At 70.0% G+C, this 57,671-nt stretch carries 45 protein-coding genes and 2 pseudogenes (2 of these 47 cut by a window edge); 20 read left to right on the forward strand and 27 right to left on the reverse strand.

Annotation, left to right across the window (positions count from 1 at the left end; genetic code table 11):
• From ACFPZI_RS05990 to ACFPZI_RS06015, 6 genes are all read right to left on the reverse strand, one after another.
• Window positions 1-688, reverse strand: the 5' portion of a protein-coding gene (locus ACFPZI_RS05990) for an AAA family ATPase (RefSeq protein WP_381359107.1). Its footprint begins 179 nt before the window's first position; 688 of the gene's 867 nt are visible here — the first part of the coding sequence; it begins with the start codon at window positions 686-688; its stop codon lies off the left edge, out of view.
• A 17-nt stretch (window positions 689-705) separates the two neighbouring features.
• Entirely contained in the window at window positions 706-1,272 is a 567-nt protein-coding gene (locus tag ACFPZI_RS05995) for an ATP-binding protein (RefSeq protein WP_381359110.1), read from the reverse strand.
• 104 nt (window positions 1,273-1,376) lie between these two features.
• Window positions 1,377-1,658, reverse strand: coding sequence for a type II toxin-antitoxin system RelE family toxin (locus tag ACFPZI_RS06000; RefSeq protein ID WP_381359111.1), 282 nt, complete (start codon window positions 1,656-1,658; stop codon window positions 1,377-1,379).
• 5 nt (window positions 1,659-1,663) lie between these two features.
• Window positions 1,664-1,945 (reverse strand): type II toxin-antitoxin system Phd/YefM family antitoxin, encoded by a 282-nt coding sequence (locus ACFPZI_RS06005; protein ID WP_381359114.1) that lies wholly within the window; start codon window positions 1,943-1,945, stop codon window positions 1,664-1,666.
• Between the two features lie 140 nt (window positions 1,946-2,085).
• Complete coding sequence (locus ACFPZI_RS06010) at window positions 2,086-2,526, reverse strand: DUF6281 family protein (RefSeq protein WP_381359116.1); 441 nt, start codon at window positions 2,524-2,526, stop codon at window positions 2,086-2,088.
• Window positions 2,527-2,654: 128 nt separating this feature from the next.
• Entirely contained in the window at window positions 2,655-3,701 is a 1,047-nt protein-coding gene (locus tag ACFPZI_RS06015) for a hypothetical protein (protein ID WP_381359119.1), read from the reverse strand.
• 209 nt (window positions 3,702-3,910) lie between these two features.
• Between ACFPZI_RS06015 and ACFPZI_RS06020 the strand changes: the two genes are divergently transcribed.
• Both ACFPZI_RS06020 and ACFPZI_RS06025 read left to right on the forward strand, forming a co-directional pair.
• Window positions 3,911-4,789 (forward strand): helix-turn-helix domain-containing protein, encoded by an 879-nt coding sequence (locus ACFPZI_RS06020; protein ID WP_381359122.1) that lies wholly within the window; start codon window positions 3,911-3,913, stop codon window positions 4,787-4,789.
• Entirely contained in the window at window positions 4,786-4,992 is a 207-nt protein-coding gene (locus tag ACFPZI_RS06025) for a DUF397 domain-containing protein (protein ID WP_381359124.1), read from the forward strand. Before ACFPZI_RS06020 ends, ACFPZI_RS06025 begins: the two co-directional genes overlap by 4 nt.
• A gap of 74 nt (window positions 4,993-5,066) precedes the next feature.
• On the opposite strand, the gene pglX is transcribed toward ACFPZI_RS06025, so the two are convergent.
• The 3 genes from pglX to ACFPZI_RS06040 all read right to left on the reverse strand — a co-directional run bounded on the left by pglX (window position 5,067) and on the right by ACFPZI_RS06040 (window position 8,003).
• Window positions 5,067-6,470 carry a BREX-2 system adenine-specific DNA-methyltransferase PglX gene (gene pglX / locus ACFPZI_RS06030; RefSeq protein ID WP_381359127.1) on the reverse strand — a complete coding sequence of 468 codons (1,404 nt, stop codon included), beginning with the start codon at window positions 6,468-6,470 and terminating at the stop codon, window positions 5,067-5,069.
• A 210-nt stretch (window positions 6,471-6,680) separates the two neighbouring features.
• The gene (locus ACFPZI_RS06035) at window positions 6,681-7,748 is read right to left on the reverse strand and encodes a hypothetical protein (RefSeq protein WP_381359130.1); all 1,068 of its coding nucleotides are present in this window, start codon (window positions 7,746-7,748) and stop codon (window positions 6,681-6,683) included.
• 27 nt (window positions 7,749-7,775) lie between these two features.
• Entirely contained in the window at window positions 7,776-8,003 is a 228-nt protein-coding gene (locus tag ACFPZI_RS06040; protein ID WP_381359132.1) for a hypothetical protein, read from the reverse strand.
• Between the two features lie 150 nt (window positions 8,004-8,153).
• On the opposite strand from ACFPZI_RS06040, the gene ACFPZI_RS06045 reads away from it, so the two are divergent.
• The gene (locus ACFPZI_RS06045) at window positions 8,154-9,773 is read left to right on the forward strand and encodes an IS1634 family transposase (RefSeq protein ID WP_381359135.1); all 1,620 of its coding nucleotides are present in this window, start codon (window positions 8,154-8,156) and stop codon (window positions 9,771-9,773) included.
• A gap of 383 nt (window positions 9,774-10,156) precedes the next feature.
• Here the strand turns inward: ACFPZI_RS06045 and ACFPZI_RS06050 are convergent, their stop codons facing one another.
• Window positions 10,157-10,717: a DUF3293 domain-containing protein gene (locus ACFPZI_RS06050; RefSeq protein WP_381359138.1), complete on the reverse strand. Its 561-nt coding sequence runs from the start codon at window positions 10,715-10,717 to the stop codon at window positions 10,157-10,159.
• Window positions 10,718-11,290: 573 nt separating this feature from the next.
• Here ACFPZI_RS06050 and ACFPZI_RS06055 point away from each other — a divergent pair.
• Window positions 11,291-12,091, forward strand: coding sequence for a hypothetical protein (locus tag ACFPZI_RS06055; RefSeq protein ID WP_381359141.1), 801 nt, complete (start codon window positions 11,291-11,293; stop codon window positions 12,089-12,091).
• A 230-nt stretch (window positions 12,092-12,321) separates the two neighbouring features.
• Here ACFPZI_RS06055 and ACFPZI_RS06060 read toward each other — a convergent pair whose 3' ends face one another.
• From ACFPZI_RS06060 to ACFPZI_RS06115, 12 genes and pseudogenes are all read right to left on the reverse strand, one after another.
• Window positions 12,322-12,825, reverse strand: a complete 504-nt coding sequence (locus ACFPZI_RS06060; protein WP_381359143.1) for a hypothetical protein — start codon at window positions 12,823-12,825, stop codon at window positions 12,322-12,324.
• A gap of 1,263 nt (window positions 12,826-14,088) precedes the next feature.
• Window positions 14,089-14,511, reverse strand: coding sequence for a hypothetical protein (locus ACFPZI_RS06065; protein WP_381359146.1), 423 nt, complete (start codon window positions 14,509-14,511; stop codon window positions 14,089-14,091).
• A gap of 91 nt (window positions 14,512-14,602) precedes the next feature.
• Window positions 14,603-15,271 carry a hypothetical protein gene (locus ACFPZI_RS06070; RefSeq protein WP_381359149.1) on the reverse strand — a complete coding sequence of 223 codons (669 nt, stop codon included), beginning with the start codon at window positions 15,269-15,271 and terminating at the stop codon, window positions 14,603-14,605.
• A 552-nt stretch (window positions 15,272-15,823) separates the two neighbouring features.
• Window positions 15,824-16,033 carry a hypothetical protein gene (locus tag ACFPZI_RS06075; protein ID WP_381359152.1) on the reverse strand — a complete coding sequence of 70 codons (210 nt, stop codon included), beginning with the start codon at window positions 16,031-16,033 and terminating at the stop codon, window positions 15,824-15,826.
• Between the two features lie 41 nt (window positions 16,034-16,074).
• A pseudogene (locus ACFPZI_RS06080) lies at window positions 16,075-16,194 on the reverse strand (IS5/IS1182 family transposase); the annotation flags it as partial.
• A gap of 46 nt (window positions 16,195-16,240) precedes the next feature.
• Window positions 16,241-17,509, reverse strand: a complete 1,269-nt coding sequence (locus ACFPZI_RS06085; protein ID WP_381359155.1) for a hypothetical protein — start codon at window positions 17,507-17,509, stop codon at window positions 16,241-16,243.
• Between the two features lie 74 nt (window positions 17,510-17,583).
• Window positions 17,584-18,216: an RloB family protein gene (locus tag ACFPZI_RS06090; protein WP_381359157.1), complete on the reverse strand. Its 633-nt coding sequence runs from the start codon at window positions 18,214-18,216 to the stop codon at window positions 17,584-17,586.
• Window positions 18,170-19,510: an AAA family ATPase gene (locus tag ACFPZI_RS06095; protein ID WP_381359160.1), complete on the reverse strand. Its 1,341-nt coding sequence runs from the start codon at window positions 19,508-19,510 to the stop codon at window positions 18,170-18,172. Before ACFPZI_RS06095 ends, ACFPZI_RS06090 begins: the two co-directional genes overlap by 47 nt.
• Before the next feature lie 120 nt (window positions 19,511-19,630).
• Window positions 19,631-24,094: a BREX system serine/threonine kinase PglW gene (gene pglW / locus ACFPZI_RS06100; RefSeq protein WP_381359162.1), complete on the reverse strand. Its 4,464-nt coding sequence runs from the start codon at window positions 24,092-24,094 to the stop codon at window positions 19,631-19,633.
• Window positions 24,095-24,384: 290 nt separating this feature from the next.
• Window positions 24,385-25,158 carry an SDR family NAD(P)-dependent oxidoreductase gene (locus tag ACFPZI_RS06105; protein WP_381359164.1) on the reverse strand — a complete coding sequence of 258 codons (774 nt, stop codon included), beginning with the start codon at window positions 25,156-25,158 and terminating at the stop codon, window positions 24,385-24,387.
• Between the two features lie 82 nt (window positions 25,159-25,240).
• Window positions 25,241-25,366, reverse strand: coding sequence for a hypothetical protein (locus ACFPZI_RS06110; RefSeq protein WP_381359166.1), 126 nt, complete (start codon window positions 25,364-25,366; stop codon window positions 25,241-25,243).
• 211 nt (window positions 25,367-25,577) lie between these two features.
• Entirely contained in the window at window positions 25,578-26,294 is a 717-nt protein-coding gene (locus ACFPZI_RS06115) for an MOSC domain-containing protein (protein ID WP_381359169.1), read from the reverse strand.
• Between the two features lie 81 nt (window positions 26,295-26,375).
• Here ACFPZI_RS06115 and ACFPZI_RS06120 point away from each other — a divergent pair, with 81 nt between their 5' ends.
• The gene (locus ACFPZI_RS06120) at window positions 26,376-27,272 is read left to right on the forward strand and encodes a LysR family transcriptional regulator (RefSeq protein ID WP_381211282.1); all 897 of its coding nucleotides are present in this window, start codon (window positions 26,376-26,378) and stop codon (window positions 27,270-27,272) included.
• A 184-nt stretch (window positions 27,273-27,456) separates the two neighbouring features.
• On the opposite strand, the gene ACFPZI_RS06125 is transcribed toward ACFPZI_RS06120, so the two are convergent.
• Window positions 27,457-27,849: a WhiB family transcriptional regulator gene (locus ACFPZI_RS06125; RefSeq protein WP_381359172.1), complete on the reverse strand. Its 393-nt coding sequence runs from the start codon at window positions 27,847-27,849 to the stop codon at window positions 27,457-27,459.
• A 380-nt stretch (window positions 27,850-28,229) separates the two neighbouring features.
• Between ACFPZI_RS06125 and ACFPZI_RS06130 the strand changes: the two genes are divergently transcribed.
• The 4 genes from ACFPZI_RS06130 (at window position 28,230) to ACFPZI_RS06145 (ending at window position 32,939) form a co-directional block, all read left to right on the forward strand.
• Window positions 28,230-28,841 carry a response regulator transcription factor gene (locus ACFPZI_RS06130; protein ID WP_003948568.1) on the forward strand — a complete coding sequence of 204 codons (612 nt, stop codon included), beginning with the start codon at window positions 28,230-28,232 and terminating at the stop codon, window positions 28,839-28,841.
• A 498-nt stretch (window positions 28,842-29,339) separates the two neighbouring features.
• Window positions 29,340-29,927 (forward strand): sigma-70 family RNA polymerase sigma factor, encoded by a 588-nt coding sequence (locus ACFPZI_RS06135; protein ID WP_381359175.1) that lies wholly within the window; start codon window positions 29,340-29,342, stop codon window positions 29,925-29,927.
• Window positions 29,928-30,102: 175 nt separating this feature from the next.
• Complete coding sequence (guaB, locus tag ACFPZI_RS06140; protein ID WP_381359177.1) at window positions 30,103-31,611, forward strand: IMP dehydrogenase; 1,509 nt, start codon at window positions 30,103-30,105, stop codon at window positions 31,609-31,611.
• Between the two features lie 203 nt (window positions 31,612-31,814).
• Window positions 31,815-32,939 carry a GuaB3 family IMP dehydrogenase-related protein gene (locus ACFPZI_RS06145; protein ID WP_381359180.1) on the forward strand — a complete coding sequence of 375 codons (1,125 nt, stop codon included), beginning with the start codon at window positions 31,815-31,817 and terminating at the stop codon, window positions 32,937-32,939.
• Window positions 32,940-33,135: 196 nt separating this feature from the next.
• On the opposite strand, the gene ACFPZI_RS06150 is transcribed toward ACFPZI_RS06145, so the two are convergent.
• Window positions 33,136-34,344 (reverse strand): nucleotide sugar dehydrogenase, encoded by a 1,209-nt coding sequence (locus ACFPZI_RS06150; protein ID WP_381359183.1) that lies wholly within the window; start codon window positions 34,342-34,344, stop codon window positions 33,136-33,138.
• A gap of 271 nt (window positions 34,345-34,615) precedes the next feature.
• On the opposite strand from ACFPZI_RS06150, the gene ACFPZI_RS06155 reads away from it, so the two are divergent.
• The 8 genes from ACFPZI_RS06155 to ACFPZI_RS06190 all read left to right on the forward strand — a co-directional run bounded on the left by ACFPZI_RS06155 (window position 34,616) and on the right by ACFPZI_RS06190 (window position 51,629).
• Window positions 34,616-36,322, forward strand: a complete 1,707-nt coding sequence (locus ACFPZI_RS06155) for a glycerol-3-phosphate dehydrogenase/oxidase (RefSeq protein WP_381359184.1) — start codon at window positions 34,616-34,618, stop codon at window positions 36,320-36,322.
• A 406-nt stretch (window positions 36,323-36,728) separates the two neighbouring features.
• Window positions 36,729-38,834, forward strand: coding sequence for a serine/threonine-protein kinase (locus tag ACFPZI_RS06160; RefSeq protein ID WP_381359187.1), 2,106 nt, complete (start codon window positions 36,729-36,731; stop codon window positions 38,832-38,834).
• Between the two features lie 153 nt (window positions 38,835-38,987).
• The gene (locus ACFPZI_RS06165; RefSeq protein WP_381359190.1) at window positions 38,988-41,855 is read left to right on the forward strand and encodes a protein kinase; all 2,868 of its coding nucleotides are present in this window, start codon (window positions 38,988-38,990) and stop codon (window positions 41,853-41,855) included.
• 168 nt (window positions 41,856-42,023) lie between these two features.
• A complete protein-coding gene (locus ACFPZI_RS06170) occupies window positions 42,024-43,907 on the forward strand; it encodes a serine/threonine-protein kinase (RefSeq protein ID WP_381359193.1) in 1,884 nt (627 codons plus the stop codon).
• 107 nt (window positions 43,908-44,014) lie between these two features.
• Window positions 44,015-45,415 carry a serine/threonine-protein kinase gene (locus tag ACFPZI_RS06175; RefSeq protein ID WP_381359194.1) on the forward strand — a complete coding sequence of 467 codons (1,401 nt, stop codon included), beginning with the start codon at window positions 44,015-44,017 and terminating at the stop codon, window positions 45,413-45,415.
• Window positions 45,416-45,514: 99 nt separating this feature from the next.
• Window positions 45,515-47,329: a serine/threonine-protein kinase gene (locus ACFPZI_RS06180; protein WP_381359197.1), complete on the forward strand. Its 1,815-nt coding sequence runs from the start codon at window positions 45,515-45,517 to the stop codon at window positions 47,327-47,329.
• Between the two features lie 729 nt (window positions 47,330-48,058).
• Complete coding sequence (locus tag ACFPZI_RS06185; protein ID WP_381359199.1) at window positions 48,059-49,672, forward strand: succinic semialdehyde dehydrogenase; 1,614 nt, start codon at window positions 48,059-48,061, stop codon at window positions 49,670-49,672.
• Window positions 49,673-49,754: 82 nt separating this feature from the next.
• The gene (locus ACFPZI_RS06190; RefSeq protein ID WP_381359200.1) at window positions 49,755-51,629 is read left to right on the forward strand and encodes a GMC oxidoreductase; all 1,875 of its coding nucleotides are present in this window, start codon (window positions 49,755-49,757) and stop codon (window positions 51,627-51,629) included.
• Window positions 51,630-51,760: 131 nt separating this feature from the next.
• Here the strand turns inward: ACFPZI_RS06190 and ACFPZI_RS06195 are convergent, their stop codons facing one another.
• Window positions 51,761-52,780 carry an LPXTG cell wall anchor domain-containing protein gene (locus ACFPZI_RS06195; RefSeq protein WP_381359203.1) on the reverse strand — a complete coding sequence of 340 codons (1,020 nt, stop codon included), beginning with the start codon at window positions 52,778-52,780 and terminating at the stop codon, window positions 51,761-51,763.
• Window positions 52,781-53,634: 854 nt separating this feature from the next.
• Window positions 53,635-53,934 carry a chorismate mutase gene (locus ACFPZI_RS06200; RefSeq protein WP_381359206.1) on the reverse strand — a complete coding sequence of 100 codons (300 nt, stop codon included), beginning with the start codon at window positions 53,932-53,934 and terminating at the stop codon, window positions 53,635-53,637.
• Window positions 53,935-54,303: 369 nt separating this feature from the next.
• Between ACFPZI_RS06200 and guaA the strand changes: the two genes are divergently transcribed.
• Window positions 54,304-55,884, forward strand: coding sequence for a glutamine-hydrolyzing GMP synthase (gene guaA, locus ACFPZI_RS06205; RefSeq protein ID WP_381359208.1), 1,581 nt, complete (start codon window positions 54,304-54,306; stop codon window positions 55,882-55,884).
• A gap of 85 nt (window positions 55,885-55,969) precedes the next feature.
• Here guaA and ACFPZI_RS06210 read toward each other — a convergent pair whose 3' ends face one another.
• Entirely contained in the window at window positions 55,970-56,443 is a 474-nt protein-coding gene (locus ACFPZI_RS06210; RefSeq protein WP_381359211.1) for a pyridoxamine 5'-phosphate oxidase family protein, read from the reverse strand.
• Window positions 56,444-56,718: 275 nt separating this feature from the next.
• Between ACFPZI_RS06210 and ACFPZI_RS06215 the strand changes: the two are divergent.
• Both ACFPZI_RS06215 and ACFPZI_RS06220 read left to right on the forward strand, forming a co-directional pair.
• Window positions 56,719-56,939 (forward strand): annotated as a pseudogene (locus ACFPZI_RS06215) (class II aldolase/adducin family protein); the annotation flags it as partial.
• 251 nt (window positions 56,940-57,190) lie between these two features.
• Window positions 57,191-57,671: the 5' end (the start) of a hypothetical protein gene (locus ACFPZI_RS06220; RefSeq protein WP_381359214.1), read on the forward strand. 800 nt of this gene lie beyond the right edge of the window; 481 of the gene's 1,281 nt are visible here — the first part of the coding sequence; it begins with the start codon at window positions 57,191-57,193; its stop codon lies off the right edge, out of view.

The raw sequence follows: 57,671 nt of genomic DNA on the forward strand, positions 1-57,671 counted from the left end.
TCTCCCGGCGTACCGCCAGGATGGTCGGGTCGCCACTGGTGTTGACCGTCGACACGACGGTGGCCCGGGCCCGGGACGCCGCCGCGGGCCGCGGCGGGCCGCGGCTGCCTCCGTCCTGGTGGATGCGGATCACGGACTCGGTGCCCTCCACCGTGGTGGAGATGTAGGAGACGCCCGAGCGCCGCCCGGTGACGACCGCGTCCCGGAACCGTGCCTTGGAGTGCGGGAAGCGCAGCCGGGCCCGCGCGTCGCCCTGCTTGATGTGCCGCAGGCTCTCGTGCAGCAGCGATAGCCTGCCGATCTTCTCCGCGCCCTTCGGGGGCTGGTAGCCGAGTTCCAGCTCGTAGCGGAGGAAGGACGTCGTCGGCACTGCCGGCCGCCCGAAGTCGTCCTCCACCGCCTCCGGCGAGACCAGCGTCTCCGCCGCGAACCGCATCCGGTGCGTCCCCCGGTCGTAACCGTTCCAGAAGAGGTCGCGCGCGTCGCCGTGGCGCTCGCCATGGGTGCCGCGGACCTCCTGGGCGGCCTCCATCAGCGACCGGTCGGCGAGCAGGCTCAGGAACTGGATGGCGTCGAAGACGTTGGATTTGCCCGTGCCGTTCTCGCCCGCGATACAGGTGAACGGGCCGAGTTCGACTGCCAGGTCCAGGAGGTTCTTGAATCCGTCGACCTCGAGCCGTGTGAGCATCCGTCCTCCCCGGCGGTTCAGCCGGTTCGTGCTCCGGCCGGGTCAGCGCCGTCAGCAGCATATGTCCCGAGGAACCGCGTCAACGGGTCCGGTGACCTGTCGTCACCCACCGGTACGGCGTCCGTTTTGGCGCTGATCACGGCCCACACCGTCTTGCCGGGTCCGCCGAGCCGTTCGACGACTCCCCAGGCGTCGGTGAGAGCGGCCACCAGCAGCAGGCCCCTTCCTCCGTCCGCCTCGGTGTCACCGGTCTCCGGCCGCGGCTGCCGTTCCCCCCGCGCGTCGCTCACCTCGATCCGTACGAGCCCACTGCCGGGTTCGGCCGTCAGCCGCAGCTCGGCGTCCCGGCCGGGGACCCGGCCGTGGGTGGCGGCGTTGGCGGCCAGCTCGGCCACGACCAGCTCGACGGTGTCGTGCACCGGGCTGCCGTAGGCCCAGCCCCAGGCGTCCATCTGCTGGGAGGCGAGGCGCCGGGCGAGCCGGGCACCGCGCGGGGTGGCGGAGAAGCGGAGGGTGAAGACCCTCTGCTCGGCGAAGAGGAGGGCGGAAGCGGCCGGTCGCTGCCGCCGGGGGGAACTCGTCATGCCCCCGAAGATCCCGTGGCAACAGCCCTTTCACCAGGTTCGACGCCCCCACGGCGGCGCTCTGTAGGGGCGGCGGGTGAGGGTGTCGGAATCGTCGGGGCTCCTTACGGAACCTGACGGTAGACCTCGCGGCGGTTGCCCACGGTCAGGACCCACACGATGAGCCGACCGCCCTCGACGGTGTAGACCACCCGGTAGTCACCGACCCTGAGCCGCCACCGGGCGTTGTGCCCTCTGAGGGCCTTGACGTCGAACGCTGCCGTGTCCCCCGCATCCATCGCTCTCTGGAGTTCGGTCAGGCGGTGCAGGATGCGCAGGGCGTCGGGGCGCGGGATCTTGAGCATGTCCCGCTGGGCGTGCGGGGTGAAGCGCGTGAGGTACCCCATGGGAGTCAGCCCTGCTGGTCACGGAGCATGGCGGCCATCTCTTCCAGCGAGACCGACCCGGCGGTGCCTTCGGACTCGGCCTCGTCGGCCAGCCGGTTGAGCCATGCCTCCTCGGCGTCCTCCGCGAGTCGGCGCAGCCGCTGGTACTCCTGGATGTCGATCACTACGGCTTCCTGCTTGCCGCGCCGCGTGATGATCGTCGGTGTTTCCTCGCGACGGGCACGGTCGATGACATCGGCGAGGTGGCTGCGGACCTCGGCCATGGACTCGACTACCGGTTCACTCATGCCATGAATGTAACAGATGTACATGAACTCGGTAGGCGTACCCGAGGGTGGCCGCGGTACGTGTCGGCGCTGTTCCCTCGGTGTCCTCGGCCGCCCTGCCCAGGTCCTTGCCTTCGGCCGGCGGCGTCCCACGGCCGGCGTCAGGGCCCGTCGATCAGTTTCCGTATCTCCGGGGGGAGCTTGTCGCCCAAGTGGGCGGCCACGAAGATGACATCGCCGGGAGCGTCCCCGACTGCGACGGCCACCTCGGGAGAGATGCCGTCCACCTTGTAGACGGTCGTTGTCTCCCCGGCTTGCTCGCCCTCGTCCTGGCCACCGGTGTCGTCACACGGCGGGATGGTGGCGGGACCGAGCTTCTCGCCCGCCGTGAACTCCACGTTCGCGACGTCCCGGTACGTGCGGTCCTGGTACAGGACCCGGTAGGCGCAGGACGCCGCCTGCTCGCCTCCGTCGCTGCTGCCCGATGTGCAGGCCACAGCCGACATCACCATGGCTGCCAGCAGAAGCATGCGAGTGGTTCGCCCCGACCGGTTCATGGAGTCCTCCTGGTGGATGCTGCGGAGGGCCAGGACGTGCCCCATGCCGACGTGCCCCATGCCGACGTGCCCCGGCCCGAAGCCGCGTTCGGCCTCATGAGTACCGACGGAGCGGAGGCCCTGTTCGTTCGAGTGCCGAGTCGATGCCCCGGTCCTGGCCCGAACGGTGCGACTCACCTCGGCGGTACGGAGCGGGCCGTGCAGTCCCGGCACAGGGCTTCGTCGGTGATCGGCCGGAAGAGGGTGGGCTGGATGTGGTCGCCCGCGCACTCGCGTGCGCCCGCCAGACGGGCGGACAGGCGGGGTTCGAAGGGCTGCTCGGGGGAGGCTCCTCCGGGTGGTGGGGCTGCTTCCGGCGCGGAACCCGTCCTCGTCGGTACGGGCGGTACGGGCGCTACGTCGCGCAGGAGGTAGCGCAGCAGGCCGCCGGGGCGGTGGACGGTGCTGCCGTCGTCGGGGAGGCCGCGCAGGATGTGCAGGCGAACGGCGGTGGCCGGGTGCCCGGCGGCGAGCCAGCGGGCGGTGAGGTCCGTCAGTTCGGCGTGCATGGCGCGGGGGATGTGGTGGAGGGCGGGGGAGAGGTGGGGGTAGGCGGAGACGAGGTCGCGGGCCTCTTCGAGGAGGGGCGGGACGGTCGTGTCCGGCTGTGATTCTGCTTCCGCCGTCGCCGTCGCCGTCGCCGTCGCCGTCGCCGTCGCCGTCTCGGTCTCCGTCTCCGTTGCCGGGCCGGGGGGTTCGGGGGGTCGGTGGGAGGTGTTCTCCCATGAGTCTTTCTTTGGATGACCGTCGGTGGGCGGGGTGGTCGGCTCACCGACGGCCGGAATCCGGGGACCCGGTGCGAGCTGCGGCGATACCCGCTCGGTGGTCGTTTCTCCGGCGGCGCCCACGGGCGTCCGTGCGAGGAGCTTGACGGCCTCGGCCGCGCTCAACGGGGTGCTGGAGACAAGCTGTTGGGTGGCCCAGCGGCCGCCGGGCCCCTGGACGCGCCGCTCGTGCACGAAGCCCTCGTCCTTGAGCTGACGCTTGGCCCGGGTGAAGGCGCACCCGCCGATACGGGCGCGTTCGGCGGTGTGCGACAGGGACTCGCGCGCTCCCTGGGGGAGGGACAGTTGCCAGGTCAGGAGACGCACGGCGTCGGAGGTCAGACGCGGGTGCCGGATGATCTCGTGCGAGAGCTGGGTGAAGGCGCGCGGGGGCGCGATATGGTGCCGGTAAATCACGGGTGGAGGCTCGATTCCACTGGTGGTCCAGGCCCTCGCGAACGGCGGTAACCGTTGCGGGGGCCGATTTGTTGCGACGGTACCGCACGGAACGTGTGCGTGTGGATGCGTTGAGTGAAGAAAGCTCTTGTGGGAGGTTCACCCGTTCGTCGCAACTTGTGCTGGTTTCGGTGTGGGGGAAGCCTGCGCGTCCTAGCGTGCGATCACGGATGACCGAGCGCTGGATGTGCCGAGGGGGCGATGGGATGGAGTCGGGTGCGGATGCGGGTGTGAGCGGCGAGGGCGCCGACTCGAACGGGGAGTTCCTGCGCTGCTTCGGGCGCCAGATGAAGCTGCTGCGTGAGGTGGCGGGCCTGACGCAGGCGCAGTTGGGGTGCCAGGTCGGGTACGGCGAGGCGCAGATCGCGGCGGTGGAGCAGGGGCGGCGCATTCCGAAGCCCGAGCTGATCGACGCGGTGGACCGGGCGGTGGGTGCGCGGGGCGTCCTGATGGCGATGAAGGAGGAGGTGGCGAAGGCTCGGTATCCGTCGTTCTTCCGGCGGTACGCGGAACTGGAGTCGCAAGCTGCTGAGTTGCACGCCTACGACAACCACGTGGTCAAAGGGCTTCTTCAAACGGAGGAGTACGCGCGAGCCGTCTTCACCATGTGGCGCCCGCTGCTGAGCGAAGAGATCATCGAGCAGCGCGTGGCCGCACGGCTGGAGAGGCAGAAACTGTTCTCCCGGCGTCCTGCCCCGCTCTTGAGCTTCGTCATCGAGGAACAGGTCCTGCTCCGCCCTGTTGGCAGTCACCAAGTACTGCGTGAACAACTGGAGCAACTGCTGCTCTTCGGGCACGAACGCAATGTCGAGATGCAGGTCATGCCGACAGAGCGCCTGGAGCATGCGGGACTTGGTGGGGCATTCACGTTGATCCATCTCCCGGACCAGCGCAGGATTGGGTACATGGAGGTGCAGGAGGCGAGCATCCTGTACACCGTGCCCAAGAAGGTCAGTCCGCTGGAAGCGACGTACGGCGTACTCCGAGCGCAGGCGCTGACTCCCAGGGAATCCCTGGCCTTCATCCAGAAGCTGTTGGGAGAGCTATGAAGGCAAGCAGCCCCGAGCCTGCCGTTGGTGAGCTGAGCTGGTTCAAGAGCAGCTACAGCTCAGGCAGCGGCGGCGACTGTGTCGAGGTCGCGGACGCCGGTACGGCCGTGCTGGTCCGCGACTCCAAGCGGCCCGGCGATGCGTTTCTGACCGTCGGTGCCGACCAATGGGCGGCGTTCGTACGGATGACAGCGCGCGATTGATCTGAAGAGGGAGGGGCGGGTCGGAAGCCGAGACTTGGCTTCCGACCCGCCCCTCCCTCATGGGTGCAGGTCAGTCACTCACTCTTCTTCTGCCGTCCGCGCGTCTTCTTCTCGGGGCGCCAGGCGACGAGGTCGTTCTCGGACAGCTCCGCGTCCGCGCGGCCCGAGTCGAGAGCGGACTGGAACTCCTCGGCGGGGTTGCCCTCCCACTCCTCGTCGTACTCGCCGTGCCACTGGTGCACCCAGGGCAGTACTTCCCGCAGCCCGGCGAGCAGCGGTACGAGTCGGGGGTCCTTCTTCTCCCAGCCGCCGTCCTCGACGCGGCTGCGGACGAGTCCCACGAGGGCATCGGCCTGGTCGCGGTGGTTCCAGCCGGCCCAGCCGAGGAGCAGGGAGGTGTCCGACTCCAGGGAGGCGCCGGGGTAGGAGATGAAACGCTCCTTGGGCACGTCGGGCTTGCCGCGGTGGGACCAGTAGGAGTGCTTGAGGAAGTCCGCGCCGGTGTACTTCGGCGGCACCTTGATGTCGAGCCGTTGCCCGGTCCGGTCCTCCTCGCGCTGCTGCTCCCAGACCTGCTCCCACTGCGCCCGCTTGCGCAGACCGGAGTCCTTGTAGCGGAGGGCGGCGAGATACGGCACGTGCTCGGCCTCGATGACGGCGGCGAGGGCGGTGGCGAGGGAGGCGTCGCGCTTGCCGAGGTGGTCAGCGGCGTACAACTCGGCAACGGCCTGGACGTCGCCGTCGTGGCGCAGTCCGTCGGCGAGCTGGTTGACGGTGAGTGGCCGAGGCACGGTGAACCCGTCCCGCTCCTCGAACCACAACTCCTCCCGCTCGGCAGCATCGAGCAGCCAGTTACGGAGAGCGGTGGCTTCCCGCTTCTCCCAGGGCTCAGTGGACCAGCGGCGCTTGTACTCGGGGCGCTCGATGAGGCGGATGTCCTTGTTGGCCTCGATGAGGTCGATCCGGGCCTGGACGACCTTGCGGTAGGCATCCGGCCAGTGGGTAGGGATTTCGGTGACTGAGGTAGACCCATGCCGCTCGAACCACGCCGTCTCGGCCCCGCTTCGCGCGAGCACGATCTCGAACGCCCTCTGCCCGAGGGCCACTTCGGGAAGACCGGTGTCGATATCCGGCACGGTGGTCCGAGCGGCCTCGTCAGCGGTGAGCAGCCCGTACGCTCCGTAGACGGTCCAATCCGACTCCTCTTGGAGAGCAATCATCCGCGCGCGGGTCTGCTCCTGCACCTGGCGGCCGTCGTCCAAGGCTGCGCGGGTGGGAAGGGCGTTGCGGGTGAGGATGGAGGGGGCGTGCTGAGCCGATGCCTGGGCGAGGGTGTCGAGCTCGCGGCCGAGGGCGAGGGGAAGCTGTCCGGGGAGCGGAAACTCCTGGAGCTTGGTGCCCGTGAACTCGTAGCGTTCCTCCCATGCCTCATCCTTGATACCGCATCCGACGCCGCTGCCACCCTTTCCCTGACTCACTTGCTTGAGTCAGAAACACGTAGTGGAGGAGTTCAAAACCCCCACCAGATTTAGATACTGCTCTTCGCTGGTTCCTTCTGGCAGCTTGATCACGGGCGCGGACTGCTTGAAAGCCTTGCCGCCCCGGTCCAGTACGAAGTGATTATGTGTCGCCACAAAGCTGAAGGAGATCGACCGGAGGGCGACTTCCTCGTCCTTGGGGAGCTGATGTCATTCGCGCCAAGGGCGATTGTCGATGAAGTAATTGCCAGCACGGAAGGTGGCGCGATTTCCGAGTTCTGTTCGGGCGGGCCACAGGAAGCGTGAGAAATTAGGGAATTTTTCGATCGGCAGCAATTTTTTCGAGGAGTCGTAGGGGTGGAAGATTTCATTAGGGGCATCAAGGTGCCAGTCTCGTACGTCTTCCCCCGCCACCAGGGAAGCGTGAGCTTCGCACTCCAGTTGGTGGCGTTCGAAGGATCCACTCGGGGCGAGCATGGCGTCGTCAGCGTGTGTCATTCCGTAGAAACCGATACGGATCACTCGATCGCCAAGCCTGCCCGAATCTGGACGTAGTCGTAGCATGAGATCTGCAGCGCCGCCTCCGGAGAGAGACCATGGGTGATCCGTCAAGCGTGCACGCTCCACGTCCTCAACAGATCCCCACTCGGGCTCACTCCCGGGCGTTCCTACTTGTGTCGTGATCGCTTGCCATACGAGCCCGTTCTCAGGATTTTTTGGCTGACTCGGCTCTTCCCGCACACCCAGCACAGCCCGCACAAAATCACTCTGCCGAGCCATTTGGTTCCGCCCCGCCAAAATCACGGTCGGCGTCCCATGTTCCGGAATGAACGCCCCGGACGTATCGATCGCATGCGTCAGCTGAACACTTGGAAAGAATTCCTCAATCAGCTTCTTCCCGAACCCCCGCTTCATAAAGGAGTTAGCCGTAATCAGCCCGCTGAACCCCCCATCCCGATGGTCACCCCCCGCCCTGATCCCCAACTCAAAGATCCGCTGAGCGAACGGCACCGACAACGCATACTGCCGATAGCAGGCGTCGTACGAGGGCGTCACCTCGTACAGCGGGTTGTGGGTGCGGTCGAACAGCCCGGCCACCGTCCGGTGCGACTTGGCCAGCGCGTCGAAGGAGTCGAGCAGCCAGTCCCGGTCGTTCTTCGACGGGTTCGCCCGGAAGTACGCGTCGTGCCGGTCCTGCGCCTCCGCGAGCCGTTCGCCGGGCCCGGAGAGCCACGGGTCCGCGATCAGCCCGTTGTCCTCGCTGAACCGTACGAACACGCAGGCCGGCACCCACGCGGCGGCGATCTAGACGACCCGGTCGTCCCGCCACGTCTCGTACATGGCCGCTGTACGCTCCGCCGCGACGGCCTTGTCGTACTCGACCCGCAGGGCGTCCCGGAACTCCGGCTCGTCGTCCGTCCGCTTGCGGAGATCGTCCTCCAGCAGACGCGCCTGCGCCTGGAGATCCTTCAGCAGCCGCGTCCGGTCCAGCGCGGACCCCGCCCCCTGCGTCCCCTCAGCGGTCACCGTCACAGCCGCACCTCACATCCCGCTAGCCCCATCCTCCGCACATGACCGATTCGGATGAACTGACGATGCGACCGGTACCTCGATGGGGTGCCGGTCGTTGAGTGGGGCATGCCGATATCTCGTTCGCGTCGCTCACGGGTCCAGCGTCCCCGGATGACGGTGGAGTTCGCTCCCGTGGTGGAGAGGCGTCTGGGCGCTCTGCCCGCCTCTGCCGAGTTTCTGCGCCGGCTGGACGTGGCCGGGATCATCGACGAGTTGTGCCCGGTCCGCGAGGTCGCGCACCTGACTCACGGGCAGGTCATCGAGGTGCTGGTCGCCAACCGGTTGTCCTCGCCGACGGCGATGGTCCGGGTCGGGGACTGGGCCCGCACGTGGGCGGTGGAAGAAGTCTTCGGCGCCGACCCGGACCTGCTCAACGACGACCGGCTCGCCCGCGCGCTGGACGCGATCGCCCCGCACCTGGACGAGATCACGGGCTCTGTCGGCGCTCAGGCCATCGCCAAGTTCGGGATCGACGTTGCGCAGATCCACTGGGACATGACCAGCATGTCCATGTTCGGCGCCTACGACGACCAGGACGATGCCTTCCCACAGGTCAAATACGGCCACCCCAAGGACCGCCGGGTGGACCTGAAGCAGATCCAGGCCGGGCTGGCCGTTGCCCGCGACGGCGGCGTCCCGGTGTTCCACCGTGTCTACGACGGCGGGGCGGGCGAGGTCGCGCAGGTCGTCGGCGCGATGAAGGCCCTGCGCAAGATGGCCGGCCGCAAGGACTTCCTGCTCGTCGCGGACTCCAAGCTGGTGTCCTACCCGAACATCACCGCACTGCTGGACGCCAAGGTCGATTTCGTGGCCCCGCTCCCGGCCGCCCAGGTGAAGGCGGGCCTCTACGCCGCCCTGGACGTGGCCTCCGCCCAGCTGGTCGACTACGTCAACGACCGTGACCGCGAGCGGAACACACCCGCCGGCCAACGGGAGTCCTACCGGGTCCTGGAGGACGTCCACGTCATGCCCGGGTCACGCAAGAACGACCCCGTGCACCGGCTGCGCAGGATCCTGGTCCACTCCACCGGCAACGCCAAGGGACAGCAGGCCGCCCGCGCCAAGCGCCTGGCCAGGGCGGCGGAAGACCTGGACAAGCTCCGGCGTTCGGCCGGCGGACGCTACTACAACACCGCGGCGAAGGTCGAGGCCCGCATCGGCGTGATCGCCAAGACCCGCCGCGTCGCGAACTGCCTGCACACCACCGTCACCACCGCCCCCGACGGGCGCCCCGCCCTGCAATGGCACTTCGACCAGGACGTCCTGGACACCGAGGCCGCCGCCGACGGCTGGTATGCGCTGGTCACCCGGCTCACCCCGCAGCAGGCCGACGCGGCCGAGGTCCTGCGCCGCTACAAGGGCCAAGGAGTGGTCGAGCGCCGCTACCACGACGTCAAAGGCCCCCTGGCCGTCGCACCGATCTTCCTGGAACACAACCGCCGCATCGCGGCCCTGATCACCGTGATCTGCCTGGCCCTGCTGGTGTTCTGCCTGATCGAACGCCAAGCACGCCAAGCCCTCGGCCCCGAGCAGACCATGAGCGGCCTCTACCCCGACAACCGCAGGGTCCGCCCCACCGGACGCATGATCCTCTACCACCTCGACAGCCTCATGCTCCGACCCGGCACCGCCACCGGCCCACCCGCCATCCTCATCAACCGAGGAGTCCAAGCACACCTGCTCGAACTCCTCGGCATCGACGAAACCCGCCCCCGTTGGCTGGAGACCTAAACCCCCATGTGCGAAGTCACCGGCTAGCCGGCCCCGCGATCGTCGCGGATGCACCGATTTCCCGGCGAACCCCCCAAGGCCCGCCGTCCCATCCTGTCAGCCCGACCGCACTGGCCGTGGCCATCGGGTGGCCGGTACCGCACACTCCGCGACGTCATCCCGTGCCGTCCACATACGGGCGGGCCAGGCGGCGCAGCGGGGACGTCTTGTCCCACACGTGCCATCGCGCACCGCACACGGGGTCCGTCGCGTAGGTCACCTCGGCCGGTAAGCCATCGGCTCCGACCCTCTCGGCCGGTGGACCGGTGAGACGCCTGCCGCAGCGGGGACAGTGATCCGGGGTGCGCATGGGATACATGCCCATTGCTCTTCTCCTGCCCGCGTCAGCTCTTGCCCGGACCTCGGCTGCCTTCCGGCGGGGTGTCCGGGCGGTCGTTCCCGGAGTTGCCACCCGGACGAGACGGTGACGGCCGGGCCTGCGCGGATGCCGCCCATCCGCTCACCGCCGCGGCGTCGGTGTCGCAGGCCAGGACGTGCCAGGCGTCGGGGGTCCAGGCGAAGACCGCGTCCTGGTCGAAACCACGTCCCAGGTCACGCGCCGCGGCATCGCTCAGGCCGACGACAGCGATGCTCTCCTCCCGATGTGTGCCACACGCATCGCCTCCCTCCGCGGGCCACCAGGTGAGACCACGACGGCGGATCTCGTCGAGCAGAAGGCCCTGCGCACGGTTGTTGGTGTCGGCCGGCGCGGTACGGCCACGGGGGTTCCAGGCGGTGATCACATGGACGGTGGCGCCGTCGGCCGGTTCCGGGAAGAAACCCTCGGCCGTGCCCCGAGGGCGTGGTTCGACTCGAACGGCTCGGTCCTCGAACCGGATGACGAGGACTGCCGCCCGGTAGAGATCCCAGTTGAGGGGCGCACCGGCTGCGTCGGGAGCGTGCACAAGGGCCTCCTGTGGAACGAAGACCCCCTTACACCTCGTGCAGGGAGATCGGTACTCGCCCCACGGAATCACGGGGCATCGGTCATCAGCCGCAAGATTTCATGATCTCCGGCCCCGAAGCAAGGGGGTTGTGGAGATATTGTGGAATATCGGTGCGAGTGTCAACTTGCCGTCCGGTCCTGTGGTCCAGCGTCAAAGCCTGGCTGGACGGCATCACGCCCGGTGTGAGCTGCCCCGGGTGGGGTGACGACCGACCCGCGCGAAGTGCGCGGGCAAGCGCAAATCACCGGGGTGCGGCAGCGCGCTACCGGGGTCCATCGACTCCGGGAGGCTGCCCGACATGCCCGTCCCCTCCGAGACGGAGCCAGGCCGCGCGGGCTTGCCGGTCGTCGACCTCGCTGCCGCTCGGGAACTGTTCCGCACAGCCGAGACGAGCGGCCTCGGCCGGCCGGGGGGGGGGGGGGGGGGACCGAAGAGACCTTCGAGCAGTGGCTCGCCATCCCCTGCGACATCGCCTTCTACCGCAGCGCGGACCGGCCTCTGCAGGCGCGTGCGGTCGATATGGACGAAGAGGTGCCCGAGTGGCTGAACAACAGCCGTGTCGGACGAGCGGGACTGGAGGCGGTCTGCCTCAATTCGTTCCGGTCCGCCCCCTCTCCGAGCGAGGAGCCGACCTCCGCGTCCACAAAGGCCGAGACGGTCGAGGAGACGGACGCCTGCACGTGTGAGGGCATGCCTGGCCTCGGCTGGACCTGCGAGATCGGCGAGGAGCGCTACGCGAAGGTGGACAACCGTCGGGTCGAGGCGGACGTCGATGACGACGACGAGGTCTGCGTCCTGGACATCGTGAACGCCTACGCCGGAGGGATGGGCGCGGACCCGTCCTATGACCTGAGCGGCGAACTCCCGCCGGACTTCCACCCATGGTCGCTCCGGGACCTCACCCTCCTCACCGAGGTCGCCCGGAGGAAGCTGGACACGGAGAGGTGGGACACGAACGGGTCGTGGCGCCTCCGGTGGCTCATGTGCGACAACGACGTCACCAACCCCTTGGACGAAGTCGAGGACATCGATCCCTCCGGTGACGACCTGGACGGGGAATCAGGCGAGATCCGCTACCACATCTCGGTCGAGAACGACGGCGACGCCCACACCGTCCAGGTCGTGGGGACGCGTGGGGGAGAACAGCACGTGCTGTACCACGAGCCCGTGCCGGAACCCGGCGGAGGGGCGCGGGACACCGGAACCCTGGAGGGGCTGCGCAGCCTGCTGGAGCGTGTGGCCGAGCAGGTGTACCGCGACGCCGGTTACAAGGTCGAAGGCGAGTGGATGGTCGACTGGCTGCGTTGCCACGTCCTTCTTCTGGCTGACTGACACGGCAGCCGCAAAGCCCTTCACCAGGCGGAAACCGTCATTTATGCTGGTCAGACGGTTGATCCCGCACCACCCGTCCTGGTGGTGCGACGAAGGCGAGCGGAACGAGGTCGCAGGGCACCAAGCCCGGTTCCGTCCGGTAGCGGATGAGCCCCGCCATCCGGTCCGCGGTGTCCTGTGTGGTGGTGGCCTGGGCCGGGTTGTCGGCTCAGGCCACCACAACGGGGCGGTCAGGAATGCGGCTTGTCGGTCGAAGAGGATTCCTTGCCCGGCGCGACGGGCTGGTTCGTGAAGACCACCAGATGCCAGGTGCCCTTCTCCCGCGTGACGGTGAAGGTGTCCTGCAGGGGCTTGCCCGCCTTGTCCTCGGCCAGGAGGCGGGCTGAGCCGACGTCCGGGCCCATGTCGTGCTGGATCTGCACGTCCTTGACCTTCCACCCTTGTCCGCCCCGGTCGGCGAGAATCTGCTCGGCCTCTTGCCGAGACCATTTCTCGTCCTTGACGCCCCCGACCGAGATCAGCCCGGCGGCGCTGCGGGAGTTGAGAGCCTGCACATAGGCTTCGACGGTCTCGCGGGCCCCCTCGGAGGACGTCGATACCGGGGATGAGGGTGCCGAAACCGCAGGGGGGTCTTCATCGCCCTGGGACGAGCAGCCGGATGCGACAACCAGAGCGGCCGCCACGGCCGTGGTCGCGGCTGCGGCGATGATGCGTCTGTGCCCCCTGGTACGCATGAGCCCCCCTGAGCATGAGCTGACTGGTCGGCTTCAGCCTGCATGTCAGGAGAGCGAACTCGAACCCGCCGTTCCCGTACGGCGGGTTCCGGATCCAGGAATGGCCGATTCCTGTTCGACGGTCCATACGGGGGACAGCGGCCCTGGGAGGGTGGCGGACGGCAGGCCGCCGTACGCGTGGATCAGTGCCATGGGGGATGCGGTCGGCAACCATGGGAGCGGTCGGCTCGGTAAGCCGCCGGTGAAGACCGACGACAAGCGGAACGGAGCCACGAAGCGGCTTTCCCGGCAGCAGGAGGAGCTCCGGCGCCTGCGCGCACTGCTGGTCCACACGGAACACAGCGGCACGGGCCAAGCTCACGACGGACCTGTACCGGCTCCGCGACACCGGCACCCTCACCGGCCGGCCGGACGGACGAACCGGAACCCGCGGGCTGAACCGCCGTCACCCTCCCCCGGGCCGCCTCCGTGACCGGCACGCCGTCGGCCCGGGCCGAGGAATCCCGTGCACAGACCGTCGGCCGGTCCCTCACGTTCCCGGCCGGGCGAGCCGAGCCGGAGACGGAGAACAGGGTGTTCAGCGGGACATCGGTCACCTCGAACCGCTCCGCCAGTGCCCGCGCGGTTCCCGGCAGCTCGGCACCCTTCAAGGTCAGGGCCACGAAACCGCCCCGGCGGCGGGCCTCGCCCAGCCGCGCGGACAGCACCTCACGCGGATCCCTGCCCTCGGCGATGCGGCCCTGCGCGGCGGCGTAGAGCGAACCGGTACTCGTCAGGACCGAGGAGGACAGCCCCAGCCGGCTGCCCGGACCCTGCTGTCGGGGCGGACCGTTCCTGGGCAGTGAGCAGGGGTGAGTCCTGACTCTCCGGCACGCCCCGAACGGTCTTGGGCGCACTGGTCCTCCGCTTTCGCGTCCTGGGCGGCGACGCATATCACGTATGCGGTCCGTCCCAGGTGGGCGGAATCCCTACGACCTGGTCATGTGGGTGTGGCCAGAGGCGACGGGGAGGCCCCGAACCATCTCTCTGGTGGAACGGGGGCCCCGACTGCTGACGCCACACCCGGCGTTCCAGATCGCACCGAGTGCGTTACGCGCACCCAGCCAGGCACACCCACGGAACGTCACGCCGTTCACTCAAGCGTGCCCATGTGCACCAAAACGAGGTACTGGACCAGCAGTTGTGTACCCCCGACCGGCGCCTGCGAGATACGCAGGGCGCGGGCCAGGCCCGGGCCATCGTGAAACCCCGGCAAAGGCCATCTCAGGACTGGTGGTTTCCGGAAATCACCGCGATCTTCCAGACGGAAGTATCGCCGACCACCTGGATCTTGAGGTGCTGGGCCTTCTTGTCCGCATAGATTACGCCCACGGTGGGGACCCCGCCACAAGCGACCGGATGGGCGTTGCTGCTGTTTCGGTTCAGGATCGACACCTTGCCCTTGCCCTCACACACTGCGTAGACGGTGTAGGCACCTTCCTCCGAGGTGAATTCGGGCAGTTCCTGGTCCTTGTTGCCAGTGGTCTCGGCTACCAGGATCTGCGCGTTCCCGGGCAGGTCCAGGCCGGGTGACTGTGTGGCAGGTGTCCGTGTGGGCTGGTCCGAGGAAGCTGTCGGACCGGCAGGGCCCGGACGCTTCGCCTCGGGTTCGTCGGAGCAGCCTCCGACGAGGAACAACGTGGCCACGACGGCAACGGTCAGGGTAGAGCGACGCAACGGGGTCTCCCGAGAGTGAGGGCGGGGCGCCCGGCCCTGTGTCAGGGCCGGGCGCGGGGGGCTAGCTGACACGCCAGCCTTCGCGGTAGGGGGCCCAAACGGTCATGTTCTGCTTGTTGGCCTTCTGGCAGGCGCTGCCACGGTAGTACTTGTATCCGTAGACCTTCTCCTTCAAGATCCCGTAATCGCCGTACACTATGCTTTTCGCGGGAATCGATCCGTAGATCTCGACGCCGATTTCTGAGGTCCAGCTCTTCTTGGCGTTGGCGTTGATTTCCGCCTTGATCGAGCCGAGAACCGCGACCTTCACCTCACTGCTGAGGGTTACCGACCCTCCGACCTCGGTCGTCCCGGACTTCTTGGAGGTGAACTTGAAACTAAGACTCCGGGACGACGTGTTCTCGGCGAAGGTGTTGTACTTGACGGACATGGTGTTCTTCTTGTTCTCGGTGATTTTGAAGAACCAACCGGGCTTGCACTCGATTCCGTGCGGCAGGTTATCCGGTTCCTTGTCGGGCAGGTCCACGTCCGGCACAACCGTGTCCTCGGGTTCACCCGGGATGGGCAGGTCCTCATCAAGCTCCTGGCCCTCGACCTCGACACCGACGAGAACCTCGTCGGTCGGCAGGTCCTCGCTTGCCGCAGAGGCAATGGCGTGCGGCGCGCCGGTGCCGATGGTGAGCACCACGAGAGCGGTGGCTGCGCTGATGCGGGCAAGTCTGAACTTCACTAGCATGTCCTTTCGCTGGCCGGTGCGGGCACATCATCCGGCGCACCTCATGGCCTGGAAACCGTGTGCGTCGGGGAGTGCCCGCGCCTCCAGGACTCCTGGAGGCGAGATGGACACTAACCAGCTCCGGTCTCGGTGGGCAGACATTTTTAACGGGTGGCCGGAATCGCCTGAGGGTGTAATTCGGGCAACGGGCACCTAATTCCTCATCGGGGCTCTTCCAGTCGCTCAAATCGGGCAAATCTGCAAAATGGAATGGCCGATCTTCATGGTGGGAAACCTCAAATTCCCCTCAGGGGAATGTAGGTTGTTGATTCGGAAACTTGCCGCAGTGAATCCCGCCTTTTGAAGGCGGCGGCCGCATGCCGTCGGCACGCCTGCCCGGCCGGTCTGTCCCGCTGCCCTGTTTGTCCGGTCGGCACAGTCGCCGTTGTCGAGTCTGGCGGCGCAATCCCGGTCACCGTCCTGCTGTTGGACATCACCGGCTGGAGTGCAAACGAGATCGACACCGGCGTCGCCCTCTCCACCGAGCTTGTTCACTGAGACCGTGCCCTACATGGTCAGTGTGAGGAGCCGTCTGTGGCGGCAGAGGGCTGCGGCCAGTCCGAGAAAGGCGAAGATGCAGCCGGCGGTCTCGGCGTCCAGCAGCACCATGTCCGTTTCGGCGAACTCGGCGCCTCGTAGGCCGGCGGGGAAGGGGGCTTGGTGGTGCTCGTTCCAAAAACGGGCCGCGTTCCGCGCATACTCGGATGATCTGCTCACTGCGTCATGGTGCTGTAGTTAACGGTGTGTTGAGTGTGCGTTTACGTCTTCAGCCTGCGGAAGCAGATGAGGGTGCAGACGATGCTGGTGAAGGCGAGAAAGTGCTCGGCTTTGCGCCCGTAGCGACGGTGGAGGCGGCGGCAGCCGGCGAGCCGGGCCACCGGACACATGCCAGTGCCGCCCTCCGAGCACTTGAACGCAGGTTGCCTACATCCCCCGCTCGTGCTCACGAACGTAGGTGTAGCCGCGGGGCAGCTCGTGAGGCCCGGCCAGGCCGGCTCTCCTGTGGTCCTCCCGGTAGGCGGCTTCCGCCTCGGGGCTCGCTGATCTGCCGAGGTGGCCGATGCGCATCAGGTGCCCCGAGACGCGATGGGCGCTCGTGCCGTATGCGGCGCCGGTCGCCCCTTCCCGAAGATCCTCGCGTTCCGCCACCCGTAGCATCGGGGCGTAGCAGAGCAGCGGAACCGGTGTCTCTCCGGTTCGTGCGGGACAGTGCAGCACGGATGCGCCGTTGACGCTGCCCTGCTCCCACGTGAGGACCCCGCGCGAGAGCAACCGTTCGATCGCCCCATGGATCTTCTTCGTCGGAGGCCGTTCCGTCTGCGCACGCTCGATGGTGTTGCGGAGCAACGCCTCCTGCGGGAGCAGGGCCCGGCCCTTCTCGTCGAGGTACCCGAGCTCACGCAGTGCGTTCAGCACGAGTTCCTCCACCCGGTCCACGCGGGCATCGAACGCCGCGAGTTCACGGGTCATGATCCTCGGGTCGTACGCGTAGCGGACCACGGTGCCGCCGAAGACCACGGGCTTGTCCAGCGGGGTGAAGGCCAGACGGAGCTTCCCCCACGTCTCCCACCGCACCGACACACGCGTTCCGGGGAGGACGAAAGGCTGCCACGTCACTCCTGTCAGCAGTGGCTCAGCGCCCTCCACCCGGAGCCTGGCCCCCTCCTGCTCGTCCAGGACCCTGATGCGGTGACGCCCCTGCAGAAATATGAGGTCCAGCGGCTCATGAGGGGAGGCCCGGTCGGCCATCTCGGCCGGCACGGGGCACATGCCGTGCAGGAGATGCTCGGCACGCACGTGGAACTTCCACTCGACGGTGCGCCCGGTGTTGATCACCGAGTAGGGCAGCCCACTGGCACGTTCCTCTACGACGACCCACGCGAGACCCTCGGCCTGAAGGGGCGACACCTGATTATCCGCGACCGCAGACGGAGACGTGGAGGCCGCCGACGACCCACCGGTGCTTTTCCGCGCCTGCTGATCGCTCTCCGCAGCCGAGGCACGCATGCGTCCGTAACAGCCGTTGCACAGGAGAGAGACACCGCGGACGGCGACAAGGCGTGCGGTCTTTTCCGAGGTGCACTGCGAGCAGATGAAGATCGCGACCGACTCCAGCCGGACGAGCTGCATGCCGTCACGAGGCGGGTGGGTCTTGATGATCCTCTTGCCGAGAAGCTCTTCACCGACGTTCATGTCCGCCCATTCCCTGGAGGCCCTGCCGTCCCGATTCTCCCTCAGCCGCGGCAGGGTCTGAAGACGAGTACGGCTCAGGTCTGCGGATACGCCGGCACGATGTGCTCGACCAAGCGCCACATTCCGGTCGACGGGTTCCTCTTGTGCTCCTCACTCGGCTTCGCCAGCGCCCGCGCCCGTTCCACTGCCTGCGGCCAGGCCTCCCGGTAAAGGTCGAAGGCGAACCTGTCCGCGGCCTTGCTGTACCCGCGGTGGTGAGGGACGAGGTGCCGCTCGGCCTGCCGGAAGCCGTTGACCGGAGCGCGGTGGTCGCGGAAGTGGAGCAGCAGCCACAGCTCGAAGCACGGGTTCGACAGGGCGACGTCGATGCCCTCACTGTGGGCCAGCCGCAGCGCCTCGTCGAGATGCGCGAAGTCATCCACATCCAGGACGCACCAGGTGTGGGAATAGTGGTCGCCCGCGCGCCTGCGCTCACCCGCCGCGTGCCGGACCACGGATACCGGATCCTGCGGACAGACCTTGACCCGGACATCCACGGCACGATTGTCGACCACTCTCAAAAGGCCTCTGAGATAAGCCGGTTCGGTGTTCCTCGCCCCGCACACCACCAGGATCGTCGGTAACGAATCCCGGTACGCCGGCCTGCGGCGCAGCGTGGACTCACGCCTCGGAGTCTTCCGCCCGTCCCGTTTCGGATCCCTCGCCACTCGTTTCCCCCCGCCCGGCGATCGCCAGCGTGAACGTGTCGTCGATCATGGGCACCGCGCCGTAGCTTCCATCGAGATAGCGCCGCTCCCGGTTCTCGTCCTGGCGCGGCCGGAAGTCGGACAGCGGATACAGCGAGCTCTCCCCGAACTCGTTCTTCGTCACGAACCAGATCTGGTCCCGCTTCAGGATGTCCTCGCCGGCCCTGCGGCCCAGCAGGCTCACGTCATGACTGGTGAACAGCAACTGAGCGCCCCTCGGGTTGCGCTCCGGGTCCTGGAAGAGACCGACCAGGAACGCGCTGAGCCGCGGGTGCAGGCTGCTGCCCAGCTCGTCCACCACCAGGGTGCCACCGCGACGGGCCACCCCCTCCAGCGTGAACGCGTACTCCACCAGCGCCTGCGTACCGGCGGACTCCGCGTCCAGCGGCACCTCGAACGGACCGTTCCTACCGGTGTGCCTCAACAGCAGTTCGTGGCGTGTCCGTCGGTGGGGCCTCGGCATGTCGAAGAGCGTGTCCTTTTCGGCACCCCGGGGGACGGACCGCGACGAGTACAGCTCCTCCTCGACCGTCTCCACGCGGAAATCCTCGATACCGAGGTCCGCGACGCGCAACAGGTCCCGTAGATGGGCGGGCTCTCCCTGTCGGTCCAGTCGACGTGCGAGGTTCCTGAGCATCAGCGCGCGGTGCATCGGCCCATTCGTCAAGGAGCCGCCAAACACCAGGTCGCTCCGGAACCACCGGTACACCGGGTAGACGACGTCCGTGACCCTCTTCGATCGGGCGGCCACCGAAAGGAACAGCGCATTGGGAGCCGTCACGTCGGCGACCGTGTGCAGTTCCTTGTGCCGGTCCTGCGAACTGCCGACACGGAGGTCGTCCCCGGTCCGCTCGAACACCACCCGCCTGCGTCCCTCCGGGTAGGTGTATAACCACTCGCCGACGACACACTCGTCGTCCACCTCGAAGCCGTACACGTACCTGATCCCGCGCACCAGGAGGTCGGCGACGTACCAGGACGAGTCCGTCTCCCGGACGTCCGAAAGGAACGGCTGTCTGCTCACGCCCTCGCCGTCCTCCGCCAGGAGATGCGAGCGGTTCACCATCTCCGCCATGTAGCGCAGCGCGTCGACGATGTTCGATTTGCCGGCCGCGTTCGAACCGAAGATGCCCGCGACCGGTACCGCCTCCCATGCGGTGCCCGGCGGCCGGTCCCCCTCGTACACCGGTTGAAGCTGCCACTCCAGCTCCTCGCGGATCGAGCGGTGATTGGCCACCCTGAAGTTCAGAAGCATGAACACCCCCTCCCGCAGCTAGTTTCACCGGGTTTTGTGCAAGTGAATCGCCGGTGGAGGGGGTTGGCAAGAAAAATCGCGCAATCAGGTATCGGAACAAGCCGTACGGGTGTCGTTCCGTCAGGGCACCGGTGGTGCGGGCCGCAGGCCCTTCACGAAGAGGCTGTCCAGCACTTCCCATTCGCTGGCCCGGTCCACCACCTCCACGGTGCGGCCGTCCAGTACGGGTGTGGCGCGCGGGTCCTCCACCGGCAGCAGCAGCCACAGGCCGTGCGGGACGTCGGCCGGCCGCCTGGCCGCCTGCTGGAGAGAGGCCAGGAGTTCGCGGCCGCCCGCCTCCCAGTAGCGGGCGATCAGACCGGCCTCGTGGGCGAGCAGGACCGTGCGCGGACCCGAGCGTTCCGCGAGGTCCACCACCCGCCGCCGGACCCGTTCGGCCGCCGACCGCGTGTACGAGGCGAGCGCCGCGCCCAGCAGACCGGTCACCGTGAACTTGGCGTCCGCCTTCAACAGGGCCTGCCAGCGCACGGACTGCTCCTCGGCCAGCTCTTTCAGCGCGTCCAGGAACAGGGTGTTCAACGGGACACCGGTCACCTCGAACCGCTCCGCCAACGCCTGCGCGGTCCCCGGCAGCTCGGCACCCTTCAAGGTCAGGGCCACGAAACCACCCCGGCGACGGGCCTCACCCAGCCGCGCGGACAACACCTCACGCGGATCCCTGCCCTCGGCGATACGGCCCTGCGCGGCGGCGTAGAGCGAACCGGTACTCGTCAGGACCGAGGAGGACAGCCCCAGCCGGCTGCCCGGACCCTGCTGCTCCTTGGGGAAGAAACGGCGCCGCTCCTGGTCGTGCACCAGGGGGAACCCCGACTCCGTCAGAGCCTCCGCCAGCTCCACGTACGTCGTCTCGTCCAGCACGGTGAGACCGGGGAACCGCGCACGGACCCGGGAGAGCAGGTCCGATGTCGTGATACCGGTCTCGGGGCGGACACCCGCCGGTGCCTGCGAGATGCGCAGGGCGCGGGCCAGGCCGAGGGAGAGCGGGAACAGTTCCAGCCGGGGGGAGAAGGCCACACCACCCGCCATCGACGCGGCCAGCTCCACCAGCCGGGTGTCGGCGAGCGGCGCCATGCCTTCGGGTGCCGGTAGGGAACGCAGCTCCCTCAGCACGGTGGCGCGGCCGGGCAACGGGTCGCGCCCGGCCAGGTCGGCGGCCTGTTCGCCCAGAAGGGCCGCATAGTCGGCGAGCTCGGCGGGCGTCGGATCGTCGGCGCCAGGCTGGTCCTCCAACGCGATGACGACCCGGCCGCCACGACGCTGCACGGCGAACCGCGCCGGGGGCTCGGACCCGTCGGCGGACTCGGCGCCGGACTGCTCCTCGTCCCGCTTGCGGATCTCCGCCTCGACCGCGGCCCGTACCACGGCCAGCGCCTTGGCCTGTGCCTCGGCCGGATCACCTGTGCCTGCGCCGTGCCGGACCCGCAGCTCCGACGCCAACTCCTCGGCCGTGCACACCCGGTCCCGGTCGGTCAGGATCGCCACCAGCTCGTCCCGCACCCTGGCCAGCCACGGCAGCTCGGCCCATGCCGCGATCGCCGCCTGCTGGCTCTGCGAAACGGTCGGCTGGCTGATGCCCAGGGCCTTCGCGATCAGGCTCTGTGCCGGCCACGGCTCCATCGCCTCCCCGGCCTCCAGCACCCCCGGAAGCTGCAAGGTGGCACGGACCACGTCCGGACGGGGACGTGTGCGGCGCTTGCCCGCCGGAAGCGTGAGGCGCGCGGCCAGCGTGTCGACCGACTCCAGCACCTCCTCCTGCGCATCGGGCAGGATCTCCGCGGGCTTCTTCGCGGCGGGCCGCCGGCGCAGTGCCTGCGTCCACTGGCGGTGGCGGCGGTTCAGCTCCTTGCGGATCGCGTTGCCGGCACCGCGGGCCCGGGAGATGTAGTGCGGCGGGATGTCCAGGAGCTGCTCGACGGTATGGGCCTTGAGACCCTCGGCGACCGGCACGGCCCGGGGAGACAAGCCCGCCGCCGCGAGAGGCGTCTTCAGCCCGGCTGCCTCGGCCGCCTGCTCACGGGCGTCCTCCAGGTCCTCCGCGCCGATACCGATCGTGGCCGGAGTCGTCGCGGGAGGTGCCGCGTCCGCCCTGCGGAAAACCTGCCGCCACGCCTCCTGCACCTGCCGCAGACTGTCGTACCGCTGCTCCACGTCCCGGTGCAGCGCCCGCTCGAAGAACCCCTTCAGCCCCTCGCTCAGGGCCTGCGGGAACAACTCGGCCGACACGTGCAGCTCCGCGTCCGCGACCAGTCGCGGATCGCCCTGCCCGTCCCCCCACACGGGCCGCTCCCCGGAGGCCATCTCGTGCAGGGTGACCGCGGCGGCGTACCACTCGGCGTGATCGTCGTAACGCGAACGGCCCGCCCCGCCGAGGAACGGATCGAGATACCCGCGCGTGCCCGCGTGCACATCCTGGTCCGGGGCGTCGGCCAGCGAGAAGTCGAACAGCATCAACTGCCAGGAGCCGTCGCTGCGCTTGAACAGACCGAGGTTGTCCGGCTTGACGTCCCGGTGCCGCACCCCGCGCGCGGCGAGGGCGTCGAGAGCGTCGAACAGGTCGTTGCCGAACCGCTCCAACTGGTCGTACCCCAGCGGGCCCTGGTCGCGGAGCCGCGATCCGAGACTTACCGGCTCCCGGTCGTCCCCGCCGCGGAAGCCGCCCGCGTACTCGATCTCCAGGACCGTGTGACCGGCCAGCTCGCGCGGCTCGGCGAGCAGCTTCACGATGCGCCCGCCGCCCACCTCCTTCAGCGCCTTCGCCTCCGCGTGCAGGCGGGCTTCCTTCTCCTGGTCCAGGGCCACCTTGAACACACGGAGGGAATCCTCGCCGTCCTCGGCGGAGGTACGGCGGACCAGGAGCGCGCGAGCCGTGGCGCCGGTGCCGAGCACCCGCGCCACCGTCCAGGTGCCGTCCAGCGGCTGCCCCGGCTGCACCGTGAGGGGCTCGACGGCCGGGCCGCCCGTGGACTGCGGCGCCGCCGCGTCCGCCTCGGCCGCCGCCAGCAGCTCCAGGAACTCGTCGACCGACGCCGGACGGTCCCTCACATCGGCGGCCGTGGCCCGGAAGACGAGAGTGTCGAGAGCAGTCGAAACGGAATCGGAGACGGCGTACGGATGCAGGCCCTTGTCGCTCTGCAGCCGCTCCAGCATGGCGCTGCGCCGGTCCGCCGGGGAACGTCCCGTGAGCAGCAGATAACTGAGCGAACCGAGACCGAAGACGTCCAGGTCGACCGGATCGGCGAACTCCTGGTCCGTCTCCGGCGCCAGATAGACCTGTGCGGTGTCCGCGATCAGCCCCCCGTCCAGCGGAGTGTCACCGAGCGAGCGGTGCATCGTCGTCTCGAAGTCGCGCGCCGCCGTCTGCCAGTCGGCGATCCGCAGGACGGGCTCACTGCCGTCCTCACGCGCCGAGACATACACCGACCGGGCGGACAGCGCCCGGTGGTACAGGGAACGGTTGTGCGCGTAACGCACCGCTTCGGCGAGCTGACGCACCAGGTCCAACCGCTGAGCAGGTGCGAGCTGCCCGCCGTACGCATCGAGGTAGGCGTCCAGCCGGAGATCAGACTCGCGGTGCCGGAAGAGGATCGCCGGACCGCCCTGATGCTCACGGATCTGCGCCGCCTGCACGATGCCGCGATGGTTGATGCCCTGCAACACCTGGTACTCGCGACGGGCCGCACGGTCCACCTTCGCGCGCTGCTCGTCGGACGCGGCGGCACCGGACAGGTATATACGGACACGGCCGCTCTCCTGGACCAGCCCGTCGTCGCGCACCGCCAGCCGGTCCTCCCAGCCGGGGCCCGCGTCGAGCGCCCGGGGCTCGAGCTTCCAGTCGTCCCCGAAACGCAGGTGCGCGGTGGAGTGGCTGATGCCGATCTTCTGCATCAGCCGTTCCAGGCGCTCGCTGATCACCGGAGTGACGCGCCAGCTCTCCCGCTCCGGCGGACGGCCCAGCAGGTCGTCCAAGATCTTCGGCAGGCCGCTCGCGCCGTCGTTGCGGCCGAAGACGGACGTGCGCTGGAACTCGTCCAGCGCGCTCACCAGAGCAGGGTCGTGGAGGAAAACGGCCGGCTTGATGAACGGGACGTCCCGGGGAGACAGACCGAGCGTCCGGGCGGCGCGCTCCAACTGCCCCTTCAGCTCCTTGGCCTTCAGATCGGTCAGATGGAGAGGATTGCGCAGGGTGCGGACCCGGTCGCCGTGGAACTGCCAGGTGTCACCGTGGTTCACGACCCGGCCGGGGTGCCCCTTCAGCTCCAGCAGGTACAGGCCGCCGGGCACGGCGATCAGCACATCGCACTCGTTGGTCCTGCCGGACGCCGCGGTGAACTGAAACGTCGCCCACGCCCGGTAGGGCTCGGTCCGCGGCATCAGACCGCGAACGTGGTCCAGCCCCTCCTGCTCCCACCGGAAGCCCGATCGCCGCGGCTGGAACCAGCGCTCACGAGGAGCGGGAGCAGCCGGTTTCGGGACAGCGGACACCGAACGCCTCCGGGAGACGGCGGCGGAAGCGGGGTCAGCCACGCCGCGGCGTGCCGATTCTCCCCTGAAGACACGCCCAGAATCCTAGTCGCCGCCTCCGACAGGGGATGTGCGTTGCCCTGCCTTTGGACCGAGGCCGCCTTCGAACGTGGCTCACAGCTCCGTCGGCTCCGGAGTCCTCAGCCCTGCCGGCCCCGCCCTCAGCCCTGGACAGTCGTACTGCCAGGGTCGCTGTCACTGCCAGGGTCACTGCTCCTGCTCCTACCCCTGTCACCAGCACAGGCCGCAGCGGCCCGGTCGGCCATGGCTGTCCGGTCGGCCGTGGCGGTTCGCTACTGCGGCCCGTACTTCCGCCCCGTCCGCGAGGAGACTCCGCCCAGCACACCGCGCGGCACCAGCTTCGCCGCTCCCATCAACGCCTTGTACCGCGGGTCCGGGATCGACACCGACTTGCCGCGGGCCAGGTCCGTGAGGGCTGCCTCCGCCACCTTGTCCGCGTCCAGCCACATCCAGTTCGGGATGTTGTCCGTCCCCATCCCCGCCCGCTCATGGAACTCGGTGCGTACGAAGCCGGGGCACAGCGCCATCAGCCGTACACCGTTGCCCGCCAGGTCCTGCGCCGCGCCCTGGGTGAACTGAACGACCCACGCCTTGGACGCCCCGTAGGTCCCGCGCGGCAGGAACGCCGCGGTCGAGGCGACGTTCACGACGCCCCCGCGCCCGCGCTTCCGCATCGCCTCCGCCGCCGCCGTCGTCAGCCGAAGCACCGCCTCGCAGTGCACCTTGAGCATCCTCAGCTCGTCCGCCATGGAGACTTCGAGGTACCGGCCCTTGTTGCCGAAGCCCGCGTTGTTGATCAGCAGGTCGACGGGGTTCTTACGATCTCCCAGCCGCTCGGCCACCGTCTCGATGCCCTTGTCCTCGGACAGGTCGGCCGACAGCACCTCCGCCTCGATGCCGTGACGGTCGTGGAGCTCGGTCGCCTGCTCCCGGAGCCTGCCGATGTCGCGGGCCACCAGCACCAGGTCATGCCCGTCGGCCGCCAGTCGCCGTGCGAACGCGGCACCGATCCCGGCCGTCGATCCCGTAATCAGAGCGGTTGTCATGGTGCAAGACTAGTTACCCGGAGTCGGGGCGTCCGGTCGGCGTCACCGTCCCGACCGGCGCACCGAAGCCCGGCCGGGTCAGTCACTCCCGCACCCGCCCCTCCACCCGCCCCCGCCTCCGTACCGCCTCGTCACCGTCGGGCAGCTCCGGCTCGGTGAGCGCGGTCGGCAACTCCGGTGACGTCCGCAGCTGCCGGACGGTCCGCAACTCCTGTACGTCGAAGGAATCGTCGTCGTCGCCGCCGAACCGCTGCTGCCAGAAGCCCTCGTACCCTGATCCAACCCTCTCCCGGCAACAGGGAATTACCCCGAGGCGGGGTGCCCGCCCGTCTTTCGCCGACTGGCCGGCCGACCGGGAGCAGGGGCTCGGTGCTCATGGGACGGCCCGGCAGTCGTGTCCGGTGAGCGGTGACCGCCCGTCAGGAGCCCTGGACCGCACCGGACTTCTCCCCGGGCTTCACCCCGAGGTTCTCCTCGTACTTCTCCTTGTACTTCCGTGCCCTCGCCAGTGGCTCCGGGTGGAGAGCGTCGCCCGCGGCCAGCAGCAGCGGCAGCAGAGTCTGCTCGGTCGTCACCGCCCGGAACTGCAGAGCGACCGTCACCTCGTGATCCGGCCGGTGCGCGATCCGTATCGCGTCGCCCGCCCGGATCTCACCGGGCCGGACCACCCGCAGATACGCACCCGGCGCGCCCCGCTGCGTGAACCGCTTCACCCAGCCCTTCTCACCCAGATGGCCCTGGAAGGTGCGGCAGGGAATGCGGCCGGAGGTGACCTCCAGCATCACCTCGGCCCCGATGGCCCACCGTTCACCGATCAAGGCGCCGGACAGGTCGATCCCCTCCGTGGTGAGGTTCTCCCCGAACGAGCCGTTCGGCAGCGTGCGCCCCAGCACGCCTTCCCACTCGTCAAGGTCCTCGCGGGCCATCGCGTACACCGCCTGGTCATTGCCCCCATGGTGCCGCGTCTCGCACACCGCGTCCCCGGCCAGTCCGCTCGCGCCGAACCCCTTCGGTCCCGGCGCCGCCACCCGCACCGGTCCGTCCACCGGCTGCTTGTCGATGCCGGTCACCCCCTCGGGTTGGTCCGTGTACGGCACGGCCTCGGGACGACCCAGGTTCACAGACAGAAGCTTCATGAGACGCAACGTAAACGATGCAGAATCAAAGCGTCGAAGCGATATTCAGTGCCGCGTCAAAGGGCGGCTTATCCTTGGGGCGTGATCGAGGCCCGTCATCTCCGAGTACTGCGCGCCGTGGCCACCACCGGTTCGTTCTCCGCGGCGGCCAGGGAACTGGGCTGCACCCAGCCTGCCGTCAGTCAGCAGATGAAGGCACTGGAGGCGTCCGTCGGCACGCCGCTGCTCGTCCGCACCGGACGAGAGATGCGCATGACGCAGGCCGGGGACGCGCTGGTGCGCCATGCCGCCGGCATCCTCGCCGGGCTGACAGCCGCCGAGGAGGAGGTCGCCGCCATCGCCGGACTGCGGGCGGGTCGGGTACGGCTCGTGTCCTTTCCCAGCGGCAGTTCGACGCTTGTCCCGACAGCTCTCGCCGCGCTCCGTGACGCCCACCCGGGCACCCGTGTCTCCCTGGAGGAGGCCGAGCCGCCCCGGTCCGTCGAGATGCTGCGGGAGGGCGACTGCGACGTGGCCCTCGCCTTCCGCTACGAAGGGGCGGCGGGCGCGGAGGAGTGGGACGACCTCGTCGTGCGGCCGCTCCTCACGGACCGGCTCGTGGGGCTCCTGCCCGAGCGGCACCCGCTGGCGCACGTGGAGTCCCTGGCCATAGGGGAACTCGCCGAGGAGCCGTGGATCGCCGGCTGTCCGCGCTGTCGGGGGCAGCTGGTCGAAGTGTGCGAGACGGCCGGTTTCACCCCCCGCATCGACTTCGCGACCGACGACTACCCCGCTGTGGCCGGCCTGGTCGGCGCGGGGCTCGGGGTGGCCGTCCTGCCTCAGCTGGCCATCGAGTCCGTACGGCCCAGGGGTGTGCGCACTGTCGCGCTGGAGCCCGCGGTGCGGCGGGAGATCGTGGCCCTGACCCTTCCCGACCTCGCCCAGGTGCCCGCGGTCGGCGCGACACTCGACCAGCTGGCGCGCGCGGGCGGCCGTTAGCCGAGGCCAGCCGGGACCCGGCACTTACGGGCGGCCGACACCCTCGCGTCCCGTCCCGTCCCCTCTACGGTTCGGTCCGGTCGCTGTTTCCTCCCCGCCGTCGCCCCGTGGGGACAGGGACGGCCGGGCGCCCCCGCGAAAAGCGAAGGGCACACGTGTGTGCCCGATGTGAAGAAACGTTCCTTCAGTTGTTCGAGGTGGCGTGCTCGCCGAACGTCGTGGCCGACGCCGGGACCGGCGTCGACGCCGCCGATGCCGGCGGTGAACCCGGTGCCGGTGCCGGTGCCGACACCAGTCGGTGGCGCGCCCGGCCCATCAGTTCTTCGCGCTCGTCCTCGGTCAGTCCGCCCCACACGCCGTACGGCTCGCGTACGGCCAGTGCGTGGGCGGCGCACTCGGCGCGCACCGGGCACCTCATGCAGACCTCTTTGGCCGAGTTCTCGCGAGCGCTTCGTGCCGCACCGCGCTCGCCCTCGGGGTGGAAGAAGAGCGAGCTGTCCACCCCGCGGCACGCGGCCAGGAGCTGCCAGTCCCACAGATCCGCGTTCGGTCCTGGAAGGCGGGAGAAATCTGCCATTACGTGACCCCTTGTAGCCGTTCTGGGCGGACCCGGTGTCCACGACCGTACAACTAAGATCAAAGGAGATGAAAATATGACTCATTGCGAATCTATCCTCAGACACCAGCAAATGGGAAGAAAAGGGGCCAAACGAGGCATGGGTTGTGATGAAAGTTCGAGGGTCCGCCGCGCGTGTCTGCATCGTGTCCGTCCCCTCACGTAGAGTGCCGAAGACGGCAGACGACCCCGTAACTCTTTCGAGTGACCGTCGTTGAGAGTGCGAGGCGGTTGAAGGAATAAGCGCTCGGGCGGGTGTCCGAAGCGGTCGACCGCACAGGTGACGATTTCGTACCAGCCTGGAGGCTCAAGGTGACGCGCATCAGCTGCGGAGGGCGGTCATGACTTCCGTCCTCGTCTGTGACGACTCCCCGCTTGCCCGAGAGGCGCTTCGCCGCGCGGTCGCGACCGTGCCCGGCGTCGAGCGCGTGACGACGGCCGCCAACGGCGAGGAAGTCCTCCGCCGCTGGGGAGCCGACCGCTCGGACCTCATTCTGATGGACGTGCGCATGCCCGGCCTGGGGGGTGTCGAGACCGTCCGGCGGCTGCTGTCCGCCGACCCCGGCGCGCGGATCATCATGCTCACCGTCGCCGAGGACCTCGACGGCGTGGCGCTCGCGGTGGCCGCCGGCGCCCGGGGCTATCTGCACAAGGACGCCTCCCGCGCGGAGCTGCGTGCGACGGTCACCCAGGCCCTCGCCGACCCGACCTGGCGGCTCGCCCCGCGGCGGCTGCGCTCGGCGGAGATGGGCGCCGCGCCCACGCTCACCGCGCGTGAGATCCAGGTCCTCGAAGGCATGAGCCACGGCCGCTCCAACGCCGAGATCGGCCGGGAGCTGTTCCTCTCCGAGGACACCGTCAAGACACATGCCCGGCGGCTCTTCAAGAAGCTCGGAGCGTCGGACCGGGCCCACGCGGTGGCGCTCGGATTCCGGTGGGGCCTGGTGCGCTAGGGCCTGTCCTTCGGATCGGACCGGCTTCGGTGTACGGCATCGAGCGGTGGCCGGCGGGTGAGGGCGCGCGGATGAACCTGCCCGGACCGCACCTGCCCGGACCGCGCCCTTGCGGGAGCGCGTCGGAGACGGGCGATGCCTCCGGCGCGGGCTGCCGTCGCCCATCCGGACGCGGCCCGTGGTCCGGCAGGGCGCATACCCCGCTGGACGGCCTCGGACCGATCCGGACGACAGGTCCTGAGGTCGTCCGCGCGCACCTCGCCGGCACGTACGTGAAATGCCCGGTGTACCAGGGTGTCGAAGCCGGTGGCCGGGTGCCCTGTGCCTGTTTCGCCGCGGATGACGCATCCTTGAGGTGTGGAGTTCCTTGGGGACAAGTCGGTCGAGCGGAAGAGGAGGGTGCAGGGAATGAGTTCCGGCGCACCTGCTCATAACGCTTCGGTGCACAACGACGGACGGGGTGCCGCGGAGCCGGCGCACGCAAGGCACCATGGACCGATGCGCGACGACGAGGCGGGCACTGCCCAAGGGGCGATCGGCGCGCTCGTCCACCACGCCGTCGACGGGGACGAGCAGGCCACGCACGATCTGCTCGCCCATGTCCACCCCCTGGCACTGCGGTACTGCCGCACCCGTCTGTCCCGGCTCCCGGGCGACGCCCGGCACTTCGTCGAGGACCTCGCCCAGGAGGTCTGCGTAGCGGTGCTCCTCGCGCTGCCCCGCTACAAGGACACCGGCCGCCCCTTCGAGGCGTTCGTCTTCGCCATCGCCGCACACAAGGTGGCCGACCTGCAGCGCGCCGCGATGCGTCACCCCGGTCTGACCGCCGTGCCCTCCGACGAGATGCCCGAGCGTCCCGACGACTCCCTCGGCCCGGAGGAGCGCGCCCTGCTCAGCAGCGACGCCGAATGGGCCAAGAAGCTGATGGCCAACCTGCCCGAGAACCAGCGCGAGCTGCTTCTGCTGCGGATCGCCGTGGGCCTCACGGCGGAGGAGACCGGCCAGATGTTGGGAATGTCACCCGGTGCCGTCCGGGTCGCCCAGCACCGCGCCCTGAGCCGACTGCGCGCCCTGGCGGAGCAGTAACCACCGCTGCGGAAACCATCCGCCGCCCGGTCGCCCCTTGGGCAATGAACGGCCGCCCGGCCGATTCCGTACGAACATACGAATACCGGAGCCTTGCGAAACCGTGGAATGAGACACCTCTCCTTCCCGTTAGCATGGACATCCGCACCGATCAAGGCCATTTGGGGAAGGTGTCATGACTGCGAACGTCGACGGAGTGCCCGGTAAATTCGCGACACTCGGGCTGACCTACGACGACGTGCTGCTGCTGCCGGGCCCGTCGGACATGGCGCCCGACGAGATCGACACCGCCTCGCACGTCTCCAGGAATGTGCGGGTCAACATCCCGCTGCTGTCCGCCGCCATGGACAAGGTGACCGAATCGCGCATGGCGATCGCGATGGCCCGCCAGGGCGGCGTCGGTGTCCTGCACCGCAACCTGTCCATCGAGGACCAGGCGAACCAGGTCGACCTGGTGAAGCGCTCCGAGTCCGGCATGGTCACCGACCCGATCACCATCCACCCGGACGCCACCATCGCCGAGGCCGACGCCCTGTGCGCCAAGTTCCGCATCAGCGGCGTCCCGGTCACCGACGGCAACAAGAAGCTCCTCGGCATAGTCACCAACCGTGACATGACCTTCGAGACGGACCGCTCCCAGCAGGTGCGCGAGGTCATGACGCCGATGCCGCTGGTCACCGGCAAGGTCGGCATCTCCGGCGCGGACGCCATGCAGCTGCTGCGCCGCCACAAGATCGAGAAGCTTCCGCTGGTCGACGACCACGGCGTCCTCAAGGGCCTGATCACGGTCAAGGACTTCGTCAAGGCCGAGCAGTACCCGCTCGCCGCCAAGGACGGCGAGGGCCGGCTGCTGGTCGGTGCCGCGGTCGGCGTCGCCGGCGACGCCTTCGAGCGCGCCCAGGCGCTGATCGAGGCGGGCGCCGACTTCATCGTCGTCGACACCGCGCACGGCCACTCCCGCCTCGTCAGCGACATGGTCGCCAAGATCAAATCGAACTCCGCCGGCGTCGACGTCATCGGCGGCAATGTCGCCACGCGCGACGGCGCGAAGGCACTGGTCGACGCGGGCTGCGACGGCATCAAGGTCGGCGTCGGCCCCGGCTCCATCTGCACCACGCGCGTCGTCGCCGGTGTGGGAGTGCCGCAGGTCACCGCGATCTACGAAGCCGCGCTCGCCGCCAAGGACGCCGGCGTCCCGGTCATCGGCGACGGCGGCCTGCAGTACTCCGGCGACATCGCCAAGGCCCTGGTCGCGGGCGCCGACACGGTGATGCTGGGGTCGCTGCTCGCGGGCTGCGAGGAGTCTCCGGGCGAGCTGCTGTTCATCAACGGCAAGCAGTTCAAGTCGTACCGCGGCATGGGGTCGCTCGGCGCGATGCAGACCCGCGGCGACCGCAAGTCGTTCTCCAAGGACCGATACTTCCAGGAGGGCGTCGCCTCCGACGAGCAGCTCGTCCCCGAGGGCATCGAGGGCCAGGTGCCCTACCGCGGCCCGCTCTCCTCGGTGGTCCACCAGCTGATCGGAGGCCTGCGACAGTCGATGTTCTACGTCGGCGGCCAGACCGTGCCCGACCTGCAGGCGAACGGCCGCTTCGTGCGGATCACCTCCGCGGGACTCAAGGAGAGCCACCCGCACGACATCCAGATGACCGTCGAAGCACCCAACTACAGCAACAAGCGCTGACGCGACGGCCGCACCCGTAGCAACCCGCCCCACGCGCACGCGCGTGTCGGCCGTACGACGGGACGCACACGCGCGTGACGGTCGTCCGAGGGCGGGCCCGGGAGAGGCCCGGGCCCGCCCTCGCCGTGCGTCCGGGGCGCTGCGGGGCGTGGCCGTCGGGGATACTGGAAAGTGCTGCAACGCATCAGGGAAAGGCCACAGACGTGACTGAGATCGAGATCGGGCGAGGCAAGCGCGGCCGCCGGGCATACGCCTTCGACGACATCGCCGTCGTCCCCAGCCGCCGTACGCGGGACCCGAAGGAGGTCTCGATCGCCTGGCAGATCGACGCCTACCGCTTTGAGCTGCCCTTCCTGGCCGCACCCATGGACTCGGTCGTCTCGCCGGCCACGGCGATCCGCATCGGTGAGCTCGGCGGCCTCGGCGTGCTGAACCTCGAAGGACTGTGGACGCGGTACGAGGACCCGCAGCCGCTGCTCGACGAGATCGCCGAACTGGACGCCGAGACGGCCACGCGCCGCTTCCAGGAGATCTACGCGGCTCCTATCAAGGAGGAGCTGATCGGGCAGCGCATCAAGGAGGTGCGCGACTCGGGTGTGGTCACCGCGGCCGCGCTCTCCCCGCAGCGCACCGCGCAGTTCTCCAAGGCCGTCGTCGACGCCGGCGTGGACATCTTCGTGATCCGCGGCACGACCGTCTCCGCGGAGCACGTCTCCGGCTCGCACGAGCCGCTCAACCTGAAGCAGTTCATCTACGAACTCGACGTCCCGGTGATCGTCGGCGGCTGCGCCACCTACACCGCGGCCCTGCACCTGATGCGTACCGGTGCGGCCGGCGTCCTGGTGGGCTTCGGCGGCGGCGCCGCGCACACCACCCGCAATGTGCTCGGTATCCAGGTCCCCATGGCCACCGCGGTCGCGGACGTGGCCGCCGCCCGCCGTGACTACATGGACGAGTCCGGCGGCCGGTACGTGCACGTGATCGCGGACGGCGGCGTCGGCTGGTCGGGCGACCTGCCCAAGGCGATCGCCTGCGGCGCCGACGCGGTGATGATGGGCTCCCCGCTCGCGCGTGCCACCGACGGTCCGGGCAAGGGCAACCACTGGGGCATGGAGGCGGTGAACGAGGAGCTGCCGCGTGGCATGAAGGTCGACCTCGGCACCGTCGGCACCATCGAGGAGATCCTCACCGGCCCGTCGCACACGCCCGACGGCTCGATGAACCTCTTCGGCGCCCTGCGACGCGCCATGGCCACCACCGGCTACAGCGAGCTGAAGGAGTTCCAGCGCGTCGAGGTGACGGTGGCGGACTCGCAGCACCGGCGATGACGTGACGCCGCGCTCGCCCGGAGCGCGACGCCCTTGAGGCGATGACGGGGCCCGGCCATCCGCGTGGGGATGGCCGGGCCCCGTCGCGTGTCCGTGAGGGCGGTGCCGTGGTGGTGGGGGCGCGGGGCGCCGCCCACCACCAGCCCCTGGAGCACGGTGAGTCGCGGGGCCACCCCGACGGGGGCGGCGCCCCTTTTCACAACCGGTGCGCCGCCCCCGTCGGGGTGGCCCCGCGCGTGTCCAGCAGCAGCTGGGCCTTCACGGACAGGCCCTGGAGGTCGTACGTGCGGTGCTGCTGGAGCAGGATCGTCAGGTCGGCGTCGGCGGCGGCCTCGTACAGGGAGTCCGCGCGGGGGAGGGGACGGTCGAGCACGCTCCAGGACGGGACGTGCGGGTCGTGGTAGCTGACGGAGGCGCCCAGCTCCATCAGCCGCATCGCGATCTCCCGCGCGGGGCTGCCCTGCTGATCGGCGAGGTCGGCCTTGTAGGTGACGCCGAGGAGGAGCACGCGTGCGCCGCGGGCCGACTTGCCGTGCTCGTTGAGGAGTGCGGCGGCGCGCTGTACGACGTAGTGGGGCATCCGGCCGTTGACCTGCTGGGCGAGTTCCGCCATCCGCAGGGTGCGGCCCGTGTGGGCGGTCAGGTCCTGTGCGACGGCATGGCCGCCGACGCCGGGGCCGGGGCGGAAGGAGTGGAAGCCGAAGGGCTTGGTCTCCGCGCAGCGGATGACGTCCCACAGGTCGACGCCCAGGTCGTGGCAGAGCACGGCCATCTCGTTGACGAGGGCGGTGTTGACGTGCCGGAAATTGGTCTCCAGCAACTGCACGGTCTCCGCTTCCCGTGGGCCGCGCGCGCGGACGACCTTGTCGCTGAGCCTCCCGTAGAACGCGGCGGCCGACTCGGTGCAGGCAGGGGTGAGCCCGCCGATGACCTTCGGCGTGTTGGCGGGGGTGAAGTCGCGGTTGCCGGGGTCGACGCGGCTGGGGGAGTAGGCGAGGTGGAAGTCATGGCCCGCGCGGAGGCCGGATCCGGATTCGAGCAGGGGGCAAAGGAGTTCCTCGGTCGTTCCGGGGGGTACCGGGGACTCGAGGATCACCGTGGTGTGCGGGCGCAACCGTGCGGCCAGGGTGTGGGCTGCCGCTTTCACCTGGCCGAGATCCAGCCCGCCTTCCGCGCCGCGCGGGACCGGCGCGCAGATGACCGCGGTACGTACCCGGCCGAGCTCGGCGGGGCCGGTGATCGCGCGAAACCCCTGCGCGACCATGCGGCGCAGCTCGGCGGGGCTGAGGGAGGAGGTCTCCGGGCCGGTCCGGTAGCCGATGGTGGGGATGCCGGCGGCGACGGCGGCCTGGGCCAGGGGCAGGCCGTACGGGCCGAGTCCGATGACGGCGAGATCTGCGGGCATGGCGTGGGCCGTCCTTCCCAGTAACCGAAGCGGGACAGGCGCGCAAGCCCTGTGGACAGAACGGGCGAGCGCAATGTCAGACTAGGAGTAAATATGACCGATTTGCTGTATTGGGCGGCCGAGTTTCGCTGAGTCGCGGCGAGAGTTGTCCACAGGCTGGGGGGTGTGGTGGCTGGATGCGGGCATCCCGGCGAGAATCTGGGCATGAGGGAGGGGGACCGGGCTTCGCCCGACGGGTGCGGCCGATGCGACCGATGAGCGGGAGGCAGCGGTGAGGACAGCAACACTGGGGCCGGCGGAGCGCGCCGAGTCACTCGCATCCATGGCGGAGCGTGAACTGGACGTGCTGGTGGTGGGCGGCGGAGTGGTCGGTGCGGGCACCGCGCTGGACGCCGTGACACGCGGCCTGTCCACAGGGCTGGTCGAGGCACGTGACTGGGCATCGGGCACGTCCAGCCGATCCAGCAAACTGATACACGGCGGCCTGCGCTACCTGGAGATGCTCGACTTCGCCCTCGTGCGAGAGGCGTTGAAGGAACGTGGTCTGCTGCTGGAGAAGCTCGCCCCGCACCTGGTGAAACCGGTGCCGTTCCTCTACCCGCTGCAGCACAAGGGCTGGGAGCGGCTGTACGCCGGGGCGGGCGTCGGACTCTACGACGCCATGTCGATGGCTCCCGGACACGGGCGGGGGCTGCCCGTGCACCGGCACCTGAGCCGCCGTCACGCGCTGCGCGTGGCACCGTGTCTGAAGAAGGACGCCCTGGTCGGGGCGTTGCAGTACTACGACGCCCAGATGGACGACGCCCGGTTCGTGGCGACCCTGGTGCGCACCGCGGCGGCGTACGGCGCGAGGGCCGCCAACCGTGCGCGGGTGACCGGATTCCTGCGCGAGGGTGAACGGGTCGTCGGCGCCCGGGTGCGGGACGTCGAGGGCGGCGGGGAGTACGAAGTCCGCGCCAAACAGATCGTCAACGCCACCGGGGTGTGGACCGACGACACCCAGGCGATGGTGGGCGAGCGGGGCCAGTTCCACGTACGGGCCTCCAAGGGCATCCACCTGGTCGTCCCCAAGGACCGCATCCACTCCACCACCGGGCTCATCCTGCGCACGGAAAAATCCGTCCTGTTCGTCATCCCGTGGGGCCGGCACTGGATCGTCGGGACCACGGACACCGGCTGGGACCTCGACAAGGCGCACCCGGCCGCGTCCAGCGCGGACATCGACTATCTGCTGGAACACGTGAACTCGGTGCTCGCGGTCCCGCTCACGAGGGATGACGTCCAAGGCGTGTACGCCGGCCTCCGGCCGCTGCTCGCCGGTGAGTCCGATGCCACCAGCAAGCTGTCGCGGGAGCACACCGTGGCCCATCCCGTACCCGGACTTGTGGTGGTCGCGGGCGGCAAGTACACGACGTACCGGGTGATGGCCAAGGACGCGGTGGACGAGGCCGTGCACGGGCTCGATGTACGGGTCGCCGCCTGCGTCACCGAGGACACACCGCTGGTCGGAGCCGAAGGCTACCGGGCGCTGTGGAACGCACGGGCGCGGACAGCCGCACGCACCGGACTGCACGTGGTGCGGGTCGAGCACCTGCTGAACCGGTACGGGTCACTGGCCGAAGAGGTCCTGGAACTCGTCGCCGGCGACTCCTCGCTGGGCGAACCGCTGCAGGCGGCCGACGACTACCTGCGCGCCGAGATCACCTATGCCGCCTCGCACGAGGGGGCACGGCATCTGGACGACGTGCTGACCCGGCGCACCCGCATTTCGATCGAGACGTTCGACCGGGGAACGCGCAGTGCCCGGGAGGCCGCCGAGCTGATGGCGCCGGTGCTGGGCTGGGACAAGGACCGGATCGAGCGCGAGGTGCAGCACTACGAGAAGCGGGTGGAGGCCGAACGGGAGTCGCAGCGGCAGCCGGACGACCTGACGGCGGACGCGGCCCGGCTGGGGGCTCCGGACATCGTTCCGCTGTAGGGCGGTGCCGCCGGCCCATCGGCGCAGAGGGAATCCGGGTCGTGCCCCGCCGGCGGGGCACGACCCGGACCGGATTCCTCCACGGCCGGCAGGGCCGCCGGGGCTCCACCCTGTGTGACCAGCAGCGGGAGGAGTGCGTCCGAGGGAGGGGCCGGCAGAGCCGAGGAGACCGGCGGCGCCAGGGAGAGCAAGGCCATGGACACAGCGATGGTCAAGAGCGTCCTGAGCGGTGGCATCCGGTTCCCCTCTTGCCGGCGGGGCATCACGCGGGCACGCGGAACACGTCCTTCACCCGGGTCCAGGGCGCACCGGGCGCGGGGTACGCCCAGGGGCACCCTGGGCGCTGAGCACTTGTCGGGTGAGGGACAATGAAGGCTCTGTCAGGCCGGGTTGCATGAGGGGACGCATGTCGGAGCCGGAGCGGGCGGGGACAACCCGTCAGGACGAGAGCGCACGTCTGCTCGCCGGGCGGTACCGGCTGGGAGATGTGCTCGGCCGCGGCGGCATGGGGACGGTGTGGCGCGCCGAGGACGAAACCTTGGGGCGGACCGTCGCCGTCAAGGAGCTTCGGTTCCCCTCGAGCATCGACGAGGAGGAGAAACGGCGGCTGATCACACGGACGCTGCGCGAGGCCAAGGCGATCGCGCGGATCCGTAACAACAATGCCGTGACGGTCTTCGACGTGGTCCAGGAGGACGACCGGCCCTGGATCGTGATGGAACTCGTCGAGGGCAAGTCGCTCGCCGAGGCCATCCGGGAGGACGGTCTGCTGGAGCCCCGGCGTGCCGCCGAGGTCGGGCTCGCGGTGCTCGACGTGCTGCGTTCCGCGCACCGCGAGGGCATCCTGCACCGTGATGTGAAGCCGTCGAACGTGCTCATCGCCGAGGACGGCCGGGTCGTGCTCACCGACTTCGGTATCGCCCAGGTCGAGGGCGACCCGTCCATCACGTCGACCGGCATGCTGGTCGGTGCCCCCTCGTACATCTCTCCGGAGCGGGCCCGCGGGCACAAGCCGGGGCCGGCGGCCGACCTGTGGTCGCTCGGCGGGCTGCTGTACGCGGCGGTGGAGGGCACGCCGCCGTACGACAAGGGGTCCGCGATCGCGACGCTCACGGCGGTGATGACCGAGCCGCTCGAGGAGCCCACGAACGCGGGACCGCTCAGGGACGTCATCTACGGGCTGCTCGCCAAGGACCCGGCCCAGCGGCTCGACGACGCCGGCTCGCGGGCCATGCTGAACGCGGTGATCAACGCGCCCGAGACCAAGGGTGCCGAGTGGGAACCGGCGGACGCGACGAAGGTCGTGCCGCTGCCCGAGCAGCCCGGTGGACGTGGCAAGGGCAGGCGGGGCGGCGAGGAGGCCGGGGAGAAGCTGCGCGGCGCGATGCGTTCCGTGCGGAAGGCCGCGGTGGCGGCGGGGGCGGCCGGTTCCGTGGCTGCGACGCGCGCCAAGTCCGGCAGTGGCGCCGCCGGTTCGACGGCCGGCAAGGCCGCCCCGGCGACGACGGCGGCGACGGCTCGGGCTGGAACCGGGGCCGGGAGCGGGGTGCGGCCGGGTGGCCCGGCTGCGGCCCGTGGGTCCGGTTCGGTACCTGGCTCGGCTTCCTGGCCGGCTTCCGGTCCGGCGCCGAACTCGGCGTCGGGTGCCAGGGATTCGGGGTGGCCCGTGATGACGCCGCCGGACCTGCCGGCGCGGCCCGCGCCGAAGGCGTCACTCACCGATGTGGTGCCGCGGCGGACGTTGGTCGCCATCGCGGTGGTCGTGGTGCTCGCCGTGCTCGGTACCGTGCTCGCCCTGACGCTCGGCGGCGATGACGACGAGGGTGGCGCGGGGGCGAAGGGCGGTGCGGAGCAGGTTGCCTCCGGCCAGGCGCCCGGCGCCGACACCAAGAAGGCCGATGGCTCCGGGGCCGGTGAGGACGACGGCTCCCAGACCGACGGTGAGGCAGCCGAACCGGAGGACACGGGCACGGGCACGGGCGCGGGCGCGGGCACGGGCACGGGATCCGGCGACACCGACGACGACGCAGGGTCGGGGGACAGCGAGTCGGACGACTCGGCCGGGGGCGACGGGGACACCTCGGTGGCGAAGACGCACAACGGGAACCAGGGGTACACGCTCGGGCTGCCCGAGGGCTGGACGCACCAGTCGACGGACGGCGCCGGTGACCGGTTCACCGGGCCCGACGGGCAGAAGCTGCTCGTCGCCTGGACGTCCACGCCGAAGGGCGACCCGGTGGCCGACTGGGAGAACCAGGAACGCGGCATGGTGCGTTCGCAGTACAAGAGGGTCCGAATAGAGGCGGTGGACTACCGGGGGTGGAACACCGCCGACTGGGAGTTCACCTATGTGGACGGCGGTACGAAGTACCGGACCATCGACCGGGGGTTCGTCGTGGACGGCCGGGTCGGGTACGCGCTGATGTACACGGCGAAGGCCGACGACTGGGGCGGTGAGCAGCGTGAGGAGACCTGGCAGGCGCTGACGCGGTCCTTTGAGCCCAAGTCCTGAGCATGAGCGGTTGCCTGATGGGAAAGTGAGATGTGGCATCCCCTCTCTCCGGGCTGCCTCCGGCACGTATCGTGAGTGTTCGCGGACCGTACGCAGCCGGAACAGGACGCTGGGCGAGTGGACCTGACCGACCATCATGCCGGGGGAGGCGCAGTGGACGAATACGCGGGGCGGGTTCTCGCCGACCGCTACCGCCTGCCGTTGCCGCCCTCCGACGAGTACGAACTGACCGAGACCCGTGCCTTCGACACCTACAGCGGGCAGGAAGTCCTCGTCAGACAGGTGCCGTTGCCGGAGGTCGTCGAGGCCGAGGTACTCGACGCGGAGGGGCTGCCCGACGGTTTCACGGCGCGGGACGGAAACGCCCGCCGGGCCGTTGGGCGTACGGCCGACCGCGCGGGCACGCGGCGGCCCACCGACCCCGTGGTACGGCGAGCGGTCGAGGCCGCGCAGGCCGCGGCGGCCATCCCCGACCATCCGCGGCTGGACCAGGTCTTCGACGTGTTCGCGGAGGGTGGTTCCCTCTGGATCGTCAGCGAACTGGTGTCCGCCCGGTCGCTGGCGGCGCTGCTGGCCGAGCAGCCGCTGACCCCGTACCGGGCGGCCGAGGTCGCCGCCGACGTTCTGATGGCCGTGCGGGTACTGCACGGCCACGGCTGGGTGCACCGGAACATCACCACGCGCACGGTGCTGGTCTGCGACGACGGCCGTGTGATGCTGACCGGTCTCGCGGTCGGCGCGGCGGAAGAGGCGCTGTGCGGGTACGACCCGGTGCCCGCCCCTGACACGTTCCTTCCGGAAACCGCCTCTCCGAGTACGGCTGTTCCGGGTACGGCTGCTCAGCGTACGGCTGTTCCGAACCCGGCGGTGCCGGGGGCGGGCGCGGGCGCGACAGCCGAGGCCCTGGGACCCGTGGCACCCACGGGAACCGGTATTCCGGCACAGGCACCGGGCCGCACTCCCTCGTGGCCGCCCGGCTTCACCGCCGACCCCGGCCCTGACCCCGCACACGGTTCTGGTCCCGCACACGGTCTCGGTACCGGTCCCGCCCATGGCCCCGGCTCCGGCTCCGCATCGCATCCTGATGCCGCGCGGCGGGCCGCCATCGAGGCGCGGGCCGGCCGGCTGCCTGGGGGCGGGGCGGTGGACCCGGGCAGTGGGGCCTCTGCCGCGGCGGCCCCGCGGGCCATCGACAGCGCCGGGGACGTAAGGGCTGCCCGCGCGGGAGCGATCGCCGCGTACCGGGCGGGTGCCCGTGCCGCTGCCCGGGTGCAGGAGGCGCAGCGGTCGGGCCGAACCGCCCTGCCCGGCGCCGCTCCCGCCACCGGGGACGGCGACCCGGCCGCCCTCGCACCGCACACCAATGGTTCGTCGGGCACTCCGGGCGGGAGCGGAACCGGTGCGGTCCCGCCGGGGCTGATAGCCGACCCGTACGGGGTGGAGGCCACCGGCTGGCACGGCGCCATGCCCCGCAGCGCTCCCGCCGCAGAACCGGGCACCGACAGACCGCAGTTGCCCGGTGGCAGTGGCAGTGGCAGCGGTGGTGGGAACGGGAACGGGAGTGGCAGGGGCCTCAGCGGGACCGACGAGCACGGGCGTGCCGCCCTGCCGCCCGGCGGGTTTGCGCCGGCACCCGCGCTCAGCCCCGCGACCGGCGTGACCGGCCCCGCCGGGGCTGCACCGCCCGGCGGGACCACCCCGACCGCCCGTTGGGGCGAGTCGGCGGCCCACACACCCGCGCGCCGGGGCCCCACCACCGCGTTGGCCGCCGAGCGGGCACGACAGGCGCGGATGGCCGTCGTCGGCCCCGTGACGGAGCGGTGGGCGCCGGAGCAGGCCGGGCCCGTGCACGAGAACTGGCAGCTGGCCGCGCCCATCGGCCCCGCGACCGACCTGTGGGCGCTGGGCGCGCTTCTGTTCCGGGCCGTACAGGGACACGCGCCCTACCCGGAGGAGTCGACGGCCGAGCTGGTGCAGATGGTGTGCGCCGAGCCCGCCGCGTTCGCCGAGGAGTGCGGGCCGCTCAGGCCGGTCGTGGAGTCGCTTCTGCGCCAGGATCCCACCGAGCGGCTCGGCTTCGAGGAGCTGCGCGGCTGGCTGCGTTCGCTGGTGCGGTCGGCGCCCGAGCCGGAAGCCGGCGTGCACGTCATAGCGGCACCGCCGGTCGACACCGGCCGGCTGCCGGTCGTGCGTCGCCGGGGCGAGCTGGTGCGCAGGCGCCGCGCCGGACTGCCCGCGCACCACGGACGGCACAAGCGGGCCAAGCAGGAGTCGGGGTCCCCGCGCCGGCTGGGCCGCACCCTGCTCCTGCTGGTGCTGCTCGCCATGGCCGCGGCGATCGCGTACGCCGTGATGTTCATGCCGAAGGCCGGCGAGGAGTCCGGGGGCGCGGGGGCGGCCGACCGCACCGGCGCGGCCGGCGAGGCGTCTCCGTCGCAGGGGGCGGGCGGCGCGCCGGGATCCGGTGACTCCTCGGCGGAGCCGGAGGATCCGAAGAGTCCGGAGGGCGGTACCGGGGAGTCCGGCACGGCCGACGAGACGCAGACCACCGGCCCCGACGATCCCGGCGTCCCCAAGGGCTTCACCCTGCGCGAGGACCCGGAGGACTTCCGCGTCGCCGTGGCGGAGGGCTGGCAGCGCACCGGAAAGAACGGCAGCGGTCAGGTTCTCTACTCCAGCGGCGACTTCGAGCTGATCGTCGTACCCGGCCGGGACAGCGCCTCGCAGTACGGAGACGACCCGATGGCCTATCAGCGGGACGACGAGCGCGAGCTCCAGCCGTACCGCGACTCCAGCTGGGCCACCTCCACCGGTCTGAAGACCATCGAGGTGGGCGGACGGGCCATGGCGGAGGGCCAGTTCACCTGGACCGGCGACGGGGGCGAGCTGTACATCCGCAACCTCGCGGCGCTGATCGACGGCCGGTACCACGTGTTGCAGGTGCGCGGCCCGGAAGGTGAACGTGACGAGGTGACCCGGCTGTTCGAGCAGGCCTCGGCGACCTACCGGTTCACCGGCTGACCCGGCGTCGTACGTCTCAGCAGTCGCCGCTGTCGCATCTGCCGCCGCGCGTTTCCCGCAGTGGCAACCATCACAGTGCGGTTTCCATGGCCCGCCCGCTGTTCCCAGGCCGGACCTCGTAAACCTAATCTGACCTTGTCAAGACCATTGCGGGGCAAGGTGAATCAGATGCAGGGCCTGCTCGTCGCGGGCCGCTACCGACTGGTCGATGCCATCGGCAGCGGTGGCATGGGCCGGGTGTGGCGTGCGCATGATGAGGTGCTGCACCGGTCCGTGGCCATCAAGGAGTTGACCGCCGCGCTCTACGTCTCCGACGGGGACCAGGCCATGATGCTGGCGCGTACCCGCGCCGAGGCACGCGCGGCGGCACGGATCAACCACTCCGCGGTCGTCACCGTGCACGACGTGCTGGAGCACGACGGCCGGCCGTGGATCGTCATGGAGCTGGTCGAAGGCCATTCGCTCGCCGACGCCGTCAAGGAGCGGGAGCGCGTCGAGCCCCGTGAGGCGGCCCGTATCGGCCTGTGGGTGCTGCGCGCGCTGCGCGCCGCGCACGCCGCCGGGGTGGTGCACCGCGACGTCAAGCCGGGCAACGTGCTCCTCGGCAGCGACGGACGCGTGCTGCTCACCGACTTCGGCATCGCGCAGATCGAGGGCGACACGGCGATCACCCGTACCGGAGAGGTCGTCGGCTCGGTCGACTACCTGGCACCCGAGCGGATCCGCGGCCTGGATCCCGGTCCCGCCTCGGACCTCTGGGCGCTCGGCGCGACGCTGTACACGGCGGTGGAGGGCAGATCGCCGTTCCGCCGCACGTCTCCGCTGACCACCATGCAGGCGGTCGTGGAGGAGGAGGCCGACGAGCCGTCGTACGCCGGCCCGCTCGCGCCCGTCATCAACGCACTCCTGCGCAAGGATCCGGCCACGCGGCCCGACGCGGCGGCGGCCGAGCAGATGCTCGCCGAGGCGGCGGAGGGGCGGCGGCCCGCCTCGGCGCAGATGTACGTGATGACGCAGGCCGACGACACCCGGATGCCGTCGGCACCGGCACCGGCATCGCAGGCGCAGGCGCCGTCGCCGTCGCCGTCGGGATCGACGGCGTACGAGCCAGGGGTGGGTGCCGGTGCCGGTGCCGGTACGGGTGCCGTGCCGCCGTCGTACTTTCCACCGGCGGCCGGCACGGGGACCGGACCTGCGCCCGGCGCGACTGGCACCCTGGGTGCCCCCGGTGCCCCCGGTGCCCCCGGTGCGCCCGGTGCGCCCGGTGCGCCCGGTGGAACCGGTGGGACTTCTGGTCTGCCGTCCGGTGCCACGGCCGCCCAGCCGCCTTCCGGAGGCGTCACCGCCGCCGGGCCGCGGCAGCTCGGGCGCGGGCGTCTGATCGCCCTGGTCGTGGTCCTGGCCGCGCTCGTCGGTGGAGGGACCGCGATGCTGCTCATACAAGGGGACGACGGCAAGACCCCGGACAGCAGCAGCTCGGCGTCGCCCTTCGACAAGCCGACGCCGACGCCCACGCCCGAGCAGACCGGTGCGGACGACAGCGAGCAGACCGGTGCGGACGACAGCGAACAGACGGGTGGGCTTCCGGCGGGCTGGGTGCGCCGCGACGATCCGTTCGGCTTCAGCATCGCCCTGCCCGGCGACGACTGGGAGCGGGTCGTCTTCGACGAGGAGACGCGCCAGGTCGACTACACGCCCGATGGCGGCAGGAGCTTCATCCGTGTCGCCGCCGACGACTCCCCCGACTTCGACGACCCGTACGAGCACCTGAGCGATCTGGACCAGCAGATAGGGCAGCGGCTGGTCGACTACCGGCAGGTGGGTCTGGAACGCCGCGTCTACCGCGACCGCGAGAGCGCGCGGCTGGAGTACACCTGGACCGCGCTGGCGAAGGACACGGAGTTCCCAGGGCCTTACCAGGCCGTCGATCAGATGTACATCTCCCGTGACGGAGTCGAGTACGCGATCTACATGGCGTCCCCGGCGGAGGACTGGGCCACGACGAGCAAGCAGTTCGAAACGGTCCTGCAGGGGTGGCGGGAACCCCGTTAGGACAGGCCCTGGTCCCCCGGGGAAGCCAACTGTCCGGTTCCGCGACGGCGGTGCTTGGCCGGATAGGCCTACCGGAGGGATGACATCCGGTGGGGCATGATGGGCCCATGGTGACCGAGGGGGAGCCCGAAAGCGGGTCCGCACGGCACAACGCCCGTGTCATCGCGGGCCGTTATCGCCTGGAGGCGAGGCTCGGGCGCGGCGGCATGAGCGTGGTGTGGCGGGCGACGGACCAACTGCTCGGGCGTGGCGTCGCGGTCAAGGAACTCCCCCTGGACGAGACGCTCTCCGCGACGGAGGCGCGGCGGCAGCGGGACCGCACCCTGCGGGAGGCGCGGGCACTCGCCCAGTTGAGCCATCCGCACATCATCGTCGTCCACGATGTCGTCGAGGACGACGAACGTCCTTACATCGTCCTGGAGTTGATCGACGGCGGTTCGCTCGCCGACCGTATCGCCGCGCAGGGCCCGGTCGACGCGGTGGAGGCCGCGCGCATCGGTATCGACCTGCTCGGCGCACTGCGCGCCGCCCATGCGGCGGGTGTCCTGCACCGCGATCTCAAACCCGCGAACGTGCTGCTCGAGCGCGGCACCGACCGGGTCGTCCTCACCGACTTCGGCATCGCGCAGGTCGCGGGCGCCACCACGCTCACCGAGTCCGGCTCCTTCGTCGGCTCGCCCGAGTACACCGCCCCCGAGCGGATGTCCGGGGCCAGGACCGGACCCGAGTCCGATCTGTGGTCGCTGGGCGCGCTGCTGTGCACGGCGCTCAGCGGCGAGTCACCGTTCCGCCGGGATTCGATCGGCGGGATCGTGCACGCGGTCGTGGTCGACGAGATAAGGCCACCCGCGCAGGCCGGGCCGATTCTGCCCGTCGTACGCGGCCTGCTGGAACGGGACCCCGACCGGCGGCTGGACGCGGACCGTGCCGAGGGGATGCTGCGGTCCTTCCTCGAGACGGGCCGCACACCGGAGTCTCCGCCGCTCGGACACCTGCCGCTCGGACACCTGCCGCTCGGACACCTGCCGTCCGGATACCTGCCGTCCGGATACCCGGCACGTGGGCGGGGCCGGACGCGTCGGCCGCCCCCGGAGCGGGGGGCGGCGGTCGGGTGGGGGCGCACCCCCGACAGCCTCGCCGTCACCGCCGTGCACTCGCCGGGGCGGCCCACGAGGAGCGTGCTCGTGGCCGCGTTGGCCGTCGCCGCGCTGGTGGGCGCCGGGGTGTCCGCGGCGGTCCTGCTCCTGGACCGCGACGGTGACGGGAGCGGCGGTGGTGGTGGCGGGGGCGGTAATGGCGGTACGCCGTCGAGCACCGGGCCGCTGACACCCGCGAGCCGGCCCCCGGAGCCCCGCCCGTCCCGTACGGACGGTCCGTCCCTCACGGCCGACCCCTCCCGTAGGGCGGGCCCGTCCGCATCTCCCGCATCTCCGACTTCTCCCGCTTCTTCCGCCGTGGTGCCGCTTCCGAGGTCTGTGACGTCCGGCATGACCTCGTCCGGCGCGTAGTCGCATAAAAGGTAGATAAGCCGCGGACGGAGTCACGGGTCTGTGACCGGACGGCACCCGCTGTGGCTCCGTGAGGGTCTGGCGCGATATGGATGGAGCATGAGCAGCAACGGGGGAGCCCGCCACGGCGCGGCCGACGAGCCAACGAGTTTTGGTCTGCAACCGCCGAACCCGAACCCGCCCGCGTCCGCGCCGCATCCGGGCAACCCGTACGCGGCACCCACGCAGGTGGTTCCGCAGCAGTCCCAGCAGCCGTCGCAACCGCACCAGCAGACGTCGGTCCGGCCGCCGGCGCCGCCGCAGGTGCCGTCACAGCCGTCCCGGCATGAGCCGTCCCGCCATGGGTCGTCGTATCCTCATTCGTCGCAGGACGACCCCGGCGCCGGTCGGCTCATCGCCGGTCGTTACCGGCTGCTTTCCAAGCTCGGGCACGGCGGTATGGGCACGGTGTGGCGGGCGGCGGACGAGACGGTGGACCGCGAGGTTGCCGTCAAGGAGCCCCGCATCCCGGACCACCTTCCCGAACGCGAACGCGCCAACGCGTTCGAGCGCATGCGCCGCGAGGCCCGTGCGGCCGCCCGGCTCGATCACCCCGCGGTGGTCAACGTCCATGACGTCGCGGTCGTGGACGGGCAGCCGTGGATCGTGATGGAGCTGGTCCAGGGCCGTTCCATGGGCGCCGTGCTGCAGGAGGAGGGCACCCTCTCCGCGCGCGAGGCGGCCAGGGTCGGCCTGGAGGTGCTCGGTGCGCTGGAGGCCGCGCACGCGGCCGGCATCCTGCACCGGGACGTGAAACCGGACAACGTACTGCTCGGCCGGTACGACCGGGTCGTCCTCACCGACTTCGGCATCGCCCAGATCGAGGGCGAGACCAACCTGACCGACACCGGCGGCTTCGTGGGCTCGCCCGAGTACATCGCACCCGAGCGGGTGCTGGGCCAGCGCCCCGGACCCGCCTCCGACCTGTGGTCCCTCGGCGTCGTGCTGTACGCGGCCACGGAGGGCGTCTCACCGTTCCGGCGCAGCAACACGCCCGCGACACTCCAGTCCGTCCTCAACGCCGCGCCCGCGCCGCCCGCCGCCGCGCAGGGTCCGCTGGCCGAGGTCATCACGGGCCTGCTGCAGAAGGACCCGGCACACCGCCCGAACGCTGCCCGGGTGCGCGCGCTGCTGGACGCCGTCGCGAACCCGCCCGCGCCCCGGCCCACGCAGATCGTCCACACCCCGGGCCACGGCGACGGTACCGGTGCCGGTTCCGGTAATGGATCCGGAGGCAAGGGCATCCGGATCGGCTACAAGACGCTGGGCGGACTGGGCACGGCGGTCGTCGCCGGAGCGGTGGCCGCGTATCTGGTGATCGCGGACCCGTTCGCAGGGCCGCTGCCGGACGGCTGGAAGACCCACGAGGAGAGGGACGTCGCGGCGTCCGTGTCGGTCCCGAAGGACTACCAGCGCACCGTGCCCGACCCGGAGAAGTCCATGGGCGGCGGTAAGGAGCACTGGGTCAGGTACACGGACCACAGCGGCAGCATCTGGATCGGTCTGACGCTGGAGCGGAAGGCCGAGGACACCGACAACAGCATCGAGGCCTCCGCCGATGCCGAGATGTACGACGACAACAAGGGCTTCAAGGAGAGCGGCAATTACGCCCTCGACATGCCGGAGGGCCCGGTGACGGAAACGAAGCCGGACCTCATGTACAAGGGGAAGAAGGCCGCGGAGAACACCGTCGTCTACATGACGAACGACAGTCAGAACCCCCGTCCCCGCGAAATGCGGATCTTCTACTACATGACGTCCGACGAGGACATGTACAAGCTCACCATCAGCTACCCGGGCAAGGGTGACTTCACGGAGCGCGGGCGCGAAGTGGCGAGGACCGTGATCGCCAACCTGGACGTCGCCAAGCTCTGAGCCGGTCCGGGCAGGGCTGTGCCGCGTCCGGTCCGGGCACCGCGTCGACAACGCGGTGCCTCGCACGGTACTGAGGTGCCTCGCACGGTACTGATGGAAATGAGGGGCGACGGTGGCGCGACGGACGCCCTGGCCCCTGGACCGCCCACCGCGAGACCGCCTTGGCCGCCGTCCTCCACCTCCCTCGCGGCTATCAGGAGCTCGCCAGTGAAACCGGTGCGGGCGATCGGCCCAGCACCGTCCTCTACGACTCCGACGACGCCGGCTCCCGTGGCATCGCGCAGGTCCGCCTCACCCAGTGGGGCCGCGCCCTCCGGTCCCCGATGGCACAGGCGCAGCCGCGAGCACGTGGACGGGGAAACGTACGACAGGGAGGTGCGTACGGAGTACACCCGTACCAGCTTCCAGGGTCACGAAGCCGTCCTCGCCGACACGACCGGCGGCCTGGGGATCCTCCCAGCCGGCTCATGCGGTTGCTGATCCGCACCGACGACGGCCGTATGTACGAACTCAGTGTCCACCTGCCCAAGGGCGGGGCGGACCCGAGGAGAAGTACGGGACGGCGGTGTTCAAGAGCGCCCGCGACCGGCTCGAGATCGGGGCGGTCCGGTCGTCAACGCCCTGATCAGCGGGTTTGTTGCCAGTGTTCACTGGCGTGGTGTGTGAGTGGTTCGTGAATCCGTTACTGACGGGTACACAAAGTGTTCGCGCGGGCATACCCTGCGGCTCATGACGGACGCGCAGACCTGGCACACGACCGGTACCAATCCTCTCGCCCCCGCCCCGGCGGGGGCCCGGACCGCGGTCGACGTGGTCACGCCCGAACTGGTCGCCCAGCTCACCAAGGGTGTCGTCGGGTCCGGGCGGACCGCCAACCACACGCCGTTCACCGGCGAGAAGCTGGCCGACCTCCCCGAGTCGACCCCCGAGGACGTGCGGCGGGCCTTCGAGGCGGCCCGCGCCGCCCAGGCCGTGTGGGAGCAGATCCCGGTACGTCAGCGGGCCGCTGTGCTGCTCCGTTTCCACGACCTGATCCTGGAACGCCAGGCCGAGGTGCTCGACCTGATCCAGTTGGAGACCGGCAAGGCCCGCCTGCACGCCCACGAGGAGGTCCAGGCCGTCGCCATCGCCGCCCGTCACTACGGCCGCCGGGCCGCCGCGTACCTCCGGCCCAAGCGGCACGCGGGCGCCATGCCGGCCCTCACGAAGGTCACCGAACGGCGTCACCCACGCGGCGTCGTCGGCCAGATCGCCCCCTGGAACTACCCGCTCGAACTCTCCGTCGGTGACGCGCTCCCGGCGTTCGTGGCGGGCAACGCGGTCGTGATGAAGCCCGACACGGAGACCTGCCTCACCGCCCTGTGGGCCCGTGACCTGCTGATCGAGGCCGGGCTGCCCGCCGACCTCTTCCAGGTCGTCCTCGGAGAGGGGCCGGTCGTCGGTCCGGAGGTCGTCAAGCGCGCCGACTACGTCTCCTTCACCGGCTCCACCCGCACCGGCCGCGAGGTCGCCCGGATCGCCGCCTCCCGGCTCGTCGGCGTCTCCCTCGAGCTGGGAGGAAAGAACGCCATGCTGGTCCTGGAGGACGCCGACCTGGACAAGGCAGCCGCGGGTGCCGTCCGGGCCTGCTTCTCCTCCGCGGGCCAGCTCTGCATCTCCATCGAGCGGCTGTACGTCCATGAGTCGGTCGCCGACACCTTCCTGGAGCGCTTCGCCGCCCGGACCCGGGCGATCCGCCTCGGCACCTCCCTGGCCTACGGCGCCGACATGGGCTCCCTGGTCGGTGAACGCCAGCTGGACGCGGTCACCCGGCACGTGGACGATGCCGTCGCCAAGGGGGCCAAGGTGATCGCGGGCGGTACGGCCCGCCCGGACATCGGCCCGTACTTCTACGAGCCGACCATCCTCGACGGCGTCGACGAGACCATGAGCGTCTGCGCGGAGGAGACCTTCGGCCCGGTCGTCGCCCTCTACCGCTTCGGGTCCGACGACGAGGCCGTCGAACGCGCCAACGCCACCCCGTACGGCCTGAACTCATCGGTCTGGACGAAGGACGCCCGGCGCGGCGGCGAGGTGGCCGCCCGGCTGCGCACCGGCACGGTCAACATCAACGAGGGATACGCGCCCGCCTACGGCAGCGTCCAGTCGCCGATGGGCGGTATGAAGGACTCCGGCCTCGGCCGCCGGCACGGCTCCGAGGGCATCCTCAAGTACACGGAGGCCCAGACCGTCGCCCACCAGCGGCTGCTGCCCATGGCACCCGCCCTCGGCATGGACGACGAGCAGTACGCGACGTTCATGAGCCGGAGTCTGCGCCTGATGAAGGCCTTCCGCTTCCGTTAGTCAGCAGGCTCCGTGCCGTCGGCAGGCCGCCCGGCCCGGACAGTCCTCAGCCCCGCATCACAGCTTTCGACGAGGAGAGCACGTGTCAGAGGAGAACTCAGTCCAGGAACCGGACGAGGCCGGCCCCGGCACCGCGCCCGGCACCGCGCACAACGCCGTGCCCGGTGTCGGCGCCGACACCGGGTACGACTACGACGTCCTCGTCGTCGGCTCGGGCTTCGGCGGCGCGGTCACGGCCCTGCGCCTGACCGAGAAGGGGTACCGCGTCGGCGTCCTGGAAGCAGGCCGCCGCTTCACCCGCGCGACCCTCCCGAAGAACTCCTGGGACCTGAAGAACTACCTGTGGGCCCCCGGACTCGGTATGTACGGCATCCAGCGAATCCACCTCCTCGGCAACGTCATGGTCCTGGCCGGCGCGGGCGTCGGCGGCGGCTCCCTCAACTACGCCAACACCCTCTACGTACCGCCCAAGCCCTTCTTCGACGACCCGCAGTGGCGCGACATCACCGACTGGCAGGAGGAGCTGAAGCCGTACTACGACCAGGCGCAGCGCATGCTGGGCGTACGGCTCAACCCGACGACGACCACGACCGACGTGCATCTGAAGGCGGCGGCCGAGCGGATGGGCGTGGGCGACACCTTCCACATGGCCCCGGTCGGCGTCTTCTTCGGTGACGGCGAGGATGCCGACGGGCAGATGAAGGCGAAGCCGGGACAGGACGTGTCCGACCCGTACTTCGGCGGAGTGGGGCCGTCGCGCCGGGCCTGTGCCGAGTGCGGCGAGTGCATGACGGGCTGCCGGCACGGTGCGAAGAACACCCTCAACGAGAACTATCTGTACCTCGCCGAGAAGGCCGGAGCGGTCGTCCACCCCATGACGACGGCCGTGTCGGTGACGGAGGACTCGCAGGGCGGATTCGCCGTCGCCACGCTCCCCACCGACAACCGCCGCAAGGGCAGCGGCCGGACCTTCCGGGCCCGCCGGGTCGTGCTGGCCGCGGGCACCTACGGCACCCAGACACTGCTGCACCGTATGAAGGCGAACGGACAGCTGCCGCGCCTCTCGGACAAGCTGGGCGAACTGACCCGCACCAACTCCGAGGCCCTCGTCGGCGCGCAGACCGACAACCGCCACTACCGCAAGGTGTCGGGGTCGCCCAAGGTCGACTTCACCCGCGGTGTGGCCATCACATCGTCGATCCACCCCGACGAGAACACCCACATGGAGTCGGTCCGTTACGGTCGCGGATCCAACTCGATGGGCAGCCTCTCGATCCTCCAGGTCCCGTACGCGGGCAGCGGCTCCGGTCCGGCCAGGGTCCTGGGCTGGCTGGGCAACGTGGTGAAGCACCCCTGGCTGCTGGTGCGTTCGCTCTCCAACCGGCACTGGTCGGAACGGACCATCATCGGCCTGGTGATGCAGTCGCTGGACAACTCCCTGACGACGTACCTGAAACCGTCCGGCCCGGGCCGCGGTCTGCTCACCGCCCGCCAGGGCCATGGTGCCGCCAACCCCAAGCAGATCAAGGCGGCCACGGAGGGCGCGTCCGCCCTGGCCACCGAGATCAACGGGTTCGCCGGCTCCAACATCGGCGAGCTGACGGGCATGCCGCTGACAGCCCATTTCCTGGGGGGCTGCGCCATCGGCGCCACCCCGGAGACCGGCGTGATCGACCCGTACCACCGGCTCTACGGCCACCCCGGCATCTCGGTCGTGGACGGAGCGGCGGTCTCCGCGAACCTGGGGGTGAACCCGTCCCTGACGATCACGGCACAGGCCGAGCGGGCGATGTCGTACTGGCCCAACAAGGGCGAGCCCGACCGGCGACCGGAGCAGGGCGCGGCATACGAGCGGCTCCAGCCGGTCGAGCCGAAGTCCCCGGCGGTCCCGGCGGACGCCTTCGCCGCTCTGAAGCTGCCGTTCCTGGGGATGCCGGCGATGCCGCCGAAGAAGTAGGAAGGGACGGGAAGAAGAAGTAGGAAGGGATGGGAAAGGGACGGGCCGGGAAAGGGGAAAGGACCTGCGCCCCCCTCCGAGCGCAGGTCCTTCTCCTTGCCTTGCCCGGCGTCAACCGCCGTGCGGTGTGCTTACGCCACCGCGCCGGTCTTGCGACGACGCACCAGGTACATCGCACCGGTACCGGCCACAAGGGCAAGACCGCCGACGAAGCTGATCATCGGGAGATCGGAGCCGGCGCCGGTCTCGGCGAGGCTCCCGGTGACCTTCGGCGTGTCGCTGTGGACCGGCTTCTTGTCGGTGACGGGCGCCTTGCCGCCTTCCTGCGGCTTGGTGTTGTCCGTGTCCGTACCGGCGGACACGATCTGGAACTTGTACGCCACGGAGCCGAAGCCGACGCACTCGCCGTCGCTGTCGCCGTAGATGGTCGCGCCGAGGGTGAAGCCGGCGCCGACCGGGGCCGAGGCCTTCACGTTGAGCCGCATCGGGATGTTGACCTGGTAGTCGGCCTCGAGCTCGGTGCTGTAGCCGATGTAACCGACCGCGTAGCCGTCCTCGTCGAGGGTGACCCAGGAATCGGCGTCCAGGTCCCAGACCTGCAGCTCGACCTGCTTGCTCTTGAACAGGTCCATGCCGTCCACGTCGGGGGAGGCTCCGGCGAAGTAGTCGAGGTCCTCGAGCGTGGAGTCGGAGTTGTTCACCACGTCCAGCGAGAACTCGTGCCAGCCACTGCCCGCGGAGATCTTGCCGGGCAGACCGGAGATGCCGACGTCGACCTTGGTGTCCTCGCACAAGGAGGGCTCGGGATCCGGCGTCTCCGACTCCTCCGGCGCGGACGGGCTCGGCGCGGGGGAGGTCGGGGAGGCGGAGGTGCTCGGGGCCGGCTCCGACTCGTCCTCCGAGCCGCTGGGCGTGGGCTCCGGCTCCTCGCCGGTTCCGGGCTCGTCGGTCTCGGTGTCGTCGGGGTTGTTCGTTTCTTCGGTCGGCTCGGCCGGGGCCGACGGGGTGTTCGTCTCCTCCGCCTCGTCCTCGCCGACCGACTCGGTCGAGGTGACGCTCGGCGACGGGCTCGCCGATTCAGTGGCGTACGCGGCCGGAGCCGCGAGGAGCGCAACCGGGGCTATCACTGCTGTCGCGGCGGCAACAGCCATGGCACGGCGGAGCTTCATGAAGACCTCGGGAAGTCGTGAGTACCGCCGGTTGCGGTACGCGTTGGGTGGAGGCCTCCGCGGTGGGGCGCGGGAGTGGCCCGTGGTTCCGGTGGTTTGATCTACGAACCCTGTAAATGGTTGTCCCGACCCTGACATAATTTTTATGTGAGGTGGGTCACTTGGGGGCGGGGTCTATGTGACCGGAGCCAGGAGGCAGGCGGAGCCGATCAGGTGCGGCACCATTTCCCGCACCTGACGCGAACCTCGTACAGGGCACGCACACCCGCTCGCAGGGGGCTGGGCCGTACGGCAGGGGGGAGGGGCCCGCCGGGCGGAGTCGCGGGGCCCTTCCTGCGTCAGCACCGGCGTCAGGGGAGCGTTGGTGCCGGAGCGGCGCCGGGAGGTGGCGCCGCTGGTCTCGAACGGTCTTGAACGGGGACGGTTCTGTGCGCCGATCGTCCGCTGTCTGCTGTGGGTCCGCCGTCTGTTGCGGTCCTGCCGTCCGTTGTGGTTCCGGCCGGACCGGGACATGTTCCGTCGGCCGGCCCCGGGCGTCCCCGGAGCCGGCCGTTCTCTTAGGTGACCGGGCTGCTGTCCCCTGCCGTCCGGTCACTCGTCCGGAGCGAGGTCCCACGACGCACGGCACGATCCGCACATCTCATCGCTCCGGCGAGCCACGCGTGGTTCTGTCGGGCCCGCCCCTGGCTGACACGGACACCGGTACCAACGGCGCGATCCCGGTTCCGGTCACGCGCCGTACGGGTGAGAAAGGATGCGCACGTCTGTACCTGTAACGGGGATCCAGTACCGGTGGCCGGCGCGGCGGACGGACCGGGTGGTCCGTCGGCTCGGATTCAGATCCTGCCGCGGCAGAGCTCCAGCAGGGTCATCGCGAGCGCGGTGCCCGGCTTGCCCAGGGCGCCCCTGTAATGGCCGAGGATCTCCATCTCGCGGGAGAGATTCACGCGTCGGCCGCCGGAGGTGATCCGTTCCTGCTGGATGACGGCCGACACGGCCATCCGTTCCTGGACCAGGCCGATGATCCGATCGTCGAGCGCGTCGATCCGCTCGCGCGCACCGGTGATCACGCCGGCGGCCTCGGCGGTACGGGCGCCGGTCTTCTCGGTGCTCGCGGCTTCGGTGGTGGTGGTCATGTCGGGGCTCCTCGTCGGACGGTGCGGAGTGCCCGGGGTGACGTGGTCCGAAAACGCCAGGCGCCCCGGACCTTGTCGGCCCGGGGCGCCTGGGAAGTTGCTTGTCAGTGGCTCAAGCAGCACGACCATGGCAGCCGGCGGGCCGGTTGCCATAGGTAAAGAGGAAGGTCGGGTGCGTAAGCATGTACCCCATTATGCCGCGCGGCTCCCGGCCGTTCAACACGGGTCGCATGCTGAGACGGATCCTGGCGTGCGGTGCGGTTACGCGGTGCTGTCGCGCGGGCTTCGGAAGTGAGAGGGAGGACGGGCACGTGCCTCCCGGTAGAATCGGGAGGCACCAGACTCCGTCCCACCGCCGGAAGGCACCTCGTGTCATCAGCGACTTCCGCTGCCCACGCGCCCGACACCGTCCTGGTCGTCGACTTCGGCGCGCAGTACGCCCAGCTCATCGCCCGTCGCGTCCGCGAGGCCCGCGTCTACAGCGAGATTGTGCCGAGCACCATGCCGGTCGCGGAGATCCTCGCCAAGAACCCGGCGGCGATCATCCTCTCCGGCGGCCCCTCGTCCGTGTACGCCGAGGGCGCCCCCACCGTCGACCGCGCGCTCTTCGAGGCCGGCGTCCCGGTCTTCGGCATGTGCTACGGCTTCCAGCTCATGGCTCAGAGCCTCGGCGGCCAGGTGGACAACACCGGCTCCCGTGAGTACGGCCGTACCGGACTGCACGTCTCCAAGTCGTCCTCCACCCTCTTCGAGGGCACCCCTCAGGAGCAGGAGGTGTGGATGTCGCACGGCGACGCCTGCTCCGCCGCCCCCGAGGGCTTCGCCGTCACGGCGTCCACGGACATCGTCCCGGTCGCCGCCTTCGAGAACGACGCCAAGAAGCTCTACGGCGTCCAGTACCACCCCGAGGTCATGCACTCCACGCACGGGCAGCAGGTGCTGGAGCACTTCCTGTACCGGGGCGCCGGCCTGAGCCCGGACTGGACCACGGGCAACGTCATCGAGGAACAGGTCGCCGTCATCCGCGAGCAGGTCGGCGACCGGCGCGCCATCTGCGGCCTCTCCGGCGGGGTGGACTCCGCCGTCGCCGCGGCCCTCGTCCAGAAGGCCATCGGTTCCCAGCTGACCTGCGTGTACGTCGACCACGGTCTGATGCGTAAGGGCGAGACCGAGCAGGTCGAGAAGGACTTCGTGGCCGCGACCGGCGTCCAGCTGAAGGTCGTCGACGCCTCGGAGCGGTTCCTGGCCGCGCTCAAGGGCGTCTCGGACCCCGAGGCGAAGCGGAAGATCATCGGCCGCGAGTTCATCCGGGTCTTCGAGCAGGCCCAGGCCGAGATCATCGCGGACGCGGGCCCGGCCGTGGAATTCCTGGTCCAGGGCACCCTCTACCCGGACGTCGTCGAGTCCGGCGGCGGCACCGGCACCGCCAACATCAAGTCGCACCACAACGTCGGCGGGCTCCCCGAGGACCTCGAGTTCCAGCTGATCGAGCCGCTGCGCCAGCTGTTCAAGGACGAGGTCCGGCGGGTCGGCCAGGAACTCGGCCTGCCCGACGAGATCGTCCAGCGCCAGCCGTTCCCCGGCCCCGGGCTCGGCATCCGTATCGTCGGCGAGGTGACCAAGGAGCGGCTCGACCTCCTGCGCGAGGCCGACGCCATCGCCCGCAAGGAGCTCACCGAGGCCGGCCTCGACCGGGACATCTGGCAGTGCCCGGTGGTCCTGCTCGCGGACGTCCGCAGCGTCGGGGTCCAGGGCGACGGCCGGACCTACGGCCACCCGATCGTCCTGCGCCCGGTGTCCTCCGAGGACGCCATGACCGCAGACTGGTCGCGGCTGCCGTACGACGTCCTCGCGAAGATCTCGACCCGCATCACCAACGAGGTGCGGGACGTCAACCGCGTCGTCCTCGACGTGACGTCCAAGCCGCCGGGGACCATCGAGTGGGAGTAGTGCCGGTAGCGGCCGGTGGGGGAGTGCTCCCTATCGGTCCTGCTATCGGTCCTGCTATCGGTCGTGCGGCCTCTGTCAGTCCTTGTCAGCTCCGCTTGAGCATGCGCATCGGCTCACCGGGCTTCCAGACCTGGACGACGAGATACGTCTCGTCCTCCACGTAGGTTCGTACGACCTCCGTCAACTCGGTGCGGAAGAGGTGGAACGGCTCCGGCGGTTCCACCTCTTCCGTGTACCTGCGCCGGGTGTCCTCGTCCTCGACCTCGATCGCTCGCCCGCTGACCCGGACGTCCCCGCCGCCCATGCCCGTGCCCGAGCCGGGGTTCGCCTGGAGCGCGAAGCGCGGGTCGCGGCGCAGGTCGAGCGCCTTGAGCGAGTCCGGCATCACGCCGAGCCACAGCTCGCCGTTCAGGAAACGCACCTCCAGGCCGGTGGTGCGCGGCGACCCGTCCTTGCGCAGGGTGGCGAGGACGTGGTGGGTGTACGTGGTGAAGCGTTTCTCCACGGTCTTCGCGAATTCGGGTTCGGCGGCGGTGAAGGCCCCCCAGTTCGTGTTCATGGGCCGAGTGTGGCGCGAATACCGGACGCCTTGTGTCGGGTATCCGCCGAGTCCACCGGACGGAGGTCCTCCGGACGGCGGCTTCCCGGGAGGCGGCTCGGGAGCTCGGGAGGCGGCTTTCGGGAAGTGATCTTGAGGGCCTCATTAAAGTGGCCTTCGGCCGGCACGGCGGGCACCGTACGGAGCAGGGGTGTCGCCTTTGTCGCGTCGCACCGGATCTTTACGGAATCGATCTGTCGTCCGTGACTGCACGACGGTAACTTCCGCACCATGCAACCGTGGGCGACTCGGTGGACGCGGCGGCCTGCTGGTTCGTGTCCATGGAACGCTCCTGCCAGGCGCAGCTCAGCGCGAAGGCGGCGGGTCGGCCCGTCCTGATCGACCACCGGCAGGCGGCGGCGGCACGGGAGCAGCTGGGTGGGGACCTGGTGGCGTGGATCAACTACCAGCCGATGTGGCAGGACATCAGCCGAGCGAGCCCGACCTGCTGAGCTGAGCTGACCGGAGCGGCCAGGGCCTGGAACCCGTTCCGTCGGAAAATATCGGACATAAGGGAATTCTTGCTGCCGGGTCAATACAGTGCCTCGGACTTCACTCCCGCTGACTGGACCTGCCGGGTGGGGAGGGGCGGATGTAGGGCACAATTCGCTGTCATTGCAGGGGGGTTGCGCGCACCGGCGCAGGTGGCCGGGAACGTGACCGGGATCCTGATCGTGAATGTGGATGCGGGGAAGGCGGGCTTCGGGCGTGGCGGTGCAGGAGGCGAGACAGGGCGGCGTGGACGCGGGCGTCCACGAGGGCGGCTGCGCCTGCGGGGACTGTCCGCACGGAGTGCGTGAGGGGCATCGGCGCGCGGTCGCCGCGTTCCTGCTGAAACGCGAGGAGTTCGCGGCCGGGCACGGGCTGCCCGCGGCGGTGGCCCACTCGGCCTCCGCCTCCCGTCAGTGGGTCTCGGAGGAACTGGCGCAGGCCGCCGAACTCGTCGCCCGGCGCGGCCGGGCCGAGGGCACGGCCTGGCTGGCACGCTTGTGGCGCCGGACGGCGGTGGTCGTGTGGTCGGCGGTTGTGCTGCTGCTCCTCGGTCAGGCGCTCACGGCGATCGGCTCGGGGTGGAGTGCCGCCCGCACGGCCGGACTGCTGGCCGCGCTGGTGGTCGCCGGTGCGCTGACCGCGGCCTCGTGGTTCCACCGGGCGCGCGGTGGGGTCCTGGCCCCGGCGATCGGGGAGG

Origin of the sequence: Streptomyces chlorus (assembly GCF_042655885.1) — a bacterium.
GTDB lineage: Bacteria > Actinomycetota > Actinomycetes > Streptomycetales > Streptomycetaceae > Streptomyces > Streptomyces chlorus.

What these genes read in the sequence shown, in the direction of transcription:
- ACFPZI_RS06010 (WP_381359116.1), bottom strand. Translation starts at nt 2,526, where the DNA reads ATGGGGCACGTCCTGGCCCTCCGCAGCATCCACCAGGAGGACTCCATG.
- ACFPZI_RS06115 (WP_381359169.1), bottom strand. Translation starts at nt 26,294, where the DNA reads ATGAAGCTTCTGTCTGTGAACCTGGGTCGTCCCGAGGCCGTGCCGTAC.
- ACFPZI_RS06025 (WP_381359124.1), top strand. Translation starts at nt 4,786, where the DNA reads ATGAAGGCAAGCAGCCCCGAGCCTGCCGTTGGTGAGCTGAGCTGGTTC.
- ACFPZI_RS06020 (WP_381359122.1), top strand. Translation starts at nt 3,911, where the DNA reads ATGACCGAGCGCTGGATGTGCCGAGGGGGCGATGGGATGGAGTCGGGT.
- ACFPZI_RS06195 (WP_381359203.1), bottom strand. Translation starts at nt 52,780, where the DNA reads ATGGCTGTTGCCGCCGCGACAGCAGTGATAGCCCCGGTTGCGCTCCTC.
- ACFPZI_RS06185 (WP_381359199.1), top strand. Translation starts at nt 48,059, where the DNA reads ATGACGGACGCGCAGACCTGGCACACGACCGGTACCAATCCTCTCGCC.
- ACFPZI_RS05995 (WP_381359110.1), bottom strand. Translation starts at nt 1,272, where the DNA reads ATGACGAGTTCCCCCCGGCGGCAGCGACCGGCCGCTTCCGCCCTCCTC.
- guaB (WP_381359177.1), top strand. Translation starts at nt 30,103, where the DNA reads ATGACTGCGAACGTCGACGGAGTGCCCGGTAAATTCGCGACACTCGGG.
- ACFPZI_RS06170 (WP_381359193.1), top strand. Translation starts at nt 42,024, where the DNA reads ATGCAGGGCCTGCTCGTCGCGGGCCGCTACCGACTGGTCGATGCCATC.
- ACFPZI_RS06105 (WP_381359164.1), bottom strand. Translation starts at nt 25,158, where the DNA reads ATGACAACCGCTCTGATTACGGGATCGACGGCCGGGATCGGTGCCGCG.
- ACFPZI_RS06125 (WP_381359172.1), bottom strand. Translation starts at nt 27,849, where the DNA reads ATGGCAGATTTCTCCCGCCTTCCAGGACCGAACGCGGATCTGTGGGAC.
- ACFPZI_RS06200 (WP_381359206.1), bottom strand. Translation starts at nt 53,934, where the DNA reads ATGACCACCACCACCGAAGCCGCGAGCACCGAGAAGACCGGCGCCCGT.
- ACFPZI_RS06135 (WP_381359175.1), top strand. Translation starts at nt 29,340, where the DNA reads ATGCGCGACGACGAGGCGGGCACTGCCCAAGGGGCGATCGGCGCGCTC.
- ACFPZI_RS06060 (WP_381359143.1), bottom strand. Translation starts at nt 12,825, where the DNA reads ATGCGTACCAGGGGGCACAGACGCATCATCGCCGCAGCCGCGACCACG.
- ACFPZI_RS06150 (WP_381359183.1), bottom strand. Translation starts at nt 34,344, where the DNA reads ATGCCCGCAGATCTCGCCGTCATCGGACTCGGCCCGTACGGCCTGCCC.
- ACFPZI_RS06005 (WP_381359114.1), bottom strand. Translation starts at nt 1,945, where the DNA reads ATGAGTGAACCGGTAGTCGAGTCCATGGCCGAGGTCCGCAGCCACCTC.
- ACFPZI_RS06130 (WP_003948568.1), top strand. Translation starts at nt 28,230, where the DNA reads ATGACTTCCGTCCTCGTCTGTGACGACTCCCCGCTTGCCCGAGAGGCG.
- ACFPZI_RS06085 (WP_381359155.1), bottom strand. Translation starts at nt 17,509, where the DNA reads ATGAACGTCGGTGAAGAGCTTCTCGGCAAGAGGATCATCAAGACCCAC.
- ACFPZI_RS06160 (WP_381359187.1), top strand. Translation starts at nt 36,729, where the DNA reads ATGTCGGAGCCGGAGCGGGCGGGGACAACCCGTCAGGACGAGAGCGCA.
- ACFPZI_RS06000 (WP_381359111.1), bottom strand. Translation starts at nt 1,658, where the DNA reads ATGGGGTACCTCACGCGCTTCACCCCGCACGCCCAGCGGGACATGCTC.
- ACFPZI_RS06095 (WP_381359160.1), bottom strand. Translation starts at nt 19,510, where the DNA reads ATGCTTCTGAACTTCAGGGTGGCCAATCACCGCTCGATCCGCGAGGAG.
- ACFPZI_RS06175 (WP_381359194.1), top strand. Translation starts at nt 44,015, where the DNA reads ATGGTGACCGAGGGGGAGCCCGAAAGCGGGTCCGCACGGCACAACGCC.
- ACFPZI_RS06210 (WP_381359211.1), bottom strand. Translation starts at nt 56,443, where the DNA reads ATGAACACGAACTGGGGGGCCTTCACCGCCGCCGAACCCGAATTCGCG.
- ACFPZI_RS06180 (WP_381359197.1), top strand. Translation starts at nt 45,515, where the DNA reads ATGAGCAGCAACGGGGGAGCCCGCCACGGCGCGGCCGACGAGCCAACG.
- ACFPZI_RS06045 (WP_381359135.1), top strand. Translation starts at nt 8,154, where the DNA reads ATGACGGTGGAGTTCGCTCCCGTGGTGGAGAGGCGTCTGGGCGCTCTG.